This is a genomic window from Halococcus sediminicola, assembly GCF_000755245.1.
In the GTDB taxonomy this organism is placed as follows: Archaea; Halobacteriota; Halobacteria; order Halobacteriales; family Halococcaceae; genus Halococcus; species Halococcus sediminicola.
Map to the genome: position 1 here is coordinate 57287 of NZ_BBMP01000025.1, position 57671 is coordinate 114957.

53 protein-coding genes (2 of these 53 running past the window's edge) are annotated in these 57671 nt (G+C 62.4%); 27 read left to right on the top strand and 26 right to left on the bottom strand.

What is annotated here, in order from left to right:
* The 4 genes from ACP97_RS16135 to ACP97_RS16150 form a co-directional block, all read left to right on the top strand.
* A protein-coding gene (locus ACP97_RS16135; RefSeq protein ID WP_049998868.1) for a DUF5805 domain-containing protein crosses the window boundary here: on the top strand, positions 1-211 show its 3' portion. It extends 185 nt beyond the left edge of the window; the window shows 211 of its 396 coding nt (coding positions 186-396); its start codon lies beyond the left edge, outside the window; the stop codon is at positions 209-211.
* Positions 201-1241 (top strand): tyrosine-type recombinase/integrase, encoded by a 1041-nt coding sequence (locus tag ACP97_RS16140; RefSeq protein ID WP_049998869.1) that lies wholly within the window; start codon positions 201-203, stop codon positions 1239-1241. Before ACP97_RS16135 ends, ACP97_RS16140 begins: the two co-directional genes overlap by 11 nt.
* 354 nt (positions 1242-1595) lie before the next feature.
* Entirely contained in the window at positions 1596-2930 is a 1335-nt protein-coding gene (locus ACP97_RS16145; protein ID WP_049998870.1) for a metallophosphoesterase, read from the top strand.
* A gap of 160 nt (positions 2931-3090) precedes the next feature.
* Complete coding sequence (locus tag ACP97_RS16150) at positions 3091-3870, top strand: enoyl-CoA hydratase/isomerase family protein (protein ID WP_049998871.1); 780 nt, start codon at positions 3091-3093, stop codon at positions 3868-3870.
* 278 nt (positions 3871-4148) lie between these two features.
* Here the strand turns inward: ACP97_RS16150 and ACP97_RS16155 are convergent, their stop codons facing one another.
* The 7 genes from ACP97_RS16155 to ACP97_RS20560 form a co-directional block, all read right to left on the bottom strand.
* A complete protein-coding gene (locus tag ACP97_RS16155) occupies positions 4149-4739 on the bottom strand; it encodes a helix-turn-helix domain-containing protein (RefSeq protein ID WP_237561219.1) in 591 nt (196 codons plus the stop codon).
* Positions 4740-4976: 237 nt separating this feature from the next.
* A complete protein-coding gene (locus ACP97_RS16160; RefSeq protein ID WP_049998873.1) occupies positions 4977-6071 on the bottom strand; it encodes a LeuA family protein in 1095 nt (364 codons plus the stop codon).
* Positions 6072-7289 (bottom strand): CaiB/BaiF CoA transferase family protein, encoded by a 1218-nt coding sequence (locus ACP97_RS16165; protein ID WP_049998874.1) that lies wholly within the window; start codon positions 7287-7289, stop codon positions 6072-6074.
* A gap of 104 nt (positions 7290-7393) precedes the next feature.
* Positions 7394-8035, bottom strand: a complete 642-nt coding sequence (locus ACP97_RS16170; RefSeq protein ID WP_049998875.1) for an isochorismatase family protein — start codon at positions 8033-8035, stop codon at positions 7394-7396.
* Between the two features lie 47 nt (positions 8036-8082).
* Positions 8083-9939 (bottom strand): hydantoinase B/oxoprolinase family protein, encoded by a 1857-nt coding sequence (locus tag ACP97_RS16175; protein WP_049998876.1) that lies wholly within the window; start codon positions 9937-9939, stop codon positions 8083-8085.
* On the bottom strand, positions 9936-11999 hold the full coding sequence (locus tag ACP97_RS16180) for a hydantoinase/oxoprolinase family protein (RefSeq protein ID WP_049998877.1): 2064 nt from the start codon (positions 11997-11999) through the stop codon (positions 9936-9938). The genes ACP97_RS16175 and ACP97_RS16180 overlap by 4 nt, the downstream gene beginning before the upstream one ends.
* Positions 12000-12200: 201 nt before the next feature.
* Positions 12201-12353 carry an amidase family protein gene (locus tag ACP97_RS20560; protein ID WP_202593647.1) on the bottom strand — a complete coding sequence of 51 codons (153 nt, stop codon included), beginning with the start codon at positions 12351-12353 and terminating at the stop codon, positions 12201-12203.
* 313 nt (positions 12354-12666) lie between these two features.
* On the opposite strand from ACP97_RS20560, the gene ACP97_RS16185 reads away from it, so the two are divergent.
* Together ACP97_RS16185 and fmdA (ACP97_RS16190) are read left to right on the top strand one after the other, a co-directional pair.
* Positions 12667-13821, top strand: a complete 1155-nt coding sequence (locus ACP97_RS16185; protein WP_049998878.1) for a metal-dependent hydrolase family protein — start codon at positions 12667-12669, stop codon at positions 13819-13821.
* Between the two features lie 319 nt (positions 13822-14140).
* Positions 14141-15400, top strand: a complete 1260-nt coding sequence (fmdA, locus tag ACP97_RS16190) for a formamidase (protein WP_049998879.1) — start codon at positions 14141-14143, stop codon at positions 15398-15400.
* Positions 15401-15941: 541 nt separating this feature from the next.
* On the opposite strand, the gene thsA is transcribed toward fmdA (ACP97_RS16190), so the two are convergent.
* Positions 15942-17669, bottom strand: coding sequence for a thermosome subunit alpha (gene thsA, locus ACP97_RS16195; protein WP_237561220.1), 1728 nt, complete (start codon positions 17667-17669; stop codon positions 15942-15944).
* A 132-nt stretch (positions 17670-17801) separates the two neighbouring features.
* Between thsA and ACP97_RS16200 the strand changes: the two genes are divergently transcribed.
* The 6 genes from ACP97_RS16200 (at position 17802) to ACP97_RS20085 (ending at position 22263) form a co-directional block, all read left to right on the top strand.
* Entirely contained in the window at positions 17802-18494 is a 693-nt protein-coding gene (locus ACP97_RS16200) for a hypothetical protein (RefSeq protein ID WP_154020057.1), read from the top strand.
* A 144-nt stretch (positions 18495-18638) separates the two neighbouring features.
* Complete coding sequence (locus tag ACP97_RS16205; RefSeq protein ID WP_049998882.1) at positions 18639-19208, top strand: carboxymuconolactone decarboxylase family protein; 570 nt, start codon at positions 18639-18641, stop codon at positions 19206-19208.
* A gap of 109 nt (positions 19209-19317) precedes the next feature.
* Entirely contained in the window at positions 19318-19842 is a 525-nt protein-coding gene (locus ACP97_RS16210) for an AmiS/UreI family transporter (RefSeq protein WP_237561221.1), read from the top strand.
* Between the two features lie 133 nt (positions 19843-19975).
* The gene (gene fmdA, locus ACP97_RS16215) at positions 19976-21247 is read left to right on the top strand and encodes a formamidase (RefSeq protein WP_049998883.1); all 1272 of its coding nucleotides are present in this window, start codon (positions 19976-19978) and stop codon (positions 21245-21247) included.
* A gap of 542 nt (positions 21248-21789) precedes the next feature.
* Positions 21790-22047, top strand: a complete 258-nt coding sequence (locus tag ACP97_RS21315; RefSeq protein WP_079977693.1) for an MATE family efflux transporter — start codon at positions 21790-21792, stop codon at positions 22045-22047.
* A gap of 60 nt (positions 22048-22107) precedes the next feature.
* Positions 22108-22263 carry a hypothetical protein gene (locus ACP97_RS20085; protein WP_154020059.1) on the top strand — a complete coding sequence of 52 codons (156 nt, stop codon included), beginning with the start codon at positions 22108-22110 and terminating at the stop codon, positions 22261-22263.
* A gap of 73 nt (positions 22264-22336) precedes the next feature.
* On the opposite strand, the gene ACP97_RS16220 is transcribed toward ACP97_RS20085, so the two are convergent.
* The 8 genes from ACP97_RS16220 to ACP97_RS16255 form a co-directional block, all read right to left on the bottom strand.
* Entirely contained in the window at positions 22337-22843 is a 507-nt protein-coding gene (locus tag ACP97_RS16220) for a 3-isopropylmalate dehydratase small subunit (RefSeq protein ID WP_049998884.1), read from the bottom strand.
* Complete coding sequence (locus ACP97_RS16225) at positions 22840-24156, bottom strand: 3-isopropylmalate dehydratase large subunit (protein WP_049998885.1); 1317 nt, start codon at positions 24154-24156, stop codon at positions 22840-22842. Before ACP97_RS16225 ends, ACP97_RS16220 begins: the two co-directional genes overlap by 4 nt.
* 47 nt (positions 24157-24203) lie before the next feature.
* Complete coding sequence (locus tag ACP97_RS16230) at positions 24204-25166, bottom strand: hydroxymethylglutaryl-CoA lyase (protein WP_049998886.1); 963 nt, start codon at positions 25164-25166, stop codon at positions 24204-24206.
* Positions 25166-26419, bottom strand: a complete 1254-nt coding sequence (locus ACP97_RS16235) for a CaiB/BaiF CoA transferase family protein (protein WP_049998887.1) — start codon at positions 26417-26419, stop codon at positions 25166-25168. Before ACP97_RS16235 ends, ACP97_RS16230 begins: the two co-directional genes overlap by 1 nt.
* A gap of 73 nt (positions 26420-26492) precedes the next feature.
* Positions 26493-27893: a dihydroorotase gene (locus ACP97_RS16240; RefSeq protein ID WP_049998888.1), complete on the bottom strand. Its 1401-nt coding sequence runs from the start codon at positions 27891-27893 to the stop codon at positions 26493-26495.
* 22 nt (positions 27894-27915) lie between these two features.
* Entirely contained in the window at positions 27916-28581 is a 666-nt protein-coding gene (locus tag ACP97_RS16245; RefSeq protein ID WP_049998889.1) for an isochorismatase family protein, read from the bottom strand.
* Between the two features lie 47 nt (positions 28582-28628).
* On the bottom strand, positions 28629-29627 hold the full coding sequence (locus ACP97_RS16250; protein ID WP_049998890.1) for an LLM class flavin-dependent oxidoreductase: 999 nt from the start codon (positions 29625-29627) through the stop codon (positions 28629-28631).
* Positions 29624-30007, bottom strand: a complete 384-nt coding sequence (locus tag ACP97_RS16255) for a nuclear transport factor 2 family protein (protein WP_049998891.1) — start codon at positions 30005-30007, stop codon at positions 29624-29626. Before ACP97_RS16255 ends, ACP97_RS16250 begins: the two co-directional genes overlap by 4 nt.
* A gap of 128 nt (positions 30008-30135) precedes the next feature.
* On the opposite strand from ACP97_RS16255, the gene ACP97_RS16260 reads away from it, so the two are divergent.
* The 9 genes from ACP97_RS16260 (at position 30136) to ACP97_RS16300 (ending at position 40578) form a co-directional block, all read left to right on the top strand.
* Positions 30136-31566: an FAD-dependent oxidoreductase gene (locus ACP97_RS16260; RefSeq protein ID WP_049998892.1), complete on the top strand. Its 1431-nt coding sequence runs from the start codon at positions 30136-30138 to the stop codon at positions 31564-31566.
* A gap of 110 nt (positions 31567-31676) precedes the next feature.
* Positions 31677-33020, top strand: coding sequence for an ABC transporter substrate-binding protein (locus tag ACP97_RS16265; protein WP_049998893.1), 1344 nt, complete (start codon positions 31677-31679; stop codon positions 33018-33020).
* A 69-nt stretch (positions 33021-33089) separates the two neighbouring features.
* On the top strand, positions 33090-34040 hold the full coding sequence (locus ACP97_RS16270) for a branched-chain amino acid ABC transporter permease (RefSeq protein ID WP_049998894.1): 951 nt from the start codon (positions 33090-33092) through the stop codon (positions 34038-34040).
* Positions 34037-35176 (top strand): branched-chain amino acid ABC transporter permease, encoded by a 1140-nt coding sequence (locus ACP97_RS16275; RefSeq protein WP_049998895.1) that lies wholly within the window; start codon positions 34037-34039, stop codon positions 35174-35176. The genes ACP97_RS16270 and ACP97_RS16275 overlap by 4 nt, the downstream gene beginning before the upstream one ends.
* Complete coding sequence (locus ACP97_RS16280; protein WP_049998896.1) at positions 35176-36018, top strand: ABC transporter ATP-binding protein; 843 nt, start codon at positions 35176-35178, stop codon at positions 36016-36018. Before ACP97_RS16275 ends, ACP97_RS16280 begins: the two co-directional genes overlap by 1 nt.
* Positions 36011-36715: an ABC transporter ATP-binding protein gene (locus ACP97_RS16285; RefSeq protein WP_049998897.1), complete on the top strand. Its 705-nt coding sequence runs from the start codon at positions 36011-36013 to the stop codon at positions 36713-36715. The genes ACP97_RS16280 and ACP97_RS16285 overlap by 8 nt, the downstream gene beginning before the upstream one ends.
* A 68-nt stretch (positions 36716-36783) precedes the next feature.
* Positions 36784-38151 (top strand): MmgE/PrpD family protein, encoded by a 1368-nt coding sequence (locus ACP97_RS16290; RefSeq protein ID WP_049998916.1) that lies wholly within the window; start codon positions 36784-36786, stop codon positions 38149-38151.
* 134 nt (positions 38152-38285) lie between these two features.
* On the top strand, positions 38286-39722 hold the full coding sequence (locus ACP97_RS16295) for an MmgE/PrpD family protein (protein ID WP_049998898.1): 1437 nt from the start codon (positions 38286-38288) through the stop codon (positions 39720-39722).
* Between the two features lie 82 nt (positions 39723-39804).
* Positions 39805-40578 carry an IclR family transcriptional regulator gene (locus ACP97_RS16300; protein WP_049998899.1) on the top strand — a complete coding sequence of 258 codons (774 nt, stop codon included), beginning with the start codon at positions 39805-39807 and terminating at the stop codon, positions 40576-40578.
* 396 nt (positions 40579-40974) lie between these two features.
* On the opposite strand, the gene ACP97_RS16305 is transcribed toward ACP97_RS16300, so the two are convergent.
* Together ACP97_RS16305 and rdfA are read right to left on the bottom strand one after the other, a co-directional pair.
* Positions 40975-42930, bottom strand: a complete 1956-nt coding sequence (locus tag ACP97_RS16305) for an archaea-specific SMC-related protein (protein ID WP_049998900.1) — start codon at positions 42928-42930, stop codon at positions 40975-40977.
* A gap of 92 nt (positions 42931-43022) precedes the next feature.
* Positions 43023-43679: a rod-determining factor RdfA gene (gene rdfA / locus ACP97_RS16310; RefSeq protein WP_049998901.1), complete on the bottom strand. Its 657-nt coding sequence runs from the start codon at positions 43677-43679 to the stop codon at positions 43023-43025.
* A 422-nt stretch (positions 43680-44101) separates the two neighbouring features.
* Here rdfA and ACP97_RS16315 point away from each other — a divergent pair, with 422 nt between their 5' ends.
* On the top strand, positions 44102-44863 hold the full coding sequence (locus ACP97_RS16315; protein WP_049998902.1) for an IclR family transcriptional regulator: 762 nt from the start codon (positions 44102-44104) through the stop codon (positions 44861-44863).
* 145 nt (positions 44864-45008) lie between these two features.
* Here the strand turns inward: ACP97_RS16315 and ACP97_RS16320 are convergent, their stop codons facing one another.
* From ACP97_RS16320 to ACP97_RS16325, 3 genes are all read right to left on the bottom strand, one after another.
* Positions 45009-46346: a glycerate kinase type-2 family protein gene (locus tag ACP97_RS16320; RefSeq protein ID WP_049998903.1), complete on the bottom strand. Its 1338-nt coding sequence runs from the start codon at positions 46344-46346 to the stop codon at positions 45009-45011.
* On the bottom strand, positions 46343-46549 hold the full coding sequence (locus ACP97_RS21450) for a DUF7501 family protein (protein WP_079977694.1): 207 nt from the start codon (positions 46547-46549) through the stop codon (positions 46343-46345). Before ACP97_RS21450 ends, ACP97_RS16320 begins: the two co-directional genes overlap by 4 nt.
* 146 nt (positions 46550-46695) lie before the next feature.
* Positions 46696-48294 (bottom strand): thiamine pyrophosphate-requiring protein, encoded by a 1599-nt coding sequence (locus ACP97_RS16325; protein ID WP_049998904.1) that lies wholly within the window; start codon positions 48292-48294, stop codon positions 46696-46698.
* A gap of 143 nt (positions 48295-48437) precedes the next feature.
* Between ACP97_RS16325 and ddh the strand changes: the two genes are divergently transcribed.
* Complete coding sequence (ddh, locus tag ACP97_RS16330; protein ID WP_049998917.1) at positions 48438-49376, top strand: D-2-hydroxyacid dehydrogenase; 939 nt, start codon at positions 48438-48440, stop codon at positions 49374-49376.
* A 138-nt stretch (positions 49377-49514) separates the two neighbouring features.
* On the opposite strand, the gene ACP97_RS16335 is transcribed toward ddh, so the two are convergent.
* A complete protein-coding gene (locus ACP97_RS16335) occupies positions 49515-50579 on the bottom strand; it encodes an isocitrate/isopropylmalate dehydrogenase family protein (RefSeq protein ID WP_049998905.1) in 1065 nt (354 codons plus the stop codon).
* A gap of 37 nt (positions 50580-50616) precedes the next feature.
* On the opposite strand from ACP97_RS16335, the gene ACP97_RS20090 reads away from it, so the two are divergent.
* Positions 50617-50793, top strand: coding sequence for a hypothetical protein (locus tag ACP97_RS20090; protein WP_154020060.1), 177 nt, complete (start codon positions 50617-50619; stop codon positions 50791-50793).
* On the top strand, positions 50790-52544 hold the full coding sequence (gene pyk, locus ACP97_RS16340; protein ID WP_049998906.1) for a pyruvate kinase: 1755 nt from the start codon (positions 50790-50792) through the stop codon (positions 52542-52544). Before ACP97_RS20090 ends, pyk begins: the two co-directional genes overlap by 4 nt.
* A gap of 95 nt (positions 52545-52639) precedes the next feature.
* Here pyk and ACP97_RS16345 read toward each other — a convergent pair whose 3' ends face one another.
* Positions 52640-53533 (bottom strand): NAD(P)-dependent oxidoreductase, encoded by an 894-nt coding sequence (locus tag ACP97_RS16345; protein ID WP_049998907.1) that lies wholly within the window; start codon positions 53531-53533, stop codon positions 52640-52642.
* Between the two features lie 129 nt (positions 53534-53662).
* On the opposite strand from ACP97_RS16345, the gene ACP97_RS16350 reads away from it, so the two are divergent.
* Positions 53663-54109 carry a peroxiredoxin gene (locus ACP97_RS16350; RefSeq protein ID WP_049998918.1) on the top strand — a complete coding sequence of 149 codons (447 nt, stop codon included), beginning with the start codon at positions 53663-53665 and terminating at the stop codon, positions 54107-54109.
* A 38-nt stretch (positions 54110-54147) separates the two neighbouring features.
* Here ACP97_RS16350 and ACP97_RS16355 read toward each other — a convergent pair whose 3' ends face one another.
* The 3 genes from ACP97_RS16355 to ACP97_RS21095 all read right to left on the bottom strand — a co-directional run bounded on the left by ACP97_RS16355 (position 54148) and on the right by ACP97_RS21095 (position 56910).
* Entirely contained in the window at positions 54148-55431 is a 1284-nt protein-coding gene (locus ACP97_RS16355) for a M20 family metallo-hydrolase (RefSeq protein WP_049998908.1), read from the bottom strand.
* Between the two features lie 115 nt (positions 55432-55546).
* Positions 55547-56473, bottom strand: coding sequence for a cytosine permease (locus ACP97_RS16360; RefSeq protein ID WP_272913461.1), 927 nt, complete (start codon positions 56471-56473; stop codon positions 55547-55549).
* Positions 56470-56910 carry a cytosine permease gene (locus tag ACP97_RS21095; protein ID WP_272913462.1) on the bottom strand — a complete coding sequence of 147 codons (441 nt, stop codon included), beginning with the start codon at positions 56908-56910 and terminating at the stop codon, positions 56470-56472. Before ACP97_RS21095 ends, ACP97_RS16360 begins: the two co-directional genes overlap by 4 nt.
* Positions 56911-57098: 188 nt before the next feature.
* Here ACP97_RS21095 and ACP97_RS16365 point away from each other — a divergent pair, with 188 nt between their 5' ends.
* Positions 57099-57671, top strand: partial view of a dihydroorotase gene (locus tag ACP97_RS16365; protein ID WP_049998909.1) — the 5' end (the start) only. Its footprint extends 804 nt past the window's final position; the window shows 573 of its 1377 coding nt (coding positions 1-573); its start codon is at positions 57099-57101; the stop codon falls past the right edge of the window.

Below are 57671 nucleotides of genomic sequence, written 5' to 3' on the forward strand. Positions count from 1 at the left end.
AGACGAAACCCCGGGGGTAGACGGCCTCGAAGGCCGGGTGCTCGGCGTTCTCGACGACGGCTACTGTTCGTGGGACGGACTCGTCGAAGCGCTCACCGACGACATCGAGGAGCGGCTCGAAACCGTTCTTCAACAACTGCAGCGGAAGAACCGCATCCAGTACAGCGGCCGCCACGGCGGGTACACTATCGAGGACGATAATGGCCGCTGAGGCGACCGACGACGCGATTGCCTACTTCGTCGAGGATCTCGAATACCACGGCCGCTCGGAACGAACGCGCGAGGCCTACGAACGGGTGCTCCGCCGGTTCGAGGCGTTTCTCGAAAGTCCTCGCTGCCCTAGCGAGGATGCGCTCGCACCTGCCGAGGCTGGCCAGCGCGAGTGTATGGCGTGGGTTCACTCGCTTCGGGACACACACAGTCGAAGCACGGTGGCGACCTACGCCTCCTACCTGCATCGGTTCTATGCCTACATGATGCAGGTCGAGGCGTTCGAGTCGAACCCGATGGTGCTCGTCGTCGAGGAAATGGACGAAACCATCGAGAAGGATCCTCAACGGCGGGAAATCTCGTTGGCGACCATGCGCGAGTTCGTCGGGGAAATCCATCATCCGCTCGATCGGGCGGTGATCGTGCTGTTGCTGAAGACGGGGATGCGCGTCGGCGAACTCTGTAATCTCGACCTGCGGGACCTCACTCTCGACGACAAAGACCTCGAATCGGCGTATTCGCTTGGTACCCGCGGCCAGTTGAGCGGGCGGCCCGACTCGATATACGTCGCCAGCGACGTGGACCGCGGTGCCGTCGTCAACGGCGAGGAACGCCACGCGGCGAACAAACGACGGCGCGCGACGGTCGTTCCGGTCGATACGGAGCTTCGTCTAACGCTCCGTCGGTGGCTCGCCATCCGTCCGGATGCAGTGTCGACCGCGGAACCGCTGTTTCTCAGCACGCGAGACGACTGGGGCGAACGCCTCACGCCACCGATGGTGCGCTCGCTCGTGACGAAACACGCCCGCTCGATGGGTTGGTATCGTTCGGGCGGCGATGCGGCCGAAAACGTCACACCTCACTACTTCCGGCATTTCTTCACGACCCATCTCCGCGACCGCACCGGGGACCGCGGCATCGTGAAGTACCTCCGGGGCGACGTCGCCGACGACATCATCGACACCTACACCCACAACTGGGGCGATCGTGTCCGCGAACTCTATCTGAAAAATATCTACAGTCTGATGTAGTCCCGATACAGCTGTTGTATACCAAACCCATAAACCGCAAGTGACTATATAGATATGGGGTCGGCCGAGGGAGTCATGGACGTCCCGGAACGACTCGGCACGCGCCTCGGCAGTCAAAACACTCGATAGAACAGCCGGATCGTCCCAATCGCACGATTGAGGTTCATATCCGAAGCAGTGGTGCACGTTTAGCTGACTGTTCGCGTCATCGAGCGGTAACCACTACGAGCGCCGGCGTCCACACCGCCGTTCCATCCGTTGAGACGACTTGAGCGAAATCGACCGAACCACCGAATCCAAAGGCACTATCCGTTGGCACCCGTCTCGATCGCTACATATGTGGAGGCGATACGAATGGCAGACACGTGCTATCTGATCAGTGACCTCCACATCGGGGGCGACGAGCAACTCACACAGGTCGACTTCCTCGACGAACTCCTTGTGTTCCTCCGGGATCTCGAAGAGAGCGACGAGGACGCCGAACTCGTCATCAACGGCGATGCGTTCGGTCTGTGGGAGTTCACGGAGATCGAGGGCCCGGAGAAGTTCGACGCGCTCCTCGATCGGTACCCCGAACTGTTCGAACAGCTCCGGGCGACCGGGAAACGGGTTCCCATCACGCTCATCCCGGGCAACCACGATTACGAGCTCGCGGCACACACGGAATACGTCGATCGACTGGCGGAGTACAACGTCGATCTCGAACAGGAGATCGCCATCACCCGCGACATCGGGGAGCACACGATCCACATCGAACACGGCATGCAGGAGGACCCGAGCAACCGGATACCGGATTTCGGGAACCCGTACGCGAACCCGCCGGGCTATTTCGTGAATAGGCACATCACGAGTCGGGCCGGCCGCCTCTCGGGGCGCGGGAAGTACAACTGGCTCAAAGACATCCAGGCCGTGACACCTATGACCCAGATCCCGGACTGGCTGGTCTCGAACTACTTCTACCGCGAGATGAGTGGCTGGCTCAGATACGCCTCGGTACCCTTCCTCCTCCTGTTCAACCTGAGTCTCGTCTACGTCGGCATCTACGCGCTGGACGCACTCGGCATCTGGTCGCTCCCGATGACGGTCGTGAGGGATGTGCTGGATCTGTTCGGGCCGGTGGGGACGCTGATAGACATCGTTTTCGCCGCCAACGTCGTGTTCATCGTTCTTCTAATTCTCGTTTCCATCCCGTTGTACGTCTTCTTCAGAGACATTCGCAAGACACTCCGGCGGTTCGGGCTCGGTCGAAGGGACGGTGACGAGCGTGATCCGACCGCGAAGTACAACGACCGGGCCCGCGAAGTCTTCGCCGAGAACCCGGACGTCGCAGTGTTCCTCTACGGTCACACCCACCGAGCCTCGGTCACGGAGATCGACGACCGGCTCGTGATCAATACGGGCACGTGGCTGAAGCGCCTCCGGCGGGTTGATCCCGTTCTCGGTATCTTCCCGCCGGTTTTCTACTCGTCGTATCGACTCAGCTACGTCCGATTGACGGGAGCGGATGACGGGAGCGTCGTCGTGGATTGCAATATCGTCGATAAGCCAGACCCCGGTGACGAGACGTTGCTCGAACGGCTGATCACCCGCACACCGAAACCGTACGAGGGGTTCCCGGTCCACGAAAGAGTCGATCCGGACGACCGAACCGGACCCGAATCGGGCGCTCCGTCCTCGAACACTCGCTAGGAGCAATGAGTCGGCGACCGAAATCGGGAATATGAATCACGTGCCATTCCTCGATTCTGTACCGATATTGTCTCGTATTCGATTTTTAATAGTATTTGAGAGGGGTTTCCGGCCGGATAGTGCCCTTCGAACTATATGACCGTACGGCGTAGTGTGTCACATGGCCTATGAGACCGTCGTAGTGGATGAAACCGAGCACGTCGGGACGATCACGCTGGACCGTCCCGAGGCGATGAACACGTTCAGCACGGCACTTGCACAGGATCTGGACAGTGCCCTCAGGGACCTCGACGAGAACGACGAGGTTCGAGCCATCATCGTCGCCGGTGCCGGGGACGCGTTCTCGGCGGGGATCGATCTCACCGAACACGGGGAGTTCGACAGCCAGCGCGAGTACAGAAAGTGGGTCGGGCAAATGGAAGCGCCGTTTTTGACGCTCAAAAACATGTCTACACCCGTGATAGCGGCGGCCCACGGCCACGCTGCCGCCAACGGGATCGGGCTGGTGGCCGCCTGCGACCTCGCAGTCCTCGCCGAGGGGACCATGCTCGGCGCGACCGCTCCCAAGGTGGGGCTGTTCTGCATGGGACCAGCCGTCCCGTTGATGGGGTCGCTCACCCAGAAGCGCTGTCTCGAACTGCTCTTGACCGGCGAGCTCATCGACGCCGAGACGGCTCTCGACTGGGGACTGGTCAATCGTGTCGTTCCCGAAGAGAACCTCGAAGACGCGGCGCGGACGCTCGCCGAATCGATGACCCAAAAGAGTCCGGTTGCCGTCCAGATGGGCAAGGAAGCCTATTACGTGATGAACGATCTGGACTACGAGACGGCGCTCGAATACTCCAACGAGCAGTTCGCGACACTGTGTACGACCGGCGACGCGAACGAGGGTATCGACGCGTTCCTCAGTGGCCGTGAACCCGAGTGGCCGGGAGAATAACGCACAGGAGAGTGTCGTACAGCGGTTCTCGTACCCGTTCTCCACCCTCTATCGCTCCCGCCCACACGTGGGTCGGTCGGTGTCGAGTCAGTCGTGCGCTGCGACGACCTCCCGCACGACAACCCATCGAACGGAGACGCACCCCCCGAACAGCGGGTGGGGGTGTGCTCGTTGCTATCATCGGATTGAGGTGAGGAAGCCAGTAACGAACGAGATAGTTGAACAGAGGAGCAATCGAGAGCATCGTCACCACGGCTGCTCATCGACGTCGTTCTTCCCTATCGTGACGCACCACTTAGCGTCTCATCGATGAGTTTTCGTTCGGCCTTTCGGAGATGTTCGAGAAACGTCGCGTGTGTGATGTCGAGTTCGCTGGCCAGTGTCTCGGCATCGGCACGTCGGGGCCAGTCGAAGTAGCCCGCTTCGTTGGCGAGGACGATGACTTCCAATTGACGGGCCGATAGCAACCGAGTGGGGCCACCAAGCGGTTGGAGGCGTCCGAGGTGAACGTCGCCCAACTCTCGTAGTTCCTCGATCATCCGTTTGAGTTCCTCACGACTGAAGGCAACGACATCGAACGTACGGTGTGTTCCATTGAATCGATTTATCTTCTGGAACATGCCGTGATTCGCCCGGATGATCGGGAGGACTCCGGAGGAGCGTTTGGTGATGACCAACTGCGAGTCCGGCACGTATCGTACGTCTTGGACTGCATCGCTCTCCCGGAGGACGGCGGCGATGGCGTCGCGATGCTCGCCAGCGTCCATGACGAATCGAATGTTCTCGTTGTCGATACTCTCGAAGTAGTAGATAGAAAAGGCTCCGTTGGCGATCTCGCTCAACTCGCTGAGCACGTGGTCGCTGTCCAAGTTAATGTGAATGGTAGCTGTGAACATGGCTCTCGAAACGACGAGGATAGGGTTTTCGCCAGTATCAATGAAGCGGTTTTCGCTGTATTACGACCCCCTGTGCTCTTCGATCGAATCTCGGAGTGGAGAGACCGCGACCGGGAGGTGGGTCGGTCGCATCCGTCCCCGTCAACGGTCTCACGACCATCGGTTACGGGGACTCGAACGCAAAACCGTGAGCACTGGTGGATTTGCTGACTATCCCTCGCCAAGGTGTTTGCGTGCGAGCGTGAGTGCTTCGGCCAGCCCGAGCGGACCGTGATCGGCCAGCGCGTCGATGTATGCAGCCACCGCCTCGTCGGTCGTCTCGACGTCCGCCCTGTCGAGTAGTTTTCGTGCGCCGCTCGTCCCCGTCGAGGCACCGAAGACGAGACGTCGTTCGGCCCCGAAACGTGTCGGGTCGTACGCTTCCATCGTTGCGGGATCGCTGAGCATCGCCGTGGTGTGGATTGCGGATTCGTGTTCAGTGACTGTACCCCCAAGCACTGCTCGGCGGTCATCCCAATCTTCGCCCAGTGTCTCTAACACACGCCGGCAGGTGGGAACGAGTTCCGATTCCGTGATGCCGAACCCAAGTTCGTAGTCGACACCGGCGGCAACGACGACCGATTCGAGAGGACTGTTGCCCGCCCGCTCACCGAGACCAGCGACACTCACATCGGCTTTCCCTACACCGGCATCAGCCGCAGCGAGAACGTTTGCGGTTGCACAGTCGAGGTCATCGTGGAAATGAACGCCGATGCGACCCAGATCGAGATGCTCGCCGAGCGTGTCGAGGTACTTCCGAACAGTCCGTGGTGTCCGTGCGCCAACGGTGTCCGCGAGCGTGAGGAAGGGGATCGTCGGAATAGCCCCGTCAACCGCGAGAATCACCTCCGGATCCGTCCTGAACGCATCGGCCAGCGTAACGTGTACCTCCGCTCCACGGTCGTGGGCGTACTCGACTGCAGTCCCCAACATGGCGTGCATCTCTTCGCGGGATTTGCCCAGTAAGTGTTCCAGATGGCGGTCGGACACCGAGACGAACAGTTCGACGATATCGATGTCGGTATCGACGACGGCGTCGATGTCACCTTCGAGCGCTCGAGCAAGACCGATGAGTTGCCCGTCGGTCGTCCCCGCAAGTTCCGAGAGAACACGTCTGTCTTTCGTCCCCGTCACCGGAAACCCCGCCTGTATGTAGTCGAGACCGAGGTCATCGAGCGCTCGCGCGGACTCGATTTTTTCATCTATGCCGAAGTCACGGTTCGGGAGCTGGTCTCCCTCTCGAAGGGTGACGTCTGAGAGCTTCATCTAAATGATATCCTCCGCTTCAAGACTTGCGAGTTCCTCCTCGGAGAAGCCGAGTTCACCGCGGTAGATGGTCTCGTTGTGCTCGCCGTGCTGTGGACCAAGGAATTCCACTTCGCCGGGTGTTCGCGAAAATTTCGGAATCGGAGCAAACGTCTTGAGCGAACCAACATCCGGATCGTCGACCTCGACGAAGTCCCCTCGTGCCCGGAACTGCTCGTCCTCGAAGATGTCCTCCATGTCGTAGACCGGACCGACGATGGCATCATGCGATTCGAGGATCTCGATCGCTTCCTCGGTCGTGTGTCGGCGCGTCCACGACGCTATTTCTTCGTCGAGCGCCTCGACGTGTTCGATACGACTCCCGTTGTCTTCGAATCGGGGATCCTCAATGAGTTCGGGCTTCTCGATAGCGTGAGCAACCCGCTCGAAGATCTTCTGGTTGGAAGCCGACATGGTCATGTAGCCATCGGCAGTCTCGTAGATGTTTCGTGGGGCGGTGCTGGAGTGACGATTGCCGTTTCGCTCGGAGACGTATTCCATGCGGTCGTACGCCTCGACTTCGCCGAAGAAGAGCCGCCAGAGCGGTTCGGTGAGCGAGACATCGATAACCTGTCCCTTTCCACTCCCACCCCGTCCCAGATCACGCTCGTAGATCGCCATCATCGTCGCTTGGAGCGCAAACTGGGCGGCCGTCAGATCGGCCAGACTGATGGGTGGAAGCAGCGGTTCGCTGTCAGCGAAGCCGTTGGCGTGTGCCCATCCGGAGATCCCCTCGGCAACGGTCCCGAATCCGGGCTTCTCGGCTTTCGGTCCGGTCTGGCCGTATCCTGATAATCGGACCATGATGGCCCGCTCGTTGACTTCGTGGATGTCGTCAGGGCCCAGACCCCACCGCTCCATCGTTCCCGGACGGAAGTTCTCACAGACGACATCGGCATCCTCGATCAGTTCGAGGGCGATGCCGCGGCCGCGGTCCGCTCCGAGGTCAAGCGTGATACACCGCTTGTTCCGGCCAAGGGATTTCCAGGCCAGAGAGATGCCGTCCTCGGTTTTCTGTGGCCACTCTCGGATCGGATCACCGACCTTCGGATGTTCAACCATCACCACGTCAGCACCGAAATCAGCCATCATCGTGGTTGCAAAGGCACCGCTGATCATTCCCGACATATCGATGACGCGCATACCATCCAGCGGTCCCTGACGTTCCCGTGCTGTCATGCTAGCTCCCCCCACACTTCTGCGTGCGGCCGAAAAGCCGTTGTTCCGACCAGTGTCGGTCGTTTATACGAGAGTGGCAGTCCTTCGACAATTTTTCGGATTGGTTATTTGTCAAATCTTTCCTCCAGCAGTTCCACGATTCCTTCAGTTTCGACGACGTCCCCGTATTTGGCGTCGATATCGAAGAGATTGGCTTTGTGTGGGCCATCAGCACGGTCACCGACGGCGTCGGCAGGAACGATAGTTCGGTAGCCATGTTGGAGGCTATCGACGGCCGTCGCGCGGATGCAGCCACTCGTGGTGACGCCGGCGAGAACGAGTGTATCGACACTGTGTGTGGTCAGTTCGGTTTCGAGGTCAGTACCGAAGAACGCGCTGGCGTACTTTTTAACGATGACTCGTTCATCGTCGATAGGAGCGATGCAGTCGTCGATGGCAACCGATTCGGTACCGAGTCGGAGCTCTCGGAGTGCGGGTACTTTCTCGATGAATTGTCCGGCATCGCCATACGATTCCTCAAACGCGATCGTCGTGAAATACCGTGGAAGGTCACGTTCACGGAACACTTCGAGGAGGGTCTTGGTCCGGTCGAGCACACCCTCAACGTCCGATCCGAGATCGGTCTTCGGGTCGGTGAAGGCGTTGATGAGATCGATGATGATGAGTGCGGGTCGCTCACCCATCCCGACCTCGGCACCGAAATCGTGTTCCGAGTACAGCTGCTCGGTTTCGCCGATCCAGTCCATTTCTATCGGTCCTCGTAGTGGGGGCGAACGGTTTCTAAATCCATGATTCAGTCGCTACGTTGGTCGAACGCACGGCGTTCTTGGGCGATTTGAGCTTCGAGGTCGTCGTATTCCGGCAGCGGTCCGTAGTCGAACTGCTCCGGAGCGTCCCGATGCCGACGAAGTTCCTCACGTTTGGTCTCGGTGGCCGCTTCGTCGACAGTACCGTCTTCAGCGAGGACGACGCCGTATTCGCTTTCGGCGGCGTCCACGGAGACGAGACCTCGGCGAACTTCCTGTGCGACGAGATCGGAATCGCGCTCCAGTGGATCACCGAGGCCGCCACCACCGGCCGTACTGAAGACGAGCTTGTCGCCTGCCTGCACGGGAACGTTTTCGGCCTTCGAGGGGAGTTCCTCTTCGCTACCGTCGACTCGAACGAGTCGCTTTTCGCTCGTTCCACCATGTGTGCCGCCATCGACGCCCCACGGGTAGGTGTGGGCGCGGTCGTCCTGAAAGGTGACTGCACCGTCTTCTTCGAAGGTATAGACCTTCCTGATCCCGTGTCCACCACGGTGACGGCCCGCGCCGCCGGTGTCCGCTCGGGCGCTGTATTCGTCGATAGTCAGCGGGTAGTACGCCTCCTGATACTCGGCGGGCACCGTTCGGAACAGTGGCCACCACGAGTGTCCATCGAGACCATCGCCACCCGGCCGAGCCGGGATACCGCCGTAGAGGATTTCGAGCATCTGGAATTGGTTGCCGTCGGAATCGACGCCGGCGTAGACGAGGTTGGGCGAGGTTCCGTAGCTCCCGGCAACCGAGAAGTCATCGATGAGCTTCGAGAAGGTAGCTTGGAGCACGTCGAACTGCCGTGCCATCAGCGGCAAGCGATTACCCAACGGGGCCGGGAACTCGGGCTGTACGACCGTTCCCGTCGGAAGATTCACTTCGAAGAGGTCGTAGTAGCCGTCGTTGAACGTCAACAACGGGTCGAACGCCATGATGAGGAAGACGCCGGTGAACATCTTGAACATCTTCTCGTTCAGGAGGAAGTTGACGGTTCCCGGAACCTGAGCGTCGGTCCCCTCCCAATCGAGGTGGACGGTATCACCCTCACGGTAGATTTCGAGATGGAGTTTGATCGGACCGTTGCCCATCCCGTCGTCGTCGACGTAGTCCTCAAAGGTGTGCCGTTCATCCTCGGGAACGAACTCATGGATGAGATCAAGCATGCCGTCACGCGTCCGGTCAAGGATCGCATCACATCCTTCCTCGTAGGTCGCTTTGCCGAACCGGTCACACAGTTCCTGGACGCGCTCCTCACCGGCTGCCGTCCCGGCCGCGAGCGCCTTGATGTCGGCCTCGGCGTGGTCGGGCAGGCGCGTGTTGTGGGCGAAGGTTTCGATCAGTTCCTCGTCTAACTCACCACCTTTGTAGAGTTTGACCGGCGGGAGACGCATCCCTTCCTCGAAGATGGAAGTGGCCTGAACGGGCATACTGCCGGGGGTCTTTCCGCCGACATCCATCAGATTCCCCCACTGGCTGGCGAATCCGACGCGCTCGCCCTCGTAGAAGATGGGGCGAAGCAAGAGCATATCCGGGGTGTGTGACATCGCGCCGGCACACATGTAGGGATCGTTGGTGGCAATAACGTCACCGTCTTCGAGGTCGTCCCACCCGAAACTCGCGTTCTCGATGATGGTCTCGATTGCGGAGCCGAACTGGCCGATGATCATCCGTCCGTCCCTGTCTGCAACGAGGGGGAACTGGTCGGACTGTTCGCGGATGACGGGGCTAATGGCGGTCGTCTCGAGAACGCGGTCCATCTCGTAGCGGGTGTTCTCTAGGGTGCTCTCGATGATGTCAAGCGTCGTCGCGTCGATATCGTGTTCGCCGACGAATTCGGGAGTTTCAGTGCTCATCGGTCCTCTCCTCGGTTGATTTCGATGTTGGCATAGCGGTCGATAATTGCGGTGTGGTCCGGTTGAACGACCATCGTCGAGTCGTCGTCGATGACGATCGCAGGGCCGTGGATCTCGTTGCCAGGCTGTAGCTCCGTGCGATTATACAACGGTGTTTCGTGGTACGCACCGTCGAAGTACACGTCGTTCGTCCCCACCTCGGCCGCGCTCGGATCAGTACCTCCGAGATCGTGTTCGTCGATCGTGACGCCCTGAAGCGTGCCCTTGCCGATAACGCGGAGGGTGGCGATTTCGAGAGGGGCGTCGAGCGAGAACCCGAACTGCTTGTCGTGACGGGCCTCGAAGTCGGCTTTGATCTCCTCTAGTCCCTCCTCGCTTTGCAGATTTTCGATATCGACAGGGATCGACATCTGGATGTCCTGGCGGAAGTACCGACAGTCCGCGTAGTACTCGAAGGCGTGATTCGTCTCGTCGACGTCTTCTGAGTCGAGCCAGTCGGTTGCTTCCTCGCGCAGCGTCATGAGCTTTCCATACACGTCCTCACCGTCGACATCGCGGTCGGTTTCGAGGTACGTTTCGGAAAACTCGTTCTGTACATCCGAGGTCAGAAAGCCGAACGCCGACATGACTCCCGGTCCTGGCGGGATAACAAGCGGGTAGGCCCCCATTACGTCGGCGAGGGCGTTCGCATGCATCGGACCCGCACCGCCGAAGGCGACGAGACCGAATTCGCGCGGGTCGTAGCCGCGTTCGACGGAAACAACCCGCAATGCACTGTGCATGTTCTCGTTGACGATATCGAGAATCGCCTGTGCGGCCTCCTCGATGGAACTTCCGCGCTCGTCGGCGATTCCGGCGATGGCTTCGCGAGCCGCCGCGTGGTCGAGGTCCATCTTCCCGCCGAGCTGAACCGCTGGCGGGATACGCCCGAGGACGACGTTGGCGTCGGTCACTGTCGGCTCGTCACCCCCCTGTCCGTAGCAGGCCGGGCCGGGGTCGGCACCGGAACTTTCGGGGCCGACTTGCAGCGAGCCGCTGAGTTGCACGCGGGCGATGGAACCCCCTCCGGCACCGACTGTATTGACATCGACCGAGCGTGACGTGAACTCCCGGTAACCGACCTTCGTCCGCCGGGTGGTTCCGGGTGTTCCCTCCTCGACGAGCGAGACATCCGTCGAAGTGCCACCCATATCCAGGGTCAGTACATCGGGAACACCCTTCTGTTCGGCAATCGTCGCCGCGCCAACGACGCCGCCACTCGGCCCCGAGAGCGCGAGTTCGACGGGACGACCCCTCGCCGCCGCGGAACTCATCAACCCACCGTCGGAGCGAACGACGTTCATCGTCGCCATCGACCCGGCTTCTTCGAGAGATGCATCGAGACCGTCGAGGTATTCGATAACCTGCGGACGGGCGTAATCGTTGATAACCGTGGTCAGTGTCCGCTCGTATTCGCCGTATTCGGGGACGATTTCTGAGGAAATCGATACTGGAAGCTCCGGCGCTTCCTCGTTGGCTATCTCTCGAATCCGTTGTTCGTGTACCGGGTTGAGATACGAATTGAGCAACGCAACCGAAAGGGAATCGACCCCGGAAGCCTGTAGCTCTCGGATCGCTGCTCTGACTTCCGACTCATCGAGCGGTTCGTCGACGACTCCTTCCGGCGAGGCAATGGTTCCCGAAATCCCGCGCGTGTCCACGAGGTCGGCAAGCGGTTCGGGCTTTTCCATACCGATCCATCCATAAAGAGGTCCCGGGGTCCACGCTCGCGCGAGATGAAGAATCTCCTCGTGTCCTGTCGACGTGAGTAGACCGACGCGTGAACCACTTTCTTCGAGTAACATGTTCGTTACGACAGTCGTACCGTGAAAGATCAACGCCAAGTCGGCAACCGAAGTGTCCGCCTTGTCCACGGCTTCTTTGATTCCGGCGAGCACGCCCTCGGACGGGTTCGCCGCTGTCGACAACACCTTGTCTATCGTGAGTTCGTGAGTGTTCTCGTCGAACACGATCACGTCGGTGAACGTTCCGCCAACGTCCACCCCGAGATTGTATGCCATGTAAACCCACAACAGTAATCACAGTTACAACTCCTAAGCGTTCACCCTACACCTGTTGGGTGTTTTTATACTCGCGGATGGATCGGTACATCCTGTTTGAGGATTGACCAAGAGTGCTGGACACGCAACGCCCGCGACAAGCGCTCAACGACCGCACGCCAGTAGAGGAGAACAACGTGACAACGTCGACTTATCGAACGCTTAGTCGATGGTCGTTTTGGGCCGATGGCGATGATCCGTGGCTTGTTCGAACGAGTAGCCGATCTCGAGGAGTGACGGTTCGTCGAACGGTTTGCCGAGGATTTCCATCCCGACTGGCAATCCATCAGCAGTGACCCCCGCTGGGACGGACATTGCACTGCACAGAGACGGGGGCGATGATCGTGTTCGTCGCGAAGGTCATCGTCTGATATTTTTCCTTCACGGATTTCACCCTCCTTCGGTGGCACGGCCTAGACATCCGGGAAGACGATCGCATCGAGGTCGTGGCTAGCAAACACATGCAAGACATCCATCTGGAATGCGTGCTACGATTTCGCATTCTCGCTATTGGTGGCCGGCTCCAAGCCAATCAGCCGTCGCAGTGAAAGACGAACCACGAGTACCTGCATCGACTACTTGTCCAGTCCCCCACCCATTTTTGCCGACGTAGGCGCGAGTGTTTTCCGTGCTCGTTATTGAGAACGTGACCGTCGTCGACGCGAACGGTGCCCAAGATGGTCCGCTCGTCGTCGAGAACGGTCGGGTCGAAAGCATTGGAACCGCTCCGAAAGACCCGGACGAGGTCCTCGACGGTCATGGCGGCGTAGTCGCCCCAGGACTGATCGACTCGCATGTTCACATTTCGATGGACGGACGGCCGGACACCGCGACACTGACCTCGCAGTCACCCTCGACGCTTGCCTACCGTGCGGCCGCAAACCTAGAACGGACCGTTCGTGCAGGCGTAACGACGGTTCGTGATCTCGGATCACCGGGAACGCTCGGACCGGACACGAGAGATGCGGTTGCCGAGGGCATCGTCGAAGGTCCGCGGGTCGTTCCTTGTGGCTCACCGGTCGTCGTCACTGGCGGCCACGGCCACTGGTTTGGGCGGGAGGCCGATGGGGCAGCCGAAGTCCGAAAGGCCGTCAGAGAGCAACTGAAAGACGGTGCCGAGGTCATCAAAACGATGGCGAGCGGTGGCGTGCTCACCGAAGGGGCGGAGATCGGCGGCCACGAAATGTCACCTGAGGAGCTTGGGACACTCGTGAGTACGGCAAACGCGAAAGGCCGGCCGACCGCGGCTCATTGTCACAGCACCGAAAGCATCGCCAACGCGACAGCGGCTGGAATCGACAGCGTCGAACATGGTACCTTCATGGACGACGCGACCGCGGAGGCGATGGCCACGTCGGGAACGTACTGGGTGCCGACGGCCTCGGCCCTCCACGGCATCGTCGAGAACGGCACCGACGACGGGATCCCCGACTGGGCGGTCACGAAAGCACGGGAAGCGACCGATGCCTTCGACGACGCATGGACTCACGCGCTCAACCACGACGTTCCGATCGCCATGGGCACCGACGCCGGCACGCCGTTCAACCATCATGGTGACGCCGCACACGAACTCGAACTGATGGTCGAGTACGGGCTGAGTCCCACCCGCGCGTTCGAGGCGGCGACGGTGAACGCTGCAGAGCTTCTCGGACTCGATCGAGTGGGGAAACTCGAATCCGGCTATCGCGCCGATTGCGTCGTCCTCGATAGCGATCCACGGGAAAGCGAGAGCGCGTATCGCAGCCCACGAGCAGTCATTGCGGACGGGACTGTCGTTCGGTAGACGACTCGTAATACCGTCCGTGTCGTCTGTCACCACGTTCGCTCTGCATTCGCATGAAGAACCGTGATTTCCCCGATTTATCGAGACTAATCGTGGACGAACATCCGTCGAGGAAGTCTCGACGGGACAGTGCCGAGAAGTCGGAGAATCAAACGATCGGACTGTGATATTTATCATAATTCCTGAAACCCGAATACGCCCCGATACGTTTTGGAGTCGAATGGGGTTTCTATCGCTGCAACGAACCAATATCTCCGCAGACCAATAATATATTAAACATTAACTATAATACCTGCCGTGTCGAATGTGGCCATGTACCATGCCAGAAACGGTGTTCGAGGTCGATGTCGACGAAGGTCCAGAGGATCAGCCCGATCCGATCGTCAATCGGTGGCATCCAGACGTACCACCCGCTGCAAGCGTGGAACCGGGAGATACGTTTCGCATCGAGCATCTCGACTGGACGGGTGGTCAGGTAAACAACGACGATAGTGCAAACGACATGCGGGACATGGCTCTCGATCCGAATCACCATCTGAGCGGCCCAATCGAAGTCAAGGGTGCCGAACCCGGTGACATCTTGGTGGTCGACATCCTCGATCTCGGTCCGTTCCAAGACCACGAATGGGGCTTTACCGGAATCTTCGACTTGGAGAACGGAGGCGGGTTCCTCACGGATCACTTCCCGGAGGCGCGAAAGACCATCTGGGACCTCGATGGTGCCTACACATCGTCTAGACATATCGATGATGTCCGATTCCCCGGTCTCTCCCACCCGGGGATTATGGGTACTGCACCATCTCACGAACTCCTCGAAGAGTGGAACGAGCGAGAGCAGGCGCTCATCGACCGTGGTCCGGAGCACGAAACGGCTGTGAATCACGAGACTCGTGAGGATGAGCCACCACTCGCGCTTCCACCGGAGCCGAACGATGTCATGTTGGGGGACCTGGACGAGGACGAAGTCGACGAGGCGGCGGAGAAAGCTGCCCGAACCATCCCACCGCGGGAAAACGGGGGCAACTGTGATATCAAGAACCTCAGCCGCGGATCGCGGGTGTACCTCCCGGTGTTCGTCGAGGGAGCGAACCTCGTCACTGGTGACCTACACTTCTCACAGGGAGATGGTGAGATCACGTTCTGTGGAGCGATCGAGATGGCTGGATTCCTCGATCTCCAGGTCGATGTCATCAAGAACGGTGTCGAAAAGATGGGAACCGACTACGCGATGTTCAAGCCGGGGTATCAAGACCCCGACTTCTCGGATTACGTGGTCTTCGAGGGCTACTCTGTCGACGAAGACGGTACCCAACACTACAAGAACGCCAACATTGGCATGCGCCGTGCCTGCCTCGATGCTATCGACTACCTAACCAACTTCGGATACACGCGTGAGCAGGGCTACTTCCTGCTCAATGCCATTCCAATTGAAACCAGAATCGCCGGTATCGTCGATCTCCCCAATACATGCGTCACGGTGTCGGTACCGAACGAGTGTTTCGACATCGATATCGACCCGGATACACTCAGGGATGGGACCAACGGCGCGGATCGCGGTGACGTAGCCAAACCCTCGTGAGGAAATCACTCTCTATGGGATAGTTCTCCGTAACATCAATTTTCGTCCACAAGAGCACAGCGAGGATGAAGAAGGTTTTCCGCCAAGATATCCACAACTATCAGGAACGAACACGATTCATATCACGGTTCTCGTGGCTTCTGCACATGCCAAAGACGTTGATGAACATTCCAGTTCCCGGTTTGGAGGTTCTGTGAGATGGTGTACTCGTTGTCTTGTGCATCGATCATCGTCACAGAATAACGTTCGGTCTCGACCACTTCTAGAGGTTCGTCTCGACCGTTGAATAGCAGTAGATCACCAACAGACACGTCACCGAGACGGTCTGTAAGCGCTCTCTCCGAGAGCGGTTCACGGTCGGCCGTATCTGTCGAATCGTTCGAGTCCATATAGATCTCCGGTATCAGGTCGTAGTGTGAGACCGAGTATGTTGTTTTCGATCAATGTCCCCAACCAGCAGGGAAATCAACGCCTAGAGATTCGTCGCCCTCGCCGATTCACGAGGGAGACCGTCCTAACGAGTAGGTTCGTGTCCATTCGTTTAGTGGCCGATCGACCACGGATAGCCGCCCGTATCAGTGTGGAGGGTATTGGAATCGTGTTCTTCGTGGTGCTCGTCAGTATCGGTGTCTGGTGCTGCCGCAATGATATCGTCGATTCGGACGAGCATAGTCGCAGCTTCGTAAGCGGTCGTGACAGCACGCTGTTTGACCGCCAGCGGTTCCAGTACGCCTGTAGCGATCATGTCCCCGATCTCGCCATTCAGTACATCGAGTCCGGCAGTCACGTTGCCCTCGTGTTGTCGGTGACGAACGTCAATGAGAGCATCGATCGGATCCATTCCCGCATTCTGCGCGAGCATTCGGGGGAGCGCTTCGAGCGCGTCGCCAAACGCCTCGATCGCCAGTTGTTCGCGTTTGCCAATTCCCTCGGCATGCTTTCGAAGGTCTTCGGCGAGCATGACTTCGACCGCGCCTCCCCCAGGGAGCACCTCCCGTGTTTCGATAGCCAGTTTGAGTATGTTGAGGCAGTTGTCGAGAACCCTCTTCATCTCTTCGTTGATGTGTTTCGTCCCCCCACGAAGGAGGATTGAAACCTGCTTCGAGTCGCTACAGTCCGCGACAATCGCCAACTCCTGATTACCAATCGATCGACGCTCGACAAGTCCAGCCTGACCAGTGTCCGTTGAGGTGAGTTGGTCTACCGTGCCCACGTACTGTGCACCAGTCGCCCGTCCCAATTTAATCAATTCGTCCTTCCGTGTCCGTTCAACGCAAAGGATATCTTCGCGAGCGAGGAGATACCTGATCGGATCATCGATACTCTTCTGACAGAATACAACATCGGCACCTGCGTCGGCGATCGTTGCGACGTATCTCTCATAAACTTCGTCCTCGTAGTCGAGAAATGCTTGACGCTGCTCTGGAGTGTCAAAATTGACGGTACCGAGACCATCCACTGTTTCGATGGTCAACTGATCGTCGACGAGAGCGATCGTGGCGTCTTCAATTTGCCGCGGAAACTCCGTTTCCGGCGCTACCACCGATGTCGAGGAACTTTCTAAGTCGATTGCAAGCCCATCGATGACCTCTGAGTCACGATAACCACCACCGGCTACGGCTTGGCGTGTAATGTTGCGACGGTCAATAGTCTCGTCGTGCTCGATTGCCTGTACTGTCTCGACGGCCAGTTCGGCAAGGAACTGTGCGTCAGTGCCTTCCCATTTTCCTGTGATGACCGTGTGAACGACATCTTGGAGACGGTTTGTATCATGGGGATCGATTTCGATCGTCTCCTTCTGTAATATCTCGAGCGCTCGCTCGGCAGCCAGTCGATAGCCATCAGCGATAGTAGTGGGATGGAGGCCTTGCTCAAGGAGAGCGTCCGCAGCTCTGAGTAGTTCGCTTGTGAGAATCACCGCGGTCGTAGTTCCATCCTTCGTCGAATCGGCCTGGGTTTCGGCGACTTCTGCCACTATGCTGGCTGCAGGATGTTCGATCGCTATCCGATCCAGAATACTCGCTCCATCGTTCGTGACTACTACTTTCCCATCGGTGGTGATCAACATTTTGTCGCTTCCACGTGGTCCGAGAGTGGTTCGGACTATTTCGGCAAGAGCCTTCGCTGCGGAGAAATTAGCATCTTGGGCATCCCGTCCTTGGAGACGCTCGGTAGTCTCGTTTACGGCTGGACGCAACTGCTGTATGTTACTACCCACCATGCTTGTGTTACGAAGAACATGATGGCATCCTACAAAAACGTATCTCATGGTCGTATTGCCTGATTCGTACAGGAACAGCTAGGTGACACCAGATCAGATATTCCGAGTGTCGAACTACTCGATCGAATCTACGAGACCGATCTCATATCTCACAACAGTGAGCGAGGATATGGGCAGGTAATGTTTAACACGTTGGTCCGACTATTCATGATGGACAATATGTCTACGGATTCACTGCCCGAGATCAACGACTGCGTAGATCTCTACCTACACGCTTGGCATCAATTCGGAGAGCAACGGTTCAACGTAGAGCAATTGATCGAGCCGCTTACCGAGCGAGAAACCCGATTTCTCGAGGAGCGAAAAGAGACTCGAGGCCAATTAGACCTACTAGTCGATTATGGGATAGTAAGCCAAAACGATGAGCAATACGAGATCCGATGTGGACCAGAAGAGGATCTTTCGACGTGGCGTGACCGAGTCGAGTCACCAGAGGCGATCTACCAGCTAGTTCAGCAGGCTAGACGACGAAACCGCGAATCGGGGACCGATTCGCTTGAGGTTCTCGAATACGAGGACGAATCGTTCGTAAGCCTCTCTACCGATGAAACCACGGACAAATCGGACATAGTCACGTTAGTGGCTGACAAAATAGATCGATCGCCGGTACCCGATGGAATTGTTATCCGCTCACCGGCCGATCAAATCGGACACATTCAGCAGGTGGCCGACGAATTATGCGACGCCAAAGCAATGACTGAGACTAACCTTCCCTGTCACTTCGAAAAGGTTGCCTCGAATGTTAGGGGAGAACATAAAGACGACCTCGAATACCACCTATACCTTCGTTCGGTGACCGAATCGTTTGTATGACACGATTTTCTGTATCACTTGCCGAGTGGCTGACCAGAAAAAGGTTAGTTCCAAGATCGATCACTAGGCTCCGATTTGGATTAATACAGTTGTACTCTGTCCGCTACTCAGGATTTATCGAGGTAGACGATATCATACTACGTGATGTCTCGAATTCAACCGCTTGAACCCGGTGAAACATCTGATGAAGAGGTACAGCAACGGTTGACTGCTGCTGAACACGGATGGTATGGCGACGCTGGATTCTTCGGTGCAATGGCACACGCTCCGGTAATATTCACACACCTGTACGACACACTCGGCGCGTTTCCGTCGAATGAGCAGATCACGGCAGAGCTTCTCGAACTAATGCGGCTTCGTATTGCTACGGTCCATGAGTGCGCATACTGTGCGACCGTTCGCACACTCAATGTCCGCAACGAGGTCGCTGGTCGCGAAGATGCGGTCCTCGGTGACGAAATCAACTCGAAGCAGTTGAGCTACGAAGAGGAGCTCGCAGTTACTCTCGCAGATCATCTGGCGTCGGACCCACATCGGATTACTGACGAACTCGTAGATACGCTTCGAGAAACGTTTAGCGAAGCAGATACTATCGAATTACTGTTGTTCGCTTCGTTGGAAGTAGGCTTGGATCGCTTTTGTATTGCGCTCGAACTCGACACGACCGACGCGAGCTCTTATCTAAGTAACCTTGACTATCCTCACGAATCATAATCAGTAGCTTTTCACTGTTGAAATCGAGTAATTATGGGAAAGCTATAATATGCTATAGGTGGTTGGTAGACGTTGACAATCATGGTCGAAGTCCCGAGGTGCAAAGTCCATGTCGCTGTATAGCGTACTCGGTATGGGGCTCCTCTTTGTCGGCGGCGTTCTCATAGTCAACGGGATCTGGCTGCTCGGACGAGGTGACGATTCAGACGTTGCTATTTTCAATCTTCTTACAGGACTCCTCACGTTCTTGATCGTACTCTGGTGGGGGTTTGGTGGCGACGCGTCAGAAGGTACCCCATTCAATGCAGCAGGAACGATGCTTTTTTCGTTCACCTATCTCTGGCTGGGAGCAAACGCATACAGAGGTATCGAAGATCAACGATCGTTCGGTTGGTACTGTGCGTTCGTTGCCGTCGTTGCAGTTCCGACTGGATTCATCGTCTTCCAGACGGGTGACCTCGGGCTAGCTATCCTGTGGTGGATTTGGGCGATACTCTGGGCAACATTTTTTGTTCTACTAGGGATAGAGCGTACTGAATATACCGAGTCTATCGGAGGATTCACAGCAGTCGTTGGCGTGTTGACTGGTGCTGCTGGCTACTTGATGGCAGCTGGTTTCTGGCCCTGGGCCTGACCACCGATCGGCCATCATTCGGGCGCTCAACCCTCAGCTCTGCCTGATGACGATCAACATATAAAAAATATTCCACAACAATTAAGTCACCATGAATGGATATACTCTTGCGGTTTCATGACCAGAGGTAACAATGCCCGAAACAAGATTCGAAGTCGACGTCGACAGTGAACCGGACGAGCAACCAGGATCGAACCCATTCAATCGATGGCACCCGGACATACCAGCAACCGTCGAGGCCGATCCGGGCGAAACCATGCGTCTTGAGGCACTCGACTGGACTGGAGGACAGATCCGGGACAACGACAACGCAAACGAAGTCCGGGATGTAGACCTCACACAGGTGCACTATCTGGCAGGGCCAGTGCACATAAACGGTGCCGAACCCGGTGACCTCTTGAAGGTAGAATTCCTCGATATGGGGCCTCTCAACGAGCGCTCGGAATTCGGCTTTGCGGGAACCTTCTCACAACAAAACGGTGGTGGGTTCCTCACCGACCATTTCCCGAGGGCTGCAAAATCGATCTGGGATCTTGATGGCTATACCGTCTCGTCACGGCATGTTCCCGATGTCCGCTACCAGGGAAAGATCCATCCAGGACTGGCTGGGTGTGCGCCAAGCCAAGAACTCCTCGAAGAGTGGAACGAACGCGAGCAAGAATTGGTCGACAAACACCGAGAGGACCCGGAGTCGATTCACAACCATCCGACTGGTGAAAAGGAGCCCCCGGTTGCGAACCTTCCCACCAGTGAAGGCGCGCTAATGGGAGAGATGGACTCTGAAGAAGCCGAAAAGGCCGCCGAAGAAGCAGCCAGAACGGTCCCCCCACGCGAACACGGAGGGAATCACGATATCAAAGACCTCTCGATCGGATCGACGGTCTACTTCCCAGTATATGTTGATGGTGGGAAATTTGGTGTCGGTGACTTCCATGCCTCACAGGGCGATGGTGAGATCAATTTCTGCGGTGCAATCGAGATGGCAGCGTACATCGACCTCAAGTTCGACCTCGTCAAAGATGGCATGGACAAGCATGGTATCGACCATCCGATATTCGAACCAGGGAATCGTGGACCGGCGTTCGAGGATTACGTGACGTTCTGTGGATATTCAGTCACCGAAGACGGGGATCAGCACTACATCGATCCACACGTGTCTTACCGGCGTGCGTGTCTTCAGGCGATCGACTACCTGAAGAAATTCGGCTACACGGGCCAGCAAGCGCTCCATATCCTGGGAACGGTTCCTGTGGAAGGGCGTCACAGTGGCGTTGTAGACGTACCGAACGCTTGCTCAACACTTGCTCTACCGAAGGGTGCGTTCGACTTCGATATCTCCCCGGAGAGCTTCGGTAACGACAAAGATCGCGGTGATCTCAGTATTACGGACGATCCACTTACGTGAGATCTGTCCCGTACTTTCGGCAGACTGTACCACCAACACGGCCGCGAAACGACGAGTAGCCGATCGAACATCTTTCAGAAATCCCGAGCTTCGAGGCTTCGATCTCGGAAGTTGGCTCCGAGCGAGTGCTGTCTCTGAGAGTGAGATGACGAAGTTCCAGTCATCGATCGATTTCTCGTCATGCCGGTTTCTATCACTATCTCGTGGGACTGGTGTTTGGTCTTCGAGTTCCCAGTGAACGGTAACTTCCGCCTTCGTACCAATTCTGGGTGGTTATCGAATATTATAGTATTCGACGATGAGGCACTTGGAATGTGCGAGCGCTGTCGACCCGATAGCGTGTGGAACTGTGCTTGTTTAAGCGGCCCTGGCGAGTATTCGCTTTCGGCCCTTCAAGGTCGGCTTCGCGCGGCAATCTTCCGCTTTCCGGCGCTACGTGTACGTCTGGGCATCGTCAACCGCGAGAAGGCCGACGAGGCGTTCGACCTCGCCGTGCCGGTGGATGATCGGCGGCGGCATGCGTACCGTTTTGCGCGCGAGCCATCAGCCTCGTTTCACGCTTCGTTGGAGTCGGCGAGATCGAGAGCGCGAATTCCTCCGCCAAGCAGCCACTCTGGATCGCACTCACGATTTCTGTGCCGCTCACGCTCGTCACGTGGGATTTCGCCGAAGGGATAGTTGGCCCGCTGGCCGACGATCCTGAACGATTCGGCCGGATGAGTATTGTGTATATTATGGTAATTTCGATCTCATTTCGCTTCTGGAGTATGATCGACACACGGGTACTACAGGGCGGGTGATACTCGAACACCGATCTATGTCCGGCGGGCACTATCCCGACCAACCTCGGGTTGAACGCCATGCTCGTTTTCGGATTCGGCCCGTCTCCACGCCTTGACGTTGCGGACGCGGCGTGGGGGACGACGATTGCGAACGTGCTCGCCGCGTACGCGTTCGCGGCCATCATGCTCTCGGGAGCGTATTCCGTGCGGTTTCCACTGGTCGGCCGTCAGTAGGATACCTTGATTTCGAAGACGCCACGATGACTATTCCCGGCACGATCGACCAAACCTGTGAGACCGTCGGCGATCAGTCGTCCGTTCCAAGTTTCGCCTTGGTGTAGGGCTTCAGTCCGCCTGCGTCGACCAACGACTGAAGGAATTCGGGCAGCGCCTCCGCGTCGTAGCGTTCGTCCGTCGTGTGGTTTCGGACGGAACCTTCGTCTAGGTCGACGCTGATCTCGTGGCCGTCATCGATGCGGTCGGCCGCCGGACAGATCACGACCGGGAGTCCGAGGTTGAGCGCGTTCCGGAAGAAGATGCGCGCGAACGACCGTGCGACGACCGCCTCGACGCCCGCCCCGACGAGCGAGAGTGGTGCGTGTTCGCGCGACGATCCCGACCCGAAGTTGTGGCCCGCGACGACGTACTCGCCCGCCGAGACGTCCGCCGAGAACGCCGGGCGCAGGTCCTCGAAAGCGTGGGCAGCGAGTTCGTCGGGATCGCTCGAAACGATGAATCGTGACGGCGTGATCTGGTCTGTGTCGATGTCGTCGCCGAACGTCCACGCTCGTCCCGATCCGTGTGCGGCGGTCACGACGACACCCCCTCGGCGAGCGCGACGTCGTCGTAGCGTTCGAGTTCCGCCCGACGGGGATCGGTGATCTCGCCGTAGAGTGCTGAGACGCCGACCGTGGCCGGTGACGCGAGATAAACGTCGCTGTCCATCGACCCCTCCCGCCCGGGGAAGTTCCGGTTCGCGGTCGCGAGACAGACGTCGCCGTCGCCGAGAACGCCCTGATGGTAGCCCGCACACGGGCCACAGCCGGCGTTCTGCACGATCGCGCCGGCGTCGACGAGCGTCTCGAAGACCCCGGTCTCCAGCATCCGGCGATAGACCGAGCCGGAGGCGGGGACGACGACCATCCGCACGTTCGGCGCGAGCTCCTCGCCCGCCAGCACGTCCGCGACGAGTCTGATGTCCTCGTACCGACCGTTCGTACAGGTCCCGACGAACAGTTGGTCCACCGGCGTTCCCTCGACCGCGCCGACGTCGACCGCGTTCTCGGGGTTCGACGGCTTCGAGACCTGCGGTTCGAGATCGGTCGCCCGGTAGGTATGGACGTCCTCGTACACCGCACCGTCGTCCGGTGAGGTGGTTTCGTCGAGGTCGACCTGGGTTCCCGTCTGGTGTTCGATATACGAGACGGTCCGCTCGTTCGGTTCGACGAACCCCGCCTTGCCGCCCATCTCGATCGCCATGTTCGAGAGGACCAGCCGCTCGTGGATCGGCAGCGACTGTACCGCACTGCCGCCGTACTCCGCGGCCTGGTACGTACAGCCGTCGAACCCCACGTCGCCGATGAACTTCAGGATGAGGTCCTTCGCGTAGACCCCGTCGGGGAGCTCGCCGGTCACCTCGAAGCGCTGGGTCCTCGGCACGCGAAACCAGAGGTCGCCGGTCGCGAGCGCCGTCCCGAGATCGGTCGAGCCGACGCCGGTCCCGAACGCGCCGATCCCGCCGTAGGTCGTCGAGTGGGAGTCGGCCCCGATGACCAGGTCGCCGGGCCGGACGAACCCCTCCTCGACGAGAACGGCGTGGCAGATCCCGTCGCCGACGTCGAACTGGTGAGCGCCGTGGGCGGCCGCGAACTCGCGGACCGCGTTGTGGTTGTTCGCCGCCTCGACGCCGTCGGCCGGTGCGTGGTGGTCGATCGTGAACACCGTCCGATCGGGCGCGAACAGTTCGGCGTCGTCGCCGGTCACGTCGTCGAACGTCTCGAACGCGAGCGGGCCGGTGATGTCGTGGGCCATCGCGACGTCGATCGCCGCCTCGACGTAGTCGCCCGCCCGAGCGTCCGTGTCCGCCTTTTGCGAGAGGATCTTCTCCGCGATCGTTTTGTCGGTCATGATGTCTGCTTCGTCGATCTCGGCTGGTAGTCAGTCATGCGTGGTTGTCAATCCTGTGGCTGCTCACTGTCGACCGTCGATAGCACTCGTTCGGCCGTGCCGCCCATGAGGACGTGGCTCGTCGCGCCGAGGTCGAGTTCTTCGGCGACGGTCTCGGCGGCCGCCGTCACCGTTTCGAGGTTCGCATCGACGTCGATGGCCATCCGCGTGAGCATGTGGAGGAGGTCCTCCGTCGGCGTGTTGCCGACCCCGGTCATCCCCTCGGGGAGCACGACGCCGCCGCCGAGGCCACAGACCGACGTGTCGAAGCGGTCGACGCCACACTGCATCGCGACCAGCGTGTTCGCGAGGCTCATCCCGTTCGTGTCGTGCAGGTGGAGCCCACAGTCCAGATCGGGCCAGCGTTCGAACACCGTCTCGAACGTCGCGGCGATTTGACTCGGGTCCGCGAGCCCCATCGTCGTCGCGAGCGTCACCTCGTCGACGCCCGCCTCGACGGCGCGCTCGACGACTCCAAGGGTGCGTTCGAGCGGAATACGCCCCTCGTAGGGGCAGTAGAAGCTCGTCCCGATACCCGCCTCCACCTCGATGTCGGCGTCGGCGGCGATCTCGACGATCGCCTCGATCTCGTCGAGGTTCTCCGCGACGCTCATGTTCTGGTTCTTCCGGCTGTAGCGCTCGCTCACCGTCACCAGCGCGTTCACCTTGTCCATCCCGGCCTCGATCGCGCGCTCCATCCCGACGGCGTTGGGCACGAGCGCACGATAAGTCACGTCGTCGTTGCGGTCGATCCGCGCGGCCACCTCGTCGGCATCACGCAGCGTCGGCACCGCTTCCGGATGGGTGAACGAGGTGACCTCGATCTCGTCGACGCCCGTCGTGCTCAGCTGATCGACGAGTGCGACTTTCCGATCGGTCGGGACGAATTCGTCGTAGCGCTGGAAGCCGTCCCGCGGGAGCATCTCGACGAGCGACACCTCGTCGGGTGTCGAGAACGGACCGTGGTCCATCAGATCACCTCCCGTTCGGCCAACTCCTCGCGGAACGACGTTTCGTAGCCGAGCAGTTCGCCGTAGACGGCGTCGTTGTCCACCCCGAGTTCGGGTCCGAGATGATCGACGCTGCCCGGAGTCTCGCTGAACTTCGGCACCACACCCTGGACGACCCCGGTGCCAAGCGTGTCGTCGTCGACCTCGACGAGCGCCTCTCGGGCGCGGTAATGCTCGTCGTCGGCGATGTCGGCCACGTTGTAGATCGGGGCGACGGTCGCCCCGGTCTCCTCGAAGATCGCGAGCACCTCCTCGCGGGTGTGATCGTCCATCCAGTCCTGGATGATCGCATCGAGTTCCTCGACGTTCACGAGCCGGCGCTCGTTCGTCTCGAAGCGGGCGTCGTCTTTGAGATTCGGTCGGCCGATCGCCTCGAACACCCGCATCGCGGTCGGCTGCGTCGACGCGGAGATGGCGACGTACCGTTCGTCGGCAGTCCGGTAGACGTTGCGCGGTGCGGAGGACGTCGAGCGGTTGCCCGACCGTTTCTCGATCTCGTCGCGCTGTTGGTGGCGCAGCGGCTGCGGGCCGAGCAGCGAGAAGATCGGCTCGATCAGGCTCGTGTCGATCACCTGGCCGCCGCCGTCGTGCATCTCGCGGTGCCACAGCGCGAACATGATCGCGAACGTCGAGAACATCGCCGCCACGCCGTCGGCCAACCCGGTCGGCGGGAGCAGCGGCGATCGGTCGGGATAGCCGTTCAGATAGGCGAAGCCGCTCATCGACTCGGCGAGCGTTCCGAACCCCGGTCGGTCGGCGTACGGGCCGGTCTGCCCGAACCCCGAAATCCGCAGCGCCACGAGACCGGGGTTTCGCTCCAGCAGCGACGACGGTGCGAGCCCCCACTTCTCGAGCGTTCCCGGCCGAAAGTTCTCGATCATGACGTCGGCCTCGCTCGTGAGGTCCTCGAAGACGGCCTGCCCCGCGTCCGCCGAGAGGTCGAGCGTCACGGAACGCTTGTTGCGGGCGAGGTACTTCCACCACAGCCCAGTGCCGTCCTTCTGCGGGCCAAAACGGCGGAGATGGTCGCCCGTTCCGGGGCGTTCGATCTTGACGACCGTCGCGCCGAAGTCGGCGAGCAATCTCCCGACCTGGCCGGCGGCGATCATCGTTCCCGTCTCGATCACCACCAATCCGTCGAGCGGTCCCCCGCCGTCGTCGGTCTCCGTGGCGTTCGCTTCGGTCTCCGTCGTATCGTCAGTGCGTGATTCCATGGTGTCGTATCGATTACCGAGTGTCCGTGACTCGTGGTGTCCGATCGGCGTCGCCGGCGCATGATCGCGACGGCTACTCGACCGTTATCGGGCGGTCGATGTGCGTTCCGCGCCCCTTCTCGCCGACGACGTCGCCGTTCTCGTAGGCGACCGCCCCGCGGACGATCGTGTGCGTCGGCCAGCCGGTTACGTCGCGGCCCTCGTAGGGCGAGTAGTCGGCCGCGCTCTGGAGCAGCTCCGGCGTCACCGTCTTCGTCTCGTCGAGGTCGACGATCGTGAGATCGGCATCGGTACCCGTTCGGAGCGAACCCTTCTTCGGATAAAGGTCGAACGCTTTCGCCGTGTTCGTCGACGTGACGGCGACCGCCCGTTCCAGCGGGAGTCGGTCCTCGTGGACACCCTCCGAGAGGACGAGTGGCAGCATCGTCGCCGTCGAGGGGAAGCCGGGCAGGCTGTCGGGTACGTCCGCGCCGATCTTGTCGTCCGCGAGGTTGACACAGTGATCGGTGCCGATACAGGAGATGGTACCGTCGGCGACGCGTTCCCAGAGCGTTTCCTGATCCGCCTTCGAGCGCACGGGCGGGTTGACGTTGTGGCGCTCGTCGCAGTCCTCGCTCGTGAGCGCGAGGTAGTGGGTACAGGTCTCTCCAGTTATCTCCCAGCCGGCGTCGTGCAGCATCGCGAGTTCGTCGGCCGTTCGGCCCGAGGAGATGTGAACAGCATAAAAATCGTCGTCGTAGCCGTGCTGACGGGCCAACGACCCGCTCGCGGTTATGCTCTGGGCCTCGGCGTAGTCAGGGAACTGCTCGACGAGCACCTCGTAGCCCCGATACTCGTCGTCCTCGTCGGTCTCGACGTCGAGATAGGGGTTGTCCCCGCGCGCGCTGGTGATCTCGACGTTTTCGGAGTGGTGACCGAGTGTCGTCGGCACGTCCTGGGCGGCGAGTGCTTGGATGAACGCATCGCCCCAGTCGTCGCGCATCTCGCAGTCGACGCCGAACTTCTCCGACGCGACGTACTTGTAGTTCATATACCACTTGAACGAGGTGATGCCCAGTTCGTCGACGATGTAGGGGATCTCCTCGAGGTGGTCGTACGAGAGCAGTCCGAGCGAGAAGAAGTAGTCGTGGTAGTAGTTTTCTTCTGCTGCCGCGAAGTAGTCGTCCATGATCTCCTCGTAGGGGTCCGGACGGCGGAAGTAGTTCCCGATGGTCGTCACGCCGCCGACGAGTCCGGACCGCGATTCCGTCTCTGCGTCGGCTTCGAGGCCGTGATAGATGCCGTGGTGGGTGTGTGGGTCGATCGCCCCCGGGAAAACGTGCTTGCCGGTGGCGTCGATCTCGCGATCGCCCGACAGCGTTCCCGGTGTGGCTACCGCCGTGATGAGGTCGCCGTCGGCGGCCACGTCCGCCTCGAAGGTCCCCTGTTCGGGCGAGACGACCGTCCCGTTCGAGATGATAAGGTCGTGTGTCATGGCTCCGCTCGCGTGAACAATCTCATTTGGTGACCTCCTCGACGTACGCCTCGACCTCCGTTCGCTCCAGCACTTCGGCGTACTTCATCCACAGGTCGAGCAGTGCGATCTTGTGCGAGGCCTCGATACGGTCGAACAAACATTCCTGGGGAAGGATCACCTCGAAACCGTTCTGCTGGGCGTCGATGGTCGTTGCACGGACACAGCCACTCGTAGAGTTGCCGACGACGATGACCGAGTCGTGACCGCCACGGACCAGCCGCGAGAGCAGGTCCGTTCCGTAGAACGCGCTCGCGTAGGACTTGTCGATCACCGTCTCGCCCGGTTCGGGAGCGATCGGTTCGACGATGGCGAGATCCTCGTGATCCGGATTGTCGTAGCTCGACGGGATGACGCGCGTGTACGCAACTGGCAGTCCGCGCTCGCGGGCGAAATCCAGAAACGGCTCGATCTCCCCGGTCGCGTCCCACGCGACCGCACCCATCGCCGTTCGGTACTCCTCGATCGCGTCGAGGATCGGTTCGTCCTCGCCGACGACGAGTCGCTGCATGTCGATGACGAGCACCAGCGGATCGGTGCCCAGTCCGCGGGAATCCCAGCTCGACGCGCCCGACTCGTCGTATCCGGCCTTCGAGATGACCTGTCGGTCGCGCTCGGTGAGCAGATCGTCCCAGACGTGTTCCGTCATGGTAGTGGTTCACGATGGAGTTCCGCGGCGACTGCAATAAATGTTCGTCATGATCGCTCGTCGGAGTTCGATGGAGCGAACGTCTCGAGGGTTCGCGAGACGGCGTCGTCCGTCACACCCGTCGGTGCACGGACGATCGGTAGGTCGACGCCCATCTCGCGGATGCTCTGTAGCTGCGACCGGGCGTGAGTCGGCGTTCCCACGACCGACACGAGATCGAGAAATCCGTCGCTCACCCGATCGGCGGCCGCCGACCGCGAGTCCGCCGCACGGATCGCCGCGACCTCGTCCTTGAAGCCCGCCTCGGTGGCGACCCGACCGTAGTAGCCCGGGATGTCCCGGAGGTAGTAGGCGACGTGTTCGGCCGCGGCGCGGCGCGCTTGCACCGGATCGTCGGCGACGCTCGTGAGGACGTACATCGCGACGTCGATATCGTCGACGTCCCGGTCGGCCCGACCGGCACCGCGTTCGAGCCACTCGGCCGCCGTCTCGAAGCGCGGTCGTGGATAGAGGTTCGGCAGCCAGCCGTCGGCGTGCTCGCCGGTGAGCGTGACGTTGCCCTCGCCGAGCGCCGCGTTGTAGATCGGGATCGACGCCCGCTCCGGCTCGAAGGCTTCCCAGAACCGTGTCCGATCAGGCGAGTAGAACTCCCCGTCGAACCTGTCGGCGTCGCCACGGAGATAGCGACGCACGAGACGGATGTACTCGTGCATACGCGCGAGCGGGCGATCGAACGTGGATCCGTGAAACCCCTCGACGACGCCAGGGTGGGCGACGCCGAGCCCGAGGATCGCCCGCCCGCCGGAGTGGGCGTCGAGCGTCGCCGCGGCCTGGGCGAGCGCCGCGGGCGTGCGCGAGTAGACGTTCACGATCCCGGTCGCGAGCCCGATCCGATCGGTCGCGGTCGCCCAGCGCTCGAGTTTGCCGAACGCGGTCCGCCCCTGGCCCTCGGCAGCCCAGACACTCTCGTAGCCCAGTCGTTCGGCCCGCCGCACGAGATCGAGATCGTCGCGCAGCGAGAGGAGGACGCCGGTGCGCTCGCTCACGAGTCGACGACCTCCGCGACGAGCAGGTCGTTCCAGATGTCGAGCTGCTCGATTCGCCCGTCGACCACCGTGTAGACGTCGACGTACCGAACGTCCTCGAAGGGCTCACCGTCGTTGTCGACGCCCGAGAGCGTCCCGATGCTCACGACCGTCGTGTCCGCCTCGATCCAGCGGTCGAACGTCTTACTCGCCCACTCGTAGCGCGGAGCGAGGTAATCGAGGAACGCGTCGGCGGCGTTCTCGCCGCCGAACGACACACCGGGGAGGGTGATCGTCGCAATCGGTGCGAACAGTTCGGAAACGGTCCCTCGGCGGTCGTCGGTCTCCATCCGAGCGAAGAACTCCTCGACGACGGCACGCGGGGGTGATGGTTCCTCCATGCCTGCCGAATCGGTCCGAGGCCCAGCAGTGTAGCTGCTTCGGTGATCGGTCGGAAAAGCAACCATTCGGCCGACGAGCGATCCGTCGGCGGCGGTAGGTTTACACACCCCTCCCCCGAGCTAGCTGCATGAGCGAGTCGGAACAGCCGATACTGCGCGACGAGCGTGCCGAAACCGTCCCGGTGACCGACGTCGAGTGGGACGTCGCCACCGACATCCTGATCGCGGGCGGCGGGGGAACGGGACTGGTCGCCGCGCTCGCGGCCAGCGAGTCGTCCCATCGGGTGACGGTTCTCGAAAAGAGCGCCGCCGTCGGCGGGAACACGTCGCTTTCGACCGGGATGATCCCCGCAGCGGGCACCCGTCACCAGCGCGAAGCGGGTATCGAGGAGGAACCCGGCGACATGGCCGCGGACATCCTCGAGAAGAACGACCACCAGGCCGACGAATCGATGGTCGCCCGGCTCTGCGCCGAAAGCGCGAATCTCGTCCACTGGCTCGTCGACGATTGGGACATCTCGCTCTCGCTCGTCGATGATTTCAAATACCCGAAACATTCGGAGTACAGGATGCACGCCCCGCCGGGCCGCAACGGGGCGACCCTGATCGCAGAGCTCGAAGAGCGCGTCGAGGCGACCGACAACATCGAACTGCTCACGAACGCGCCGGTCACGAAGCTCGTCGCCGACGACGGGGTGGTGGGCGTCGTCGCCGGCGACCGCCGCGACGAGGCCATCGAGGCGGATAGCGTGATCCTCGCGACCGACGGGTTCGGCGGCAACAAGCGCATGGTGACCGAGTGGTGCGACGAACTGGACGAGGCGCTGTATTTCGGTGCCGATGGGAACACGGGTGATGGGATTCGCTGGGGGGCGGAGCTCGGCGGGGAACTCGCCTGTATGGACGCCTACCAGGGTCACGCAACCGTCGCCTACCAGACCGGGGCGCTCTCGACATACGCCGTGGTGATGAACGGCGGCGTCGTCGTGAACGCGGCGGGCGAGCGCTTCGGCGACGAGTCGGCCGGCTACTCGGCGTTCGCGGTCGACGTGCTTCGCCAGCCCGGCAGCGTCGCCTACGAGATATTCGATCGTCGGATCTTCGAGCGCCTCGCGGGCGAGTTCGACGATTTCGACGAGGCCGTCTCGCTCGGTGCGTACCACGAGGCCGACTCCGTCGACGCGCTGGCGGAGCAGCTCGGCTGTGACCGCGCCACGACGGCGGCGACGATCGAACGGTACAACGCGGCAGTCGCGGCGGACGAACGCGACGAGACGGGACGCACCGACGGCGTGCATACGCTCTCGTCCCCGTTTTACGGTGCGGAAGTCACCGGTGCCCTGTTTCACACGCAGGGTGGGCTCGTGGTGGACGAACACGGTCGAGTGCTTCGCGAGGACGACTCCGCAGTGCCCGGACTCTACGCCGGTGGTGGCTGTGCAGTCGGTATCAGCGGCCACGGTCCCGGGGGCTACCTCAGCGGCAACGGGCTGACGACGGCGCTCGGCCTCGGCCGACTGGCGGGCCGCCACGCGCGTCGATCGCTCACGTCGGACTGAGTGGTACGGACGGCGGCGGGGAGGGCGAAACGGCATCGACGTTTTGTGGAACTGCTGTCAACACGGGAATGTAAGTGTTTTATATGGTAGGAGAGAATAGAAGATGTCGTATGCGTAGGAGTAGCAAGCCCTCCGTATCGAGGGACAGACGTACGTTTATCAAATACACAGGCGTGGCCGGCATCGCGGGATTGACCGGTCTCGCTGGTTGTACCAGCGACGACGCCGGGAGCGGCGGTGGTAGTGGTGGCGGACAGGGGACGGATGGAAGCGGCGGTGGCGGTGGACAGGGGACGACGGTCGGCAACGCCGGCGGTGGGGGACAGGATCAGGTCGTCATCGGTTCGAACCATCCGCTCTCGGGTTCGCTCGCGGCGACGGGCGGCGGGATGCACAACGCGATCAAGCTCGCCGCCGACCGGAAGAACGAGGCGGGCGGCATCCAATCGCTCGACGGTGCGAAGATCAACGTCCTCAAAGGAGACAATCAGGGGAAACAGGAACTCGGCGGACAGGTGACCCAGGACCTCATCGACAAGGGGGCGAGCGTCGTCACTGGTTGCTACTCGTCGCCCGTCACGACGGCGGCGACGCAGGTGGCCGAGCGGCGACAGACACCGTTCGTCATCACCGTCGCGGCGGCCACCGACGTACTCCAGGGGCGCGGGTTCAACTACGTCTACCGGCCCCAACCGCCGGCGAAGAAGATCGCGAACGACTTCGCGTCGCTCGTTCCGAAGGTCATCCGACAGAACGGCTCGAACGTCGAGACCGCGGGGCTGTACTACGTGAACAACAGCTACGGCCAGTCGATCAAGGAGAACCTCAACAAGTTCCTCCCGGAGAACGACGTCGAGGTGGTCGCCGAGACCGCGGTCGAGACGGGTGCTTCGAGCGCCAACACGCAGGTCTCGAAGCTCAAACAGGCCGATCCGGACACGGTCATCGCGACGACGTACGTCCCCGAGGGCGTGACGCTCGTGGATGCGATGCAAAACCAGGGCTACCGCCCGCCGCATTTGACCGCGTGTGCGAGCGCGACGTTCACCGACGACGATGCCGTCAGCGACATCGGGGAGTTCGCGAACGGCATCATGGACAACAACTACGCGCTGAACCCGACAGTCGACAAGACGAAGAAGGTGCGCGATCAGTTCGACCAGCGCTTCGAGCAGTCGTTCAGCGCGACGGTCGGCATGGCCTACACTGCCGGTGAAGTCGTCATCGCGGCGATCGAGAAGGCCGGCAGCACCGATCGCAAGGCGATCAACGAGGCACTCAAGTCGCTCAAATACGAGGACCACATCGCCGCGATGGGGCCGGTTCAGTTCAAGAAAGACGGGGAGAATAAGAACGCGCTCGCCCCCGTCAACCAAGTACAAGAGCAGTCGATCAAGGTCGTCTATCCCGAACAGTTCGCGGAGGCGAAACCGGTCGTCGAGACGTCGAACTGAGTCGCACCACCGCGAACCGACCGGTTCGACCGATACCTTCACCGTACACTCATCACAACGCACGATATCATGATACACCCATCGTTCACGCTACCCGCGCAAGTGGGGCTCGACCGCTTCGTCGAGCCGTTTGCGAACTTCATTCGAGACCTCATCGGTCTGGAACCGATTTTGGCACAGTTACTCGTCTTCGGCCTCCTCCTCGGGGGCGTCTACGCGCTGACCGCCCTCGGTTTGACGATGATCTTCGGCGTCATGGACATCATCAACTTCGCCCACGGCGTCTTCCTCGTCGTCGGGATGTACGTCGTCTGGTTGACGACGCAGACGCTCGGCATCAACCCGTTTCTCGGGCTGCCGATCGCCCTCGTTGCCCTGTTCGTCCTCGGCGTCGCCATCCACGTCGTCGTCATCGAGCCGATAATCGAAGCCCCACAGCAAAACCAGCTCATCGCCACTCTCGGTGTGCTCTTCGTCCTGCAGTCGGCCATCGAGATCGTCTTCACGCCGAACCCGAGAGGGATCCCGCTCGACGTAGGAACGCTCGAGATCGGCGACGTGTTCGTCCCGCTCGGCCAGTTCTACGCGCTCGTGATCGCCGTCGTGGCGATGATCGCCGTCCGTGCGTTCCTCCAGTATACGGACATCGGACGGGCGATCCGTGGGACCGCCGACAACCGTGACGGTGCACGATACGTCGGCATCGACGTCTCCCGGATCAACTACCTCACCTTCGGCATCGGGGCCGCGCTCGCGGGTCTCGCCGGCGGGTCGATCGCGCTGTTCCAGCGCTTCGACCCGTTCACCGGCGAGACGTTCCTCATCAACGCGTTCATCATCGTCATTCTCGGCGGGTTGGGCTCGTTCGCGGGCGCGTTCGTCGGTGGCCTGTTCATCGGTCTCGTCGAGGTGTTCGGTTCGTACTACCTTCCCGGGACGACCGCGCAGGTGTTGATCTTCCTGTTGTTCATCGGCACGCTCCTCCTGCGACCGGAGGGACTGTTCGGAGGGTCGTCGTGAGCGCCCTCGACCGGTTTCGGAACGGGTATGCCGATTTCTCCGAGCGGCGGTACGCCCCGCTGGTGAAGGCGATCGTCGGTTTCGGCTTCCTCGCCGTCGTGCCGTATCTGATCGAGATCGACGTCATGGGGATGGAGCTGGCGGCGACGTTCAGCCTGCAGATCCTCATCCTCACGCTGGTGTTCGCGTACACGGGTCAGGCATGGAACATCATGTCGGGCTACACCGGCCAGTTCTCGTTCGGTCACGCCGCGTTCTTCGGGATCGGTGCGTACACGACGCAGGCGCTCGCCGTCGACATGGCGGTCAACCCGTGGGTCGGCATGCTGATCGGTGGCGTTCTGGCCGGGCTGTACGGGCTCGTCGTCGGCCACCTCTGTTTCCGGTACAACCTCCGGGGGCACTACTTCGCACTGGCGACGCTCGCGTTCGCCGAACTCCTCCGGTTCGTCGTCGTCAACGTGGGCGAGCTCAACGGGGCGAACGGCTTCTACAAACCGTTCCCCCGCGATTACGGCTCGTCGTTCGGCCTCGCGGCGTTCCAGTTCCAGACCGATCTGCCCTACTACTACCTCATCCTGGGGCTGCTCGTGATCGTCACGACGGTCTCGTGGGCGCTCAAGAACTCCTGGATCGGGCTGTACTTCTTCTCGATTCGGGAGGACGAACGGGCGGCCGCGAGCCTCGGCGTCCCCGGCTACCGCTACAAGATGCTCGGCATCGGCGTGAGCGCCTTCTTCACCGCGTGGGCCGGCACGTTCTGGAGCATGTACTTCAACACGATCCGCCCCGAGACCGTGTTCGCGCTCTTTCTCAACGTCGAACTGCTGTTACCCGCGGTCGTGGGCGGTCCCGGGACGCTGCTCGGGCCCATCGTCGGCTCGTTCATCGTGACGCCGATCAGCGAGATCGCACGGACCACGTTCAGCAACATCAGCGGCCTCGACCGGATCATCTACGGCATCTTCCTGATCGTGATCGTCATCTACAGCCCACGGGGCGTCGTCGAGTGGCCGACCCGCTTGCGCCAGCGCGTGGCTGCGCTTCGAGGCGAGTCGAACCGGGACGAAACGGAACCGGATGCGACCTCGAAAACCGAAACCGACGTCGAAAGCGGATCACAGGAGGGTGACTAATGGCAACCGAATCATCGACACGGACCGACGAACCGACAGCCGATCGTACCGAAGACGTGCTGCTGCAGGCGACCGACGTGACCAAGCGGTTCGACGGACTGGTCGCGCTCGACGACGTCTCGCTCGACGTTCGCCGGGGCGAGATCGTCGGCCTGATCGGGCCGAACGGGGCCGGAAAGACCACGCTGTTCAACTGCATCAGCGGCGTGTTTCCGCCCACGTCGGGCACGATCCACCTCGACGACGAGGAGATAACCGGACGGCCAGCGCACCTGGTCGCGCGAAGTGGGCTCTCCCGGACGTTCCAGATCACGCGGCCGCTCGAGGAACTGACCGTGCTCGAAAACGTGCTGGTCGGCGCACACATCCACCAGCGACGGCGCGACCCCGCCGAAGCGGTCGCACACGAACAGCTCGCGTTCGTCGGTCTGGACGACCGTGCGACCGAGACGGCCGGCGACCTCACGGTGGGCGATCAGAAACGCCTCGAACTCGCCAGAACGCTCGCCACGGAGCCGGCGATCCTCCTCCTCGACGAGATCATGGCCGGCCTGACACCGACGGAGACGCAGGGCATGCTCGAACTGTTCGGCGAGATACGCGAGCGGGGGACGAGCATCCTGCTCATCGAACACGACATGGAGGCGATCATGGGCGTCAGCGACCGGGTGGCGGTGCTCGACAACGGCGCGGCGATCGCGTTCGATTCGCCCGAAGTAGTCGCGAACGACGAGCGCGTCATCGAGGCGTACATCGGCGGCGACGCCGATTTCGATGGAGCGGGGTCGGACGGCGAGTCCACGGCCGCGGGGTCGAACGGAGGTGGGTCACCCGATGCTTGAGATCGACGACCTCTACGCGGGCTACGACGGGATCGAGGTGCTCCACGGCGTCGATCTCCACGTCGATGAAGGCGAGATCGTCGCGCTGGTCGGCTCGAACGGTGCGGGCAAGACGACCACCACGCGGGCGATCTCCGGCATCGTCGAGCCGATGGACGGCTCGATCCGGTATCGCGGCGAGGAGATCGGCGGCGAGGCACCGAACGGGATCGTCGAGCGTGGCATCGTACAGGTCCCCGAGGACCGCGATCTCTTCACGTCCCTGAGCGTTCGCGAGAACCTCCTGCTCGGAGCACAGACCGACACGGCGAAGGAGAGTCGCGAGGAGACCGTCGCGGCGATGTTCGAGCGGTTCCCGCGGCTCGAAGAGCGCGCCGACCAGCACGCCGGGACGATGAGCGGCGGCGAGCAACAGATGTTGACGCTCGCCCGCGCGCTGATGGGTGCACCGGAGCTACTCGTGCTCGACGAGCCTTCGATCGGACTAGCCCCACGGCTCGTCGAGGAGATGTTCGCCACGATCGCCGACGTCCACGACTCGGGACTGACCGTGCTCGTCATCGAACAGAACGTCAAGCAGACTCTCGAACTCGCCGACCGCGGCTACGTAATGGAGAGCGGCCGGATCACGTTCGAGGGGACAGGCGACGAACTCCTCGACGACGACCGGATCGTCGAGGCGTATCTGGGGGTGTGAGAGTGGACGGCTCTCGACCGACCGACGGCTTAACAGGGAGAGCCGAAACGACCGGCGAGGCGAACTCGATCGACGAGACGACACCGACGGGCGACTCCGAGCGCCGTCTGGCGACGTGGGTCGCGGACCTCGCGATCGACGACGTTCCCTCGTCGGTCGTAGACCGTGTCGGCCTCGTCGTCGCCGACACGGTCGGCGCGATCATCGGCGGAGCGAGCGATGGAGCGGTGGCGACGCTCCGTGAGCAATGGACCGAACGAGCTAACGAGAGTGCGACTGCGACCGTTCTGGCTCCCGAAGCACCGCGAACCAGCCGCCACCGGGCGGCGTTCCTGAACGCGACGAGCGGAACGGTATTGGAACTCGATGAAGGCAATCGGTTCGCGGCCGGCCACCCGGCGATCCACGTGCTCCCAGCACTCCTAGCCGATGCCGAGGCGCGCTACGCCGACCGCGAGCGGTTCCTGGTCTCGTTCGTGGCGGGCTACGAGACCGCGGTCAGGGTCGCCGAAGCGGTTCGGCCGCTCGCGGACGGATACCATCCGCACGGAACCTGGGGCGTCGTCGGGGGTGCTGCCAGCGTTGCCCGGTGTCGTGGCTACGACGCACGGACGACACGAACCGCGCTCGCGATCGCCGCGAACTACGCACAGCACACTCGCTTCGACGCCGCAACGGCGGGGGCCACCGTCCGAAACTCGTACGCGGGGATGAGTAATCTCGCGTCGCTCGTCGCGGCCGACCAGGCCCGTGCCGGGTTCACCGGTCTCGACGACGGGATCGCCGCCCATCTCGGGGCAGCCGGTTCGACGGCTATCGCCCGCGACCGGCTCGCCATCGGTCTCGGCGATCGCTGGACGATCCACGAAGGTTACTTCAAGATCCACGCTGCCTGTCGGTACACTCACGCATCGCTGGACGCGCTCGCGACGGCACTCGACGAGTTACCGGCGCGACCGGCCGCAGCGGCGGTCGAACGGATCTCCGTCGAGACCTACGCTGCGGCCGCCGCCCTCGACGAACCCCATCCAGGAAACGCGCTCGCCGCGAAGTTCTCGGTCCCGTTCGCGGTCGCAACCGCCATCGTCACGGGTTCGACCGATGCAGTGGCGATCACCGACGACGCGATCGACGCGGAGACGCTTGCCCTCGCCGAGCGCGTCGCGGTTCGTGTCGACGACGGGATCGATGCACGAGCACCCGACGAACGCGGTGCTCGCGTGACGGTGACGCTCGCCGACGGGACCACGGCCACCGATGCGGTCCGGCAGGCACGCGGCGGCGAGGCGGAGCCGTTCGAGCCGTCGGAGCTGCGGGAGAAGTTCGACTCGCTGGTCGCCCCGGCCATCGGTGCCGGTCGGAGTGGACGGCTCTGGACGGCGGCCCGCGAACCCGTCCCACCCCGCGTACTCTGCGCGCTGGTCCGGGGTGAATGACCGAGTCATGAGCCGTCTTCCCCGCTCGCCGACGACCGGCCTCTCGACGATACTGCGGACAGAACGGAAGCGACACGGCGGAACCGAGCAACCGAACACGATCACGCGAACGATCAGATGGACACTACGACGAGATGACCGACACCACTGACGATGCCGTGCGCGAGTGGGAAGCGCACGTCTACGAGTTCCTCGACGAACCGATTCCCGACGCGATCCGCGCTCACGCCGCGACGACCGTCGGCGACATCCTCTGTGCGGCCGTGGCCGGTTCCGCCGTCCCGGGCGTCGACGCGGTCGAAGCGACCGGCGAGTTCGGCGACGGCCCGGCGACCGTCCTCGGGACGGACCGAACCACGACACCGGAAGCCGCTGCGCTCTGCAACGGGGCGGCGGCGATCGCCCAAGAGACCGACGAGGGTCACGACACCGGTGGTCACGTCGGTGCCGGCATCGTCGCTGGTGGTCTCGCCGCGGCCGAAGCGGCGGACGTCCACGGCTCGACGTTCGTCGACGCCTGCACCCGCTCGTACGAACTCTGCGTGCGGCTTGAGCGCGCGATATTCGCTATGAAAGCGCGCCTCAACGAGGCGACGCCGTGGCTACTCCGCGATCCTCACTCGACGTGGACCGTGGTCGGCCCGGCACTGACGGCCGCACAGTGTTTCGGCGCGACAGCGGACGAACTGCGCGAGACGTTCCGCATCGCGGCGAACCTGGCCGTGCTCTCGATGCACGATCCCTACGATGAGGGGCCGCCCGCCCGGAACTTCACCGCCGGCTTCTCCGCACAGGTCGGCGTGAGCGCCGCTCGAACGGCGCTCGCCGGGTTGACCGGTTCCGAAAGCGCGATCGGTGCCGTCTACGATCCGTTCGACGCGATGCTCCCCGACAGCGAGTTTGCCGATAGCTTCGAGTCGCTCGGCGAGCGATGGGAGATTACCCGGAACTACTTCAAGCCGTACCCCTCCTGTCGATACACCCATCCGCCGCTCGACGCGCTGCGTGCCGCCGTCGAGCGGGACAGGGCGAGCACGGTCGAACCTGCGGGTTCCGGTGGCGAAACACGGCGACGGATAGACCCTGCTGCGATCGAGTCGATCGAGATCGAGACGTTCGCGAACGCGACGGACATGTCGAATCCGACCCCGGAGAGCTTCACCGCGGCGAAGTTCTCGACACCCTACGTTCTCGCACGATACCTTCGGAGTGGTGAACTCGGATTGTCACACTTCACGCCCGATGCGATCGCTGACCCGACGGTTCGCGAACTCGCCGAGCGCGTGCGACTCGTCGGATCGGAGCGCTTCGAGGACGCGTTTCCCGAGAAGTGGGGCGCGGCCGCGACGGTCCGCCTCGCGGACGGCACGGTGCACTCTGGGGAACGGTCGTTCCCCACCGGTGATCATCGGGACCCTATGGACGAAGCGGCGCTTCGAACTCGGCAGCGGGAACTACTGCTGGAAGGATTGTCCGAAACCGAAACGACGGCAGCGCTGGATGCGATCACGACCGTCGACGACCGGCCCGTACGGGAGATCACCGACGCACTGCGATCGGAAACGGCGTGATCGAATCTCCAACAGTGAATATGCGTTCACCACGGGGGAAAACACGGAAAGAATTATCGTGGAGCGGGGGGTACGACGAGTGATGAATCACAGAACAACCGATGGGAAAAAGCGGATCGGTGCTACCGAAACATCGTTCACCATTATCGAATTGCTGCGAGACCATCCCGGCGCGACCATCACGACGCTGGCCGAAGAGACGGGCCGTTCGAAGAGTACCGTCCACAACCACCTCCAGACGCTGCGGGGAATGGGGTACGTCGTGCACGAGGACGGGAGCTACCATCTCGGGTTGGGATTTCTCGATCTCGGCAACGCCGCCAGAGAACGGTGGAATCTCTACGAGATCGCCAAGTCGGAAATGGATGACCTCGTAAGTGCTGTCGGTGAACGTGCCCAGTTGATGGTCGAAGAACAGGGAAAGGGGGTGTACATCTACCAGACCAAGGCCGATGCCGGGATCCAGACGGACTCACATATCGGTGCGACCGTCGCTCTCCACGCCACTGCGGTCGGGAAATCGTATCTTGCCCACCTCCCACCGGAGGAGTTGGAGCCGCTGCAGAAACAAATCGATCTCGACGGGCGAACGGACCGAACGCTCACGGACTGGGAAACGCTCGAAACGGAGTTCGAAACGGTCCGGGAGCAGGGATACGCGTTCAACGATGAGGAACGACTTGTCGGCATGCAGGCAGTCGGTGCGCCGATTTTGAACGACGAGGGTGAAGCACTGGCGGCCATCAGCGTCTCCGGCCCGACGACACGCATGAGTGGCGAGTGGTATCGTCAGGAAGTCCCCGAGATGGTAACGCAGGCGGCCCGAGTCATCAGTATCCGCGCGACCTACTCGTGAATTGACCCTGATCGAGCCGGGATCATCGAACAGCGACGAACGAGGAGCAACCATGGGGGAAGACGCCTATACCGAGCGAACCGTCACGGATTCATCCCGTCACGAACGGTCCGTATTCGTGCGCATCAGCACTATGGCTCACGTTCGAGAGATATAACGGTGATAGCAAGCGATATTCATAACCAAGTTTCGTATGACGGCAGCCTATCGTCATGCCTATTTGCGCTTGAATGATGTTTCACCCGCCCAACTCAATGGACAGAAGCGCATCGATCATCAGTACTTCGCAGAGCTTTCCACCAGACCGTTTCCGAAACCGGGATTTGATCGAGAAACCATTGCGGAGGATAGTTCGGTACTGGGAATACTTCGTCACCGACAGAGCAATCGTTCGGTTCAGATCTCAGTCACGCGTTGGTAGCCCTCGTCGAGCGCGGCGGCGTCCTCGGGCAGGAGTGCGACGACCAGATATTCGGCGTATTCGGCGAAGTAGTCGACGAGCGTGGCGATCCGCTCGGAGTCGACCGCTTCGAGCGAGTCGAGCAGCATCACAGGGACTGTCTCGTGGAGGTCGTGGACGAGATAGCCAGCGAGCGCGAACACGAGCCCCGTGACCTCGCGTTCGCTCTCGGAGAGGTGGTCGATGGTGTCCTCGTAGGCCGTTCCCGACTGCGTGGTGCGAACCACGTGGAGTTCGAAGACGCTTCTATCGACCTTCCGGCGGCCCTCGCGCACTTCGCGCTCGACGCGCTCGATCCAAATGCGTTCGATGTTCGCGTAGTCGAGCAAGTCGAGCACCGTCGCCATGTGGTCGTTGAACGCCTCGACGGCCTTGGTTTCGATGCGTCCGATGCGCGTGCGGAGGTCTTCGAGCTCGGCCTGAACCCTGTCGCGCTGGTCTTCGAGCGTGTCGCGCTCGTCGAGTCGCTCTTCGATGTTGGCAATTTCCTCATCGACGTCCTCGCGGTCGCCTTCGAGCCGGCCGAGTTCGAATTCGAGCTGATTGGCTTCTTTGTGCAGGTCGAGCAGCTCGGAATACTCCTCGTTTTCGCGCTCTTCGACCTCGGATTCCAACGTCTCGATCTCGTCGGTCAGCGCGTTGCGCTCGTCGGCGAGGTCCTCCAGTGTGGCCTTGTGATCGTCGAGTTCGGTCTCGATCTTGTCGAGTCGTCGTTCGAACTGCTCGCGCTCGCGCTGTTTTTCGTTGAGCGTGTCCCGTTCGCTGACGAGGTCGTCCAGTTCCTCGCGGACGGCGTTGACCTCGCCGAGGGTTTCCTGACGGAGGTCGCGCAGGCGGTCGAGCGTGGCCTCGATTCGGTCGGTCTCGACGTCGCTCCCGCAGGTCCAGCACGTGACGGTCTCGTCGGCGACCAACTGGTCGGTGAGTGCGCTGTCGGTCCCTTCTTCGGCGGTATCGTCGAGGCTGTCGAGACGACCGAGTTCCTCGCCGTCGAGCATGTCCTCGTTGAACCCGATGATACTCTGGAGTTCGGAGAGTTCGCCTTCGAGGTCGTCCTCACGGTCGCGGAGCCGCTCGATCTCGGCGTCGAGTTCGCTTCGTTCGCCAGCGGGCGCGTCGGGGAGGTCGTCGTAGTCGGCTTCGAGGTCGGCGCGCTCGTCGTGGAGGGCGTCGATGCTCTCTTCGTGGGTATCGATATCGTAGCGGACGTCTTCGAGATCCGAGCGGGTTCGCCGGAGTTCGTCGAGGGTGTCTTCGAGTGCGGCCTTCTCCTCGCGGGTCTCGTCGACGTCGCGGTCGGCGGCGTCGAGTTCCGTTTCTTTGGCGTCGAGTTCGTCGCGTTTATCGGCGATCCGCGAGTCGAGGCGTTTGCGCTCGGCTTCGAGGTCGGGCAGGTCGGCTTCGAGCGCGTCGAGGTCGTCGAGTCGATCGTCGAGCCGTCGGCGTTCGTCCTCCAGTTCGCTGATTTCTGCCCGGATGGCGTCGGTGTCGATGGGCCGCATGATGAGGTCGCGGAGGTCCTCGCCGCGGGCGACCGCCTGGCGAGCCTCGTTGGATTCGAGCAGGAATGCAAAGAGGTCGGCGACGGTGGCGTCGTCGAGATACGGCTCGCCACCCGCGGTGACGGTGCCGTTCTCTCGCGTGAGTGTGCGCGTGTAGGTGCTGTCGCCGATGGTGAGTTCGACCTCGCCGCGGTCGGCGTCACCCTTGAGCGTGACGCCATCGCTGCCGAGTGCGGCCATCACCGCCTGTAGGAGTGACGTACGATTCGTGGCGTTCCGCCCCGTGAGAGTGGTGACGCCGGCCGAGGCTTCGATATCCGTTCGGTCGATACCGCCGATGTTCTCGACGTGGAGACGGATGGATTCCTGTGCGAGTTCTTCAGTGCTCATCGTCCCGTCTTGAGAACGCATGCACAAAAAGGTGACTGCCGAACGTCGGCGGCGTCGCCGTGGTCGGTCCGACTATGACACTCCGACTTCTGTCATAGTAGATTTCTCGAGGCCGGTTCTGAACACTCGCAGCCCCCCCGCTCGAACAGTTCGGACACTTGATACTGTTTACCACAGTCCTCACAGAGGACGCGCATGTCGACGAGCAGGTTGAACTCGCCCAGCGTGATCCGATCGGTGTTCCGCAGTCGTTCGACTTTGCTCTCGACGATAGTCGTCATGCGGCGCTTGAGCCGCTGGACATTCGTGGTTTCGGTCTCGACCGGATCCACGTCGGGCGACGAGTAGCTCACGTCCCGATAGCCCGTCAGGTAGGTGTGGATGGCCTGCCGTGAGACGAAATCCGCCACGAGCCGGTCGACGTCGATGCCGTGCTGTTCGAGTCGGTTGGTGGCCTGAACGGCCGCCCCGCTGCTCACATCGTTGTCGGTCAAGAGTCGATAGATGTTCGCTGATTCCCCGTCAAGTGTGGTCACCGATGCGTCCCGAAGGGTCTGGGCGAGCAGCTCTCGATTGAAGTACTCCGCGAGCTCGCGCAGACTCATCCGCTCGGTCGTCTCCCCTACCCAGCGCTCGACCAGCTCGTCGCCCAGACCCGTCAAGTTTCGCCGACGGATCACCGCCACGACTTTGCTGTTCGAGTCGGTTTCCGAACCCGCAGTGTCGTCCGATTCGCCCGAATCACTCATCACCGCTGCTAACCCCGCAAGCGTCAAAAGCTCTCCGACGCGTGGCCCGTCGGTCCGTCGGACGGTTACTGCTCGATTTCTTCCATCTAGCGATACAACAGTTTTCATCACTCGAATCGATCACCCACTGGAATCGTCGACCGCCGCTCACGCAAGCCGACCATCGACACCGAACACCCGAACCGATCCGACAGCCCCGCCCGCATACGAACGTCGATTTCACGCTACGAAACGGTCTTGCCGGCCGGCTGCATCGACGATTCGTCGCTACTGACCGATCTGTGTCGCCATTGAGTCTGAGCAGCCCGGATTCGTCCATCTCGTCCGACGGGAACGGTTCCGGGCCTGATGACAGTTCGTACTCTCGAAAGAACAATCGTTTTACGTGCTGAAGCGCACGTTTCGCGTAACGAATTCACACGATGAACGACGAAACAACGGTCAAGACGACGACGAAATCGCTCCGGATCGTCGAACTCCTCCACGAGCGCGGTGGGGCCGGCATCACCGAGATCGCCGATCGGCTGGGGCTGTCGAAGAGCACGGTGTACAAACACCTCCGGACGCTCGAAGCGGAGCGATACGTCTTCAAGGGCAGCGGCGACGTCTACTACGTCGGACTGCGATTCCTGCGTCTCGGGGTCGGTGCCCGGCGGCAGCGACGGATCTACGAGACGGCGAAGCCGGAGATCCAGCGACTGGCCGAGGAATCCGGCGAGATGGCGAACCTGCTGGTCGAAGAGCACGGCCGCGGCATCTTCCTGTACCGGGCCGACAGCAGCCGAGCGGTGAATCTCGACACCCACGCCGGTCGAGAGGTGTATCTCCACACCACCGCGATGGGCAAGGCGATCCTCGCCAACCTCCCCGAGCAGCGGGTCTCGGAAATCATCGACCGCCACGGGCTCCCGGAGATGACCGACCACACCATCACCGACCGGGACGTCCTGTTCGAGGACCTCGACGCGACCGCCGAGCGCGGTTGGGCGGTCGACAGGGAAGAGCGGTTGAACGGTCTCTGCTGTGTCGCGACGGCGATCACGGACCCGGACGGGACACCGCTCGGTGCCATCAGCGTCTCCGGCCCGCGGAGTCGGCTGAAGGACGACAAACTCCTCGACGAACTGCCCGAGATGATCCGCGACATCCAGAACGTCATCGAACTCAACGTCGCCTACGAGTAACGCCACTCCGCTCTCACCGCCGAGACGACCACCCCCTCCGCCCATCGTGTCGGGCGCTCGTCGGAAGACCGTGCAGTCGGCAGCCGCTCTGCAAAAACGAACGTTCGCGACGACGAAACACCATTCGACCGAACGTGGACGACAGTCAGCGCGTTCCGGGATCACCCGCGACGACGACGCGAAGGTCGTTGACGTTGGTGCCCGTCTTGCCGGTGTCGACGACCAATCCCCGCTCGGCGAGATACGGAGTGACGTCGTTGGCCGTCAGCGCCGCTCGTGCCCGGTCGTGGTCCCCGAGTGCGTCATGGTCGGCGATCGCGCCGGCGACGTCGCTCGCACCGTCCGTGCCATCCGTGTCGACGCTGGCGACCACCACGTCCGCCGAATCGCTGGTCAGCGCACCACTGAGAACGAACTCCTGATTGGGGCCACCGGAGCCGTCGCCGTCCAGCGTCACCGTCGTCTCGCCGCCCGAGAGGAAGACTGCGGGGGCTGCGACGGGATTTTCGGTCGCGAGCGCCTCTTCGGCGATGGCGACGTGGGTCTTCGCCGCCTCCCGTGCCTCGCCCTCGACGCGCGACGAGAGGATGATCGGCGTGTAGCCGCGCTCCTCGGCCACGGTCCGTGCGGCCGCCAGCGCGGTGAAGCCGTCGGCGAGCACGTGAACTCGACTTGCCTCGAACACTTCGTCGTCGGGACCGGGCGTTTCGGGCCGGTTGCCGGCGATGCCACCGTCGAGATGCGCTTCGACCGCCGCCGCGGGCGTGATGTCGTATCGGTCGAGCACGGCGAGCGCGTCGGCGTACGTCGATTCGTCGGGGACGGTCGGGCCGCTGGCGATGACGCTCGGGTCGTTGCCGACGACGTCGCTGACGAGGAGACTGTGGACGGTCGCGGGCGCTGCTGCTGCGGCGAGTTGCCCGCCCTTGATAGCCGAGAGGTGTTTCCGCACGGCGTTGATCTCGTGGATCGTCGCGCCGCTCGCGAGCAGATCGTCGGTCAGCGACTGTAGCTCTGCGAGCTCGACGCCATCGACGGGTGCCGGCAACAGTGCGCTGCCGCCCCCGGAAATCAGACAGAGTACGAGTGTGTCCGCGGTCGCGTCGTCGGCCAGCGAGAGCACGCGCCGCGCGCCTTCCTCGCCGGCTTCGTCCGGCGTCGGATGGGAGCCTTTGACGACCGCGATGCAATCGGTCTCCTGTGGGTCGTTCGTGACGACGACGCCGTCGGTGAGTCGCTCTCCCAGTACGTCCTCGATGACGGCCGCCATCTGCGCGGCGGCCTTCCCGCCGCCGACGACCACGACCTCGCTGTACTCGTCGAGGTCGACGGTCGCGTCGTCGACCGTCAGCGTCGTGCCATCCCGTTCGAGCGCCTCGCTCATCACGCGCGTCGGCTGCGTCGCCGCGATACCCGCCTCGATACAGTCGAGTGCAACCTCGTGAGCGGGAGTCTTCGTGAGTTGCTCCCGGTTTCGAATCATGACCCCTGTCCTCCGAACGCGTGCGCTAGCTGGTCCATTCGCCTTTCATGTCGCCAGCGGTCGAAACCCCTGCGACACGCCTCGCTCACGTCGACGTGTCGGACGAACGCTTCGCCGCCGTTGTCGAGTTGGTCCCCACAGAACGGACACCGTTCCGGTCCGCTCCACTGCGGAGACGGAGCGCTTTGGCTGCTGTGCGTCATGCCGTACCGTTCCACCCCCGCCTATAAAAATAGTGGGTGGGCGACCACCGATTCGCTCCGTCGACGAGTGGCAGTTCGGTCGGTGCTCGTCGTCCGATGTGCGAGCGCTCGGCCGACCGAACCGGAAAAACGGTGGTTCGACCCGCTCAGAAGATCGACTTGTCGGTCTCTTTGGCGGTGAGGAATTCGAGGAGAACGGGCGTTCCCTCCTCGGTCTTCTGAACGCCGCGTTCGATCGCGTCGCTGATCTCGTCGGGCTCTTCGATGCGCTCGCCGTAGCCGCCGAGCGACTCGGCGAAGTCGGCGTAGTGACCCGAGAACTCGGTGTCGTAGGAGGCCATCTCGAAGTTGTTGAGCACGACCTCCATGACCGGGATGCCCTCGCGGGCGGCGGTCTCGAAGTCCATGCCGGTCATGCCGATAGCGCCGTCGCCCATGATGTGGACACAGGTTTTGTCCGGGCGGATGAGCTTCGCGCCCATCATGAGACCCAGCCCGTAGCCGAGCTGTGTCGTCTTCCCCCAGCCGACGTACGAGAGCGGCTCCGTGACCTCGAAGAACGGGGCCATGAAGTCGCGTGCGTTGCCGGCGTCGTGGGTCACAATACTACTCTCCTTGTCGAGGGCCTGATCGAACTCGTGGACCACCCTGTAGGGGTTGATCGGCGTCTCGTCGGAGGTGAGTTTCGGCCGCCACTCTTCGAGCCACTCCTCGCGGACCGATTCGATCTCCCGGACGACGTCGTCGCGGCGACCGCGCGACCCGTCGACGCGGCTCTCGACGGCATCGGTGAGCGCTTCGAGTGTCAGTTTCGCGTCGCCGACGAGCGAGTACTCCGAGGACACGTCTTTATCGATGTCGCCCGCGTCGAGCGTCGAGTGGATGACCGTTTTGTCCTCGGGGACGGTGATGCCGTAGGCGGTGTCGGTGAAACTGCAGCCGACGCCGAAGACGACGTCACACTCCTGGAGAAAGTGATGGAGCTGACCCGGCTCGCTCTTGCTGCCGGCACCGATCGAGAGCGGGTGATCCTCCGGGAAGGCGCTCTTGCCGTTGAGACTCGTCGCCACCGGCACTTCGAGTGTCTCCGCGATTTTTTTGAGCGGCTCCCACGCCTTCGCGTAGTGGACGCCCTGCCCCGCGTAGATGATCGGATTTTCCGCTTCGAGCAGCACGTCGGCGACCTCCGCGACGCCGTCAGGGTCGGGTCCCGACCGGTTCGTGCTCGTCGGCGTGTAGTCGAACTCCGAGACCTCCTCGCCGAAGACGTCCTTCGGGACCTCGACGACCGACGGCCGTTGACGACCGTTCCGGGCCGCGTTGAACGCGCGCCGCATCGTGTCGTCGACGGCGTCGGGGTCGGTGAGCTGTTCGCAGGTCTTGCTCACCGGTTGATAGGTGAGAAAGGAGTTGAATCGGGGGTCGACGTCGGTGTCGGCCAGATCGTAGCCCGCCGGAATGGCGACTAGCGGTGCCGACTCCGTGTACGCCTGTGCGACGCCCCCGACGGAATTCTCCGTGCCGGGACCGTGCTGGCAGGCGAAGGCCGCGACGTCCTCGCCCGAGGAGACGCGCCCGATACCGTCGGCCATGTGCAGCGCGGTGCGCTCCTGCCGTGTGATGATGGTGCGGACGCCCGCGTCCTCCGCCGAACCGGTGTCGAACAGGGGATTGCTCGGAAATCCGAAAAGATACTCTACGCCTTCCGCTTTCAGCACTTCCGCGATTGATTCATTAACGTTCATGCTAGTCCTCGGTCCGCTTGCTGGACGTCTACGCAACAAACCGGGGTGTTGATAAGCTTATCGCCTATCCGAGTCGTCACCGGAATGACCACTCGTACCAACAGAGTCAAATGACGCGCTCGCGTTCGCACGACTGTTCGGCCATGACCGACGACACCGACCTGCGACGGCTCTGCATTCACGAATCGGTTGGCAACAAGATCCCCGAAGACGGCTTCGTCGCGGCGTTCGACGACCTCTCGATCCCGGTCGAGCTGGTCGCCGACGGCGAGAGGTACGACGAAAGCGACGCGGTCGCGTCGTTCGAACCTCGTCCCGAGTTCCGCGACGCCGGCTGGGTACACGTCATCCGCGCGGGCTACGACGCCTTCGACACCGACGAGTACGAGGCGACCGGCACGCCCTTGACCAACAGCACGGGAATTCATGGGACGACCGTCGGCGAGATCGCCGTTGGCTACATGCTCTCGCTGGCCCGCATGCTCCACATCTACCGCGACCACCAGAACCACAGCGATTGGTACGAACCTGAGTACGAACGACCGTTCACCGTCGAGAGCGAGCGCCTCTGTGTCATCGGTCTCGGAACGCTCGGGCAGGGCATCAGCGAGCGTGCGGACGCGCTCGGGATGGACGTCGTCGGCGTCCGTCGCTCCGAGAAATCGGTGTCGGGCGTCTCCGAAGTGTACCACCCCGACGACCTCCACGAAGCCATCGCGGACGCCCGCTTCGTCGCGGTCGCCGTCCCGCATACGCCGTCGACGGAGGGGATGATCAGCACCGACGAACTAGAAACGATGCGTGACGACGCCTATCTCGTCAACGTCGCCCGGGGGCCGATCGTCGATCAGGAAGCACTGGTCGACGCGCTCGATTCGGGGATCGTCGCCGGCGCGGGTCTCGACGTCTTCGAGACCGAGCCCCTCCCCGAGGAATCGCCGCTGTGGGACTTCGAGGAGGTCATCGTCTCGCCACACCGCGGGTCGGCGACGAACCGCTACCACCTCGACATCGCCGACCTGGTCGCCGAGAACGTCCGCCGATACCAGGACGGCCAATCCCTGAAGAACCGCGTCGCCTGAACCGACGCCCTCATCGGAACGCGCTATCGCACTTTTTCGAAAAACGTCACACCCGTCCACCGCGTGAGAATCCGCAAACGTCGGTAGTCGGCCGTGGCTCGTCGAAAACCGACCGTCGAAAAATGGAATTTTGGCGCTCTACAGCCGGTCGCCGAGGTCGGAGACGACGTCGACGGTCTTCGCGTCACCGCCGAGGTCGGGCGTGCGCGGTGCGGACTCGTCGGCGAGCTGTGCCGCGACGGCATTGCGGAGGTCCGCTGCGGCGGCGTCCTCGCCGTCGCCGAGGTACTCGAACAGCATTGCGCCGGTGAGAACCGACGCGAGCGGGTTGGCGACGCCCTCCCCGGCGATGTCGGGGGCGCTGCCGTGGACCGGTTCGAACATGTCCGGATAATCGTTCTCCTCGTTGATGTTGCCCGAGGGCGCGAGACCGAGGCTGCCGGTGATGATGGCGGCGATGTCGGTCGTGATGTCGCCGAAGAGGTTCGAGGCGACGACGACATCGAACTCCTCGGGCCGGCGAATCATGTCCATCGAGGACCGGTCGACGAGCAGGCTGTCGACCTCGACCTCCGGAAACTCTCCCGAGACCTCCTCCACGACGTCGTCCCAGAAGACCATCGAGTGGGCCTGTGCGTTCGATTTGGTGATGGAGGTGAGGTGGCCCTCGCGCTCTTCGGCCGCCTCGAAGGCGCTACGGACGATGCGTTCGGTGCCCTGCCGGGTGAACAGGCTCGACTGGACGGCGACCTCGTTGTCGAAACCGTGGTGTTCCCGGCCGCCGACGTTCGCGTACTCGCCCTCGGTGTTCTCGCGGTAGACGACGAGGTCGATGTCGCCGCCCTCGTAGCCCCGAAGCGGGCTTTCGATGCCCTCGAACAACTTGTTCGGGCGCTTGCAGATGTACTGGTCGAAGCCCTTCCGGATCGGGAGGAGAAGCCCGTTGAGCGTCACGTGGTCGGGAACTTCCGGATGGCCGACGGCCCCGAGGAAGATGGAGTCGGCCGACTCGACCCGGTCGAGTCCGTCGTCGGGCATCATCGCACCCTCCTCCAGATAGCGCTCGGTACCCCAGTCGTAGGTCGTCCGTTCGAGCGCGAAGCCGTGTTTTTCCGCGACCGCATCGAACACGTCCATCGCGGCGCTCGTGACTTCGGTACCGATACCGTCGCCCGGGATGACGGCCACGTCGTACGTCTCCATGCACGCCCGTATCGGGTTCGGTTGTAAATAACTGCCGATGTCGTCGATCCACGGCGTCGATGCCGGTGACAGCGGACGGCACCCTCGACTCGCCGCTCACCGATTCGTCGCCAAACGAGAACACGGCGGTGGCTACGGAACGCTCACGAACGCACTCGGCGACGATTGGCGAACTCCTTTTATTCCCACACCGATAGCGTTCACCAGAGTATGACAACGAGAAACACGAAAATCGTCTGCACGCTGGGGCCGGCGACCGTCGAGCAGCGGACCGTCGAACGGCTCATCGAGAGCGGGATGTCGGTCGCACGGCTCAACGCCAGCCACGGCACCACCGAGGACCGCGCCGCGCTCGTCGAGACGGTGCGCGCGGCGGGGGCAGCCGTCGGCCGGTCGGTCGCGGTCATGCTCGACCTGCCCGGCCCGGAGATCCGCACCGCGCCGCTCGACGACCCCATCGAACTCCGGGCCGGCACCGAGATCCGATTTTCGGAGGGCGAGACCGCAACCCCCGAGGCGGTCGGTCTCTCGACGAGTATCGCGGCCGCCGGTCCCGGCGACCGCGTGTTGCTCGACGACGGCCGCATCGAGACGGTCGTCAGCCGTGTCGAGGGCGAAACCGTCGTCACGGAGGTCGAAAGCGGCGGTCGGCTCGGCGGTCGGAAGGGCGTCAACGTGCCCGGCGTCGATCTCGGACTGGAGCCGGTCACCGAGCAGGACCGACAGGAGCTAGCGCTGGCGGCCGACCACGACGTCGATTTCGTCGCGGCGAGTTTCGTCGGGAGCGCCGCGGACGTCTACGCGGTCAACGAGGCGCTCGAAAAACACGGCGCGGACGTGCCCGTCGTCGCCAAGATCGAGCGCGCGGGCGCTGTCGAACGACTGGACGGCATCGTCGAAGCGGCCTACGGCGTGATGGTCGCGCGCGGCGACCTCGGGGTGGAGTGCCCGATGGAGACGGTGCCGCTCGTCCAAAAGCGCATCATCCAGCGGTGTCATGCGGCCGGCGTGCCGGTCATCACGGCCACCGAGATGCTCGATTCGATGACGCACGCGCGCCGGCCGACCCGCGCGGAGGCTTCGGACGTGGCGAACGCGGTGTTCGACGGCACCGACGCGGTGATGCTCTCCGGTGAAACGGCCGTCGGCGACCATCCCGTGCGAGTGGTCGATGCGATGGCAACCATCGTCGGCGCGGTCGAAGCCAGCGACGAGTACGCCGACCGCAACGAACAGGACGTGCCGAAACCCGGGCGCGCCCGGACGGACGTACTGGCTCGCTCGGCGCGCTATCTCGCCCGCGACATCGACGCGGCGGCGATCGTCGCGGCCACCGAATCGGGCTACACGGCGCTCAAAGCGGCCAAATACCGTCCCGACGTGCCGGTGGTCGCCGTGACGCCGTCGAGAGCGGTCTGCCGGCGGCTCGCGCTGTCTGCGGGGGTCGTTCCCCAGTTCGCGCCACTCACCGAGCGCGAGAAGAGCACCGACGTCGTGATACAGAACGCCGTCCAGACGGCCGTCGACGCCGGCATCGTCGACAGCGGCGACAGCGTGGTCGTCCTCGCCGGCCTGATGACCGATCTCGAAGCGGCGAACACGACGAACATGCTCAAGATACACGTGGCCGCCGACATCGTCGCCGCCGGGCGCTCGATCGTCGCGGGCGTCGCCACCGGCCCGCTCTTCCACGCTGAGCACGGTGATCTCACGTCGGTCCCCGACGGCAGCGTGCTGACGCTGCCGACCGATTTCGACGACGAGTTCACCGGCGACCCCTCGGCTCTCGCCGGCATCGTCAGCGGGCACAAGGGCGTCACGGGCTATTCCGCCATCGTCGCCCGCGAACTCGGGATTCCGATGGTCGGCGGCGTGGGTCTCGGCGATCTCCCGAGCGAGGCGACGGTGACCCTCGACGCCGAGCGCGGCGTCGTCTACGAGGGCGATATCACCGATACACGATAGGTGCTCTCGGGTTCGAAATCGACTGCGCTCGCCGGTCGTCGTACCGCTTGCGGAACTACGGAAGAAATTCGTGGGGCGTTCGATTGACTGCTATTTCAGTCGACGCGCGCTTCCTCGCCCGCCAGATCCTCGATGACCTGCATCACACCGGAGTTGTCGTCGTCGCCACGGCCGGTCGTCTCCATCGCCTTGTAGAGTTCGTGGGCGATGCCGGTCTGTGGCATCGGCGCGCCGAAGGCCTCGCCGGCGTCGGTCGCGATGCGGAGGTCCTTGTACTGGTAGGAGGCGAAAAAGCCCGGGTCGAAGTCTCCCTCGATCATCGACGGCGCGCGGTTGTCGAGCGTCCAGCAGCCCGCCGCACCGCCGGAGATGGCCTCGATGACCGCATCGAGGTCCGCGCCGGCCTTCTGAGCGAAGACGAGCGCCTCGCTCACGCCGACCATCTGGGCGGCCACGACGATCTGATTGCAGGCTTTCGTCGTCTGGCCGGCCCCGCTCGGGCCGCAGTGGGTGATCGTCTCGCCCATCGCTTCGAGCAGTTCCTCGTTGGCGTCGAAGACGCCCTCGTCGCCGCCGACCATGATCGAGAGCGTGCCGTCGATGGCTCCCTCCTCGCCACCGCTGATCGGTGCGTCGAGCATGTCCGCACCCGCTTCCTCGATCTCCGTAGCGAGTTCCTCGGTGGCGGTCGGCGAGATCGTCGACATGTCGATGACCGTCATGCCGTCGCTCAGGCCCGCGAGAATGCCGTCGTCGTCGCGGACGATCGACTCGACGACCGGCGAGTCCGGCAGGCAGGTGATGACGACGTCAGTTCGCTCGGCGACTTCCTCGGGGGAGTCGGCCCGCTCGCCACCGTACTCGACGAGTTCGTCGACCGATTCTTGCGAGCGGTTGTGTCCCACGACGTCGTAGCCCGCGTCGATGAGGTTCTTCGACATCGGGAGGCCCATAATACCGAGTCCGACGAAACCGATTGTCTCTGTCATTCCATCACACAACTCGCACTCGGCCAGTAAAAGCCATCGGTTCGTCGTTCGCCGACCATGCTCGACGACGACCGCCGAACGGTGGGCTGGGTCGCAAGCGTTATGTCCGTCTCGCCGGTGGCTCCGCGTATGCCACAGATAGGCCAGTCAGCGCCGGCGTTCAATCTGCAAAACCACGACGGCGAGTCGGTCTCGCTTGCGGAGTTCGAGGGCCAGCGCGTCGTCCTCTACTTCTATCCGAAGGCGGGGACCGAAGGTTGTACCGTCGAGGCGAACGATTTCGGCGATGCGTTCGAGGATTTCGAGCGACGTGACGTGCAGATACTCGGCGTCTCGATGGATCCGGTCGCGGACCTCGCCGATTTCAGGGACGACGAGTCGATTCCGTTCCCGCTATTGAGCGACGAGGACGGCACGGTCGCCGAACAGTACGACGCCGCCGGCGACGGGACCGCGCTCCGGAACACCGTCGTCATCGGGCCGGACGGCGACGTCGAAGCCGTCTACGAGGACGTCTCGCCCGACGGGCACGCCGAGCGGGTGCTCGACGATATCGCCGACCGCGAGGCAGCGTAGAGCACGCGGCCGCCGTTCGTTGGAGTGGGGGTAAGAGTTCAGGACGACATCGTACCCGCAAGCTCGGCGATCGCGCCGGTCAGGACTCGCGTCGCGGACGCACAGCTCTCCCAGCCGGTCCATTCGAGCGGGTTGTGGGAGATGCCGTCGCGCGACGGCGCGAAGATCATCCCCGAGTCGGTGACTTTCGCCACGTGCATCGTGTCGTGGCCGGCCCCCGAGTGGAGTTCCATCGTCGAAACGCCGCTCTCGGCGGCCGCCTCGCTCAGCGCGGTCGTACAGCGGTCGTGCATCGCTATCGGTTCGATGTCGTAGGGCCGCTCGAAGGTGGTGTCGACGCCGCGCTCGGCTTCGAGGCGCGCGAGGCTCGACTCGACCGCGCCGACGACGGCCTCCATCGAGTCGTATTCGACGTCGCGGATATCGATGCCCAGTTCGGCGTGTCCGGGCACCACGTTGACCGCGTTCGGGCTGACATCGAGTTTTCCCACCGTGCCGACGACGGTCTCGCCCTTCTCGGCGACCACGTCCTCGGTCGCACCCTCGACGTCGAGAACCAGTTCGCTCGCCGCCGCGAGGGCGTCCGTCCGGTCGTGCATCGCCGCACAGCCCGCGTGGTTCGCCTCGCCCTGAACCTCGACTTCACAGCGGATCGTGCCGGTGATCGACGTGACGATGCCCACGGGGACGTTCGCGTCTTCGAGTCGGCTGCTCTGCTCGACGTGGACTTCGAGCCACGAGTCCCACGCGCTCGCGTCGAGTCGGCCGGTGCCCCTCGCGCCGATATCGGTCAGGGCGTCGTCGAGGGAGATACCATCATCGTCTTCGAGCGCGAGCGCCTCCTCGACCGACTGCTGGCCGCTCGCCACCGCCGAGCCGAGCACGCCGTTCGAAAAGCGCGTGCCCTCCTCCTCGGTGAAGCAGACGACCTCGACCGGCCGCCCGAGATCGGCGTCGGCCTCCTGGAGCGCACGGACGGCTTCGAGTGCGCCGTAGACCCCCAGTACCCCGTCGAAGATGCCGCCCTCGGGCACCGAATCGAGGTGGCTGCCGGCGGCGACCGCGGCTGCGTCCGGGTCGGCCCCGTCGGGCACCCACCGGCCGACGACGTTCCCGACCGCATCGACTCGGACGTCAAGACCGGCGTCCTCCAATCGCTCGACGAAATACTCGCGCACCCGTCGGTTTGCCTCCGTGCCGGGGAGCACCGTCCGTCCGCGCCCTTCCGCGACCGCTATCGCGCCGTACTCGGCGTTCGTCTCGATGTCGTCGCGAAGCCGGTCGGCGTCGACGCAGCGAGCCGGCTCTTCGATTGTGTTCATCGTTCGCACGTCGGTAGAACGCGACCCGGTTTGAATATACCGGAACGAAGGCGCGAACCACCCTGTCGGGCGAGAACCGACAGCGGAAAAATGGCTTATTAGTTGTGGTTGGTTCTCAATCCGCAGCCGGTGACGGCGACTCCGAGAGGTACTCCGTGGTGCGCTCGTCGAGATCGACCTTCCGGAGCGCGACGTAGGCGACGAAACCGACGGGCAGGCCGATCATCCACGAGAGATCGAGCATCGCGAGGCTGGCGAGCGACCCGACGAGCACGCTCGCGATCGCCGTGACCGAGAAACCCCTGATGAACCAGAACTTCGAGTCGCGGCTCTTGTCGTACAGCGAGGGGATGGAGGTATCTCCGGACCGAAATATCCAGTAATCGGCCAGCAGGACGCCGAGGACCGGCCCCAGCGGGACGGCGTAGGCGTTGATCATGAGGAAGTAGATACCGCCCTCCGCGGAGAACAGCACCCACGGGAAGGTGACGACCGAGAGCACGCTCGCGATGACGAGTCCGCGCTCCCAACTGGTGTCGATGGCGTCCTGGAGGACGTGGACGGTCGGAATGAGGTTCAAGGTCAGGTTCGAGGAGGTCTGGGCCGCGAGGACGAACACCATCACCGCGACGCCGACCGTCGGATTCGGTGCCACGTCCATGATGGCGAACACCGGGTTCTGGGTGTTCGTCGTGATCGACGTGCCGAAGATGATGCCGACAAGCGCCATGTACAACATCGCCGGGGCGACCCCGAGCAGATGGCCGAGGACGTGGTTCCCCGAACCGCGACGCTTTTGGAGGTGACGACTGAGGTCGGCCGCGTTGAGCGCGCCCGTCATCGCCGTGCCGACGTGGGCCGCGACGATGGTGAGGAAGGGCAGCCCCCACGTGCCGCCGTAGCTGAGCGACCCGGAAGAGATGCCCTGTTTCGAGACGACCGTGAACACCGTGTACGCGAGCAGGACGATGATGACGCCGGCGGCGATCGAGTCGAACCACTTTATCGAACTGATGCCACCCCACGCGAGGGCGACGTTCAACAGCAAGAACAGCACGAAGATAGCTGGACGTTGCCGACACCCCACAGCGTCTGGGTGATGCTCTGGATGGCCAGCGCGCCGATCCAGTTGCCGATGCCGAGCCAGATGATCGCCGGCAGCAGGCGCACGAGGTTCGGGATGATCGCCCCACGGGTGCCGAAGGCGGCCCGCGATTGGGCGACGAAGGGGATGCCCTTCTCGTAGCCCCAGCGGCCGTTGAGGACGAAAAAGACCGCCGACGTCACCGCGCCGATGATCATGGCGACCGTGGCCTGCACCACGTTCAGCGGTCCCTGCGGATAGACGGCGAAAAACGCCGTCGCGAACCCCTGTACGATGATGAACGACGCCCACCACACAGGAATGTAATGTGAAAGACTCATCGAACGCTGGTCGTCCGGGATCGGGTCCAGTCCTTCCGAACTCGATTCGGTCATGGTGTGCCCTCGTATGGCATACTATCCCGTACGTCGTGGAGGGGAATTATATAACTTTCGTTGGCTTCTTCGAACGTGAGGTCCACGAACCGTCTCGAATCGCGATTTCGTTCGAACAACTCGATTCGATTCGTTCACGGGACCGGACAGCCAAACGACTATACGTCACTGGATAGAATCGGCGGTCGATGACCGTTGACACAGTGATCGCGAACGGGACCGTCGTGACGAGCGAGCGCACTTTCGAGGGAGCCGTCGCCATCGACGAGGGGACCATCGTGGCCGTCGGTGACGAGGAGACGCTACCGGGGGCCTCCTCCACGATCGACGCGTCGGACCGCCTCGTGATGCCGGGCGTCGTCGACCCGCACGTCCACGTCGACGACCACGTCTCGCTCGATAGTTACGAGTCGGCGACCAGCGCCGCCGCGCTCGGCGGCGTCACCTCAGTAATCGACTTCGGCTGGCAGGCGTACGTCAGCGAGGACAGCGCGTGGGACGAGGAGAGTACCATCCGCGAGGGCGTCGAGCGAAAGCGCGCGAAGGCCGAGAATCCCGTGGTCGACTTCAGCCTTCACGGCGGGTTCTTGCGCGAAGGTGAGGACGCCTTCGAGGAGTTAGCGAGACTCGTCGAGGACGGCATCACCTCGTTCAAAATGTACAGCACCTACGAGTTCGGTCTCTCGAACGGTTACATCCGCCGGGTGTTCGAGAAGTTGGCCGATCTCGACGCCGTCGCGGTCGCCCACACCGAGGATCAC

Coding starts and splice junctions, on each gene's coding strand:
- ACP97_RS16140 (WP_049998869.1), top strand. CDS start 201: ATGGCCGCTGAGGCGACCGACGACGCGATTGCCTACTTCGTCGAGGAT.
- ACP97_RS16265 (WP_049998893.1), top strand. CDS start 31,677: ATGCGTAGGAGTAGCAAGCCCTCCGTATCGAGGGACAGACGTACGTTT.
- ACP97_RS16285 (WP_049998897.1), top strand. CDS start 36,011: ATGCTTGAGATCGACGACCTCTACGCGGGCTACGACGGGATCGAGGTG.
- ACP97_RS16295 (WP_049998898.1), top strand. CDS start 38,286: ATGACCGACACCACTGACGATGCCGTGCGCGAGTGGGAAGCGCACGTC.
- ddh (WP_049998917.1), top strand. CDS start 48,438: ATGACCGACGACACCGACCTGCGACGGCTCTGCATTCACGAATCGGTT.
- ACP97_RS16240 (WP_049998888.1), bottom strand. CDS start 27,893: ATGACACACGACCTTATCATCTCGAACGGGACGGTCGTCTCGCCCGAA.
- ACP97_RS16170 (WP_049998875.1), bottom strand. CDS start 8,035: ATGGACTGGATCGGCGAAACCGAGCAGCTGTACTCGGAACACGATTTC.
- thsA (WP_237561220.1), bottom strand. CDS start 17,669: ATGAGATACGTTTTTGTAGGATGCCATCATGTTCTTCGTAACACAAGC.
- ACP97_RS16145 (WP_049998870.1), top strand. CDS start 1,596: ATGGCAGACACGTGCTATCTGATCAGTGACCTCCACATCGGGGGCGAC.
- ACP97_RS16245 (WP_049998889.1), bottom strand. CDS start 28,581: ATGACGGAACACGTCTGGGACGATCTGCTCACCGAGCGCGACCGACAG.
- ACP97_RS20090 (WP_154020060.1), top strand. CDS start 50,617: ATGTCGTCGATCCACGGCGTCGATGCCGGTGACAGCGGACGGCACCCT.
- ACP97_RS16355 (WP_049998908.1), bottom strand. CDS start 55,431: ATGAACACAATCGAAGAGCCGGCTCGCTGCGTCGACGCCGACCGGCTT.
- ACP97_RS16255 (WP_049998891.1), bottom strand. CDS start 30,007: ATGGAGGAACCATCACCCCCGCGTGCCGTCGTCGAGGAGTTCTTCGCT.
- ACP97_RS16165 (WP_049998874.1), bottom strand. CDS start 7,289: ATGACAGCACGGGAACGTCAGGGACCGCTGGATGGTATGCGCGTCATC.
- ACP97_RS16225 (WP_049998885.1), bottom strand. CDS start 24,156: ATGACCGACAAAACGATCGCGGAGAAGATCCTCTCGCAAAAGGCGGAC.
- ACP97_RS16280 (WP_049998896.1), top strand. CDS start 35,176: ATGGCAACCGAATCATCGACACGGACCGACGAACCGACAGCCGATCGT.
- ACP97_RS16345 (WP_049998907.1), bottom strand. CDS start 53,533: ATGACAGAGACAATCGGTTTCGTCGGACTCGGTATTATGGGCCTCCCG.
- ACP97_RS16325 (WP_049998904.1), bottom strand. CDS start 48,294: ATGAACGTTAATGAATCAATCGCGGAAGTGCTGAAAGCGGAAGGCGTA.
- ACP97_RS16300 (WP_049998899.1), top strand. CDS start 39,805: ATGAATCACAGAACAACCGATGGGAAAAAGCGGATCGGTGCTACCGAA.
- fmdA (WP_049998883.1), top strand. CDS start 19,976: ATGCCCGAAACAAGATTCGAAGTCGACGTCGACAGTGAACCGGACGAG.
- ACP97_RS16200 (WP_154020057.1), top strand. CDS start 17,802: ATGTTTAACACGTTGGTCCGACTATTCATGATGGACAATATGTCTACG.
- ACP97_RS20560 (WP_202593647.1), bottom strand. CDS start 12,353: ATGTCCGTCCCAGCGGGGGTCACTGCTGATGGATTGCCAGTCGGGATG.
- pyk (WP_049998906.1), top strand. CDS start 50,790: ATGACAACGAGAAACACGAAAATCGTCTGCACGCTGGGGCCGGCGACC.
- ACP97_RS20085 (WP_154020059.1), top strand. CDS start 22,108: ATGCTCGTTTTCGGATTCGGCCCGTCTCCACGCCTTGACGTTGCGGAC.
- rdfA (WP_049998901.1), bottom strand. CDS start 43,679: ATGAGTGATTCGGGCGAATCGGACGACACTGCGGGTTCGGAAACCGAC.
- ACP97_RS16315 (WP_049998902.1), top strand. CDS start 44,102: ATGAACGACGAAACAACGGTCAAGACGACGACGAAATCGCTCCGGATC.
- ACP97_RS16150 (WP_049998871.1), top strand. CDS start 3,091: ATGGCCTATGAGACCGTCGTAGTGGATGAAACCGAGCACGTCGGGACG.
- ACP97_RS16260 (WP_049998892.1), top strand. CDS start 30,136: ATGAGCGAGTCGGAACAGCCGATACTGCGCGACGAGCGTGCCGAAACC.
- ACP97_RS16160 (WP_049998873.1), bottom strand. CDS start 6,071: ATGAAGCTCTCAGACGTCACCCTTCGAGAGGGAGACCAGCTCCCGAAC.
- ACP97_RS21450 (WP_079977694.1), bottom strand. CDS start 46,549: ATGACGCACAGCAGCCAAAGCGCTCCGTCTCCGCAGTGGAGCGGACCG.
- ACP97_RS16180 (WP_049998877.1), bottom strand. CDS start 11,999: ATGGCATACAATCTCGGGGTGGACGTTGGCGGAACGTTCACCGACGTG.
- ACP97_RS16335 (WP_049998905.1), bottom strand. CDS start 50,579: ATGGAGACGTACGACGTGGCCGTCATCCCGGGCGACGGTATCGGTACC.
- ACP97_RS16270 (WP_049998894.1), top strand. CDS start 33,090: ATGATACACCCATCGTTCACGCTACCCGCGCAAGTGGGGCTCGACCGC.
- ACP97_RS16320 (WP_049998903.1), bottom strand. CDS start 46,346: ATGATTCGAAACCGGGAGCAACTCACGAAGACTCCCGCTCACGAGGTT.
- ACP97_RS16350 (WP_049998918.1), top strand. CDS start 53,663: ATGCCACAGATAGGCCAGTCAGCGCCGGCGTTCAATCTGCAAAACCAC.
- fmdA (WP_049998879.1), top strand. CDS start 14,141: ATGCCAGAAACGGTGTTCGAGGTCGATGTCGACGAAGGTCCAGAGGAT.
- ACP97_RS16235 (WP_049998887.1), bottom strand. CDS start 26,419: ATGGAATCACGCACTGACGATACGACGGAGACCGAAGCGAACGCCACG.
- ACP97_RS16305 (WP_049998900.1), bottom strand. CDS start 42,930: ATGAGCACTGAAGAACTCGCACAGGAATCCATCCGTCTCCACGTCGAG.
- ACP97_RS21095 (WP_272913462.1), bottom strand. CDS start 56,910: ATGACCGAATCGAGTTCGGAAGGACTGGACCCGATCCCGGACGACCAG.
- ACP97_RS16210 (WP_237561221.1), top strand. CDS start 19,318: ATGTCGCTGTATAGCGTACTCGGTATGGGGCTCCTCTTTGTCGGCGGC.
- ACP97_RS16175 (WP_049998876.1), bottom strand. CDS start 9,939: ATGAGCACTGAAACTCCCGAATTCGTCGGCGAACACGATATCGACGCG.
- ACP97_RS16205 (WP_049998882.1), top strand. CDS start 18,639: ATGTCTCGAATTCAACCGCTTGAACCCGGTGAAACATCTGATGAAGAG.
- ACP97_RS16230 (WP_049998886.1), bottom strand. CDS start 25,166: ATGGACCACGGTCCGTTCTCGACACCCGACGAGGTGTCGCTCGTCGAG.